The organism is Pseudomonas pseudonitroreducens, from assembly GCF_021603645.1.
In the GTDB taxonomy this organism is placed as follows: domain Bacteria; phylum Pseudomonadota; class Gammaproteobacteria; order Pseudomonadales; family Pseudomonadaceae; genus Pseudomonas; species Pseudomonas pseudonitroreducens.
This window is the reverse complement of record NZ_BQHJ01000018.1, coordinates 1-54,435: the sequence shown is the minus strand read 5'-3', so window position 1 is coordinate 54,435 and position 54,435 is coordinate 1. Positions and strand designations below refer to the sequence as shown.

Here is a 54,435-nt window from a genome sequence, read left to right as displayed (position 1 = left end):
GGGGCGCCGCATCAAGCAGGCCGTGCCGCTGAGCGGGGAGCACAAGCAGCACCTGTTCACCAAGTTCACCACGGTGATCCGCGCCACGGTGAAGGGCAACATCGCCGTCGCGGCGACCCAGGGCGCGCTGGGCGGGCTGATCTTCTGGTTCCTCGGCATCCAGGGCTCGCTGCTCTGGGGCGCGCTGATGGCCTTCCTCTCGCTACTGCCGGCCATTGGCGCAGGGCTGATCTGGGTGCCGGTGGCGGCCTACTTCCTGCTCACCGGTGCGATCTGGCAGGGCGTGGTGCTGACACTGTTCTGCGTGGTGGTGATCGGCCTGGTGGACAACATCCTGCGCCCGATCCTGGTCGGCAAGGACACCAAGATGCCGGATTACGTGGTGCTGATCTCGACCCTTGGCGGCATGTCGCTGTTCGGCCTCAACGGCTTCGTCATCGGCCCGCTGATCGCGGCGCTGTTCATGGCGTCGTGGGACCTGTTCACCGGCCGTGAAGGCGAGCAGCCCAAGCCAGCAGAGTAAGGTTGAGCACGTTGTAGGATGGCGTGGAGCGAAGCGATACCCATCGATTGCCGGAACCATCAGCATGGGTATCGCTGCGCTCCACCCATCCTACGAAAGCCGCGTCGCGATGCTTGAATCACAGGCAATAAAAACCCCGCCGAAGCGGGGTTTTTTATTGCCTGTCGACCTTAGCCGGCGATGGCTACCAGGCCGCTGTGCTGGAGGATGTCCAGCAGCGGTTGCGGGTAGACGCCGAGGAAGAAGGCGAGCAGGGCGATGGCCACCAGCATGATGCCGCCGGCGCGCTGGGCCCAGTCCAGGGGCGCGTCGTGGCGCTTCATGTTCGGCTCGACCAGGTACATGGTCACCATCACGCGCAGGTAGTAGAACAGGCCGATGGCGCTGCCCAGTACCAGCGAGCCGACCAGCCACCAGTGCTGCGACTCGACGCCGGTGGCGACGATGTAGAACTTGCCGATGAAGCCGGCGGTCAGCGGAATGCCCGCCAGGGACAGCATCATCACGGTCATCACCGCGGTCAGCACCGGACGGCGCCAGAACAGGCCGCGGTACTCGAACAGTGCGTCGGCGTCGCGGCCGCTGTACGGGGTGGACATCAGGGTGACCACGCCGAAGGCGCCCAGGGTGGTGACGACGTAGGTGGTCAGGTACACGCCGACGGCTTCCACGGCCAGGCCCTTGCTCGCCACCAGGGCGATCAGCAGGTAGCCGAAGTGGGCGATGGACGAGTAGCCGAGCAGGCGCTTGATGTTGCTCTGGGTCAGCGCCAGCAGGTTGCCGATCAGGATCGAGGCGATGGCGATGACTGCGATGGCGTCATGCAGCAGGCCGTTGTTCAGGGCTGCCGGAGCGATCTGGAACAGACGCAGCAGAACGGCGAACACGGCGACCTTGGCGGTGGTGGCCAGGAAGGTGGCTACCGGGGCCGGAGCACCTTCGTAGACGTCCGGGGTCCACAGGTGGAACGGCGCCAGGGACAGCTTGAAGCCCAGGCCGACGACCATCATGCCGACGCCGATGGCCAGTAGCGGGCCATGGCTGGTGCCCTCGGCCAGCGAGGCACCGATAGCCGAGAACCCGAGGCTGCCGGATTCGGCGTAGAGCAGGGCCATGCCGAACAGCAGGAACGCGGAACCGGCAGCGGACAGTACGGTGTACTTGATGCCCGCTTCCAGGGTGCGCTTGTTGAAGAAGGCGTAGGCGACCATGCCGTAGACCGGCACCGACAGCAGTTCCAGGCCGATGAACAGGCCGGCCAGGTTCTGTGCACTGACCAGCACCAGGCCGCCCGCGGTGGACAGCAGCAGGAGCAGGTAGAGTTCCTCGCGGTTGCCCGGGAAGCTTTCCATGTAGGCGTGGGCGAGGGTAGTGCAGGCCAGGGCGCCGATCAGGATCAGGGCCATGTAGAAGCAGGCGAAGTTGTCGATCACCAGCAACGGGGTGACTTCGATCGGGGTGACTTTCAGCACCGGGATGATCGACAGCAGGGCCAGGTTCAGACCGATCACCGAGAGGGTGGCGGTCATCGAGTGGTTACGCTTCCAGGCTACCGCAAGCATCACCACCACCAGGGTGGCGCTGGTGATGAGCAGTGGCAGGAGCGCGATGAAGTGTTGAATCGTGAAGGTCATGTCGCGCTTACCGTGCTGCCAGGGTGGAGAGGGCGGAGCCCAGCCATTGCTGGACGCCGTGCATGGTTGCCGCGGAGGTGTCGAGAACCGGCTGCGGGTAGACGCCGAGCACGATCAGCAGCACCGCCAGGCCGAGCACCATGAGCAGCTCGCGGGCGTTCAGGCCGGCGATGGCGGTGTCGGACTTGGCCGGGCCGAAGTACGCGCGGTGGATCATGATCAGCGAGTAGACCGAGCCGAACACCAGGCCGAAGGTGGCGATCACGGTGATCACCGGAACGACCTTGAAGCTGCCCAGCAGGATCAGGAATTCGCCGACGAAGTTGCCGGTGCCTGGCAGGCCCAGCGACGCGGTGGCGAAGAACAGGGCCACGGCCGGCAGGTACGGAATGCGCGACCACAGGCCGCCCATCTTGCGCATGTCACGGGTGTGCAGGCGCTCGTACAGCTGGCCGCAGAGGATGAACAGCGCGGCGGCGGAGAGGCCGTGGGCGATCATCTGCACGACCACACCCTGCAGCGCCTGGGGGCTGCCGGAGTAGATGCCGATCATCACGAAGCCCATGTGCGACACGGAGGAGTAGGCCACCAGGCGCTTGATGTCGGTCTGCGCGAACGACAGGAAGGCGCCGTAGAAGATGCCGATCAGACCCAGGGTCATGGCGATCGGGGCGAACTCGGCCGAAGCGTTGGGGAACAGCGGCAGGGCGAAGCGGATCAGGCCGTAGGCGGCGGTCTTCAGCAGGATACCGGCCAGGTCCACGGAGCCGGCGGTCGGTGCCTGGGCGTGGGCGTCCGGCAGCCAGGAGTGCACCGGCACCACCGGCATCTTCACCGCGAAGGCGACGAAGAAGCCGAGCATCAGGATCCACTCGGTGTGCGGCGGCAGCTGCGTCTTCAGCAGGTCGGCATAGTTGAAGGTCAGCACGCCGGTGCTGTTGTAGTGCACGAACACCAGGCCGAGGATCGCCACCAGCATCACCAGGCCGCTGGCCTGGGTGAAGATGAAGAACTTGGTAGCGGCGTAGATGCGGGTCTTCTTGCCGTCGTCGGAGCTATGACCCCAGAGCGCGATGAGGAAGTACATCGGCACCAGCATCATTTCCCAGAAGAAGAAGAACAGGAACAGGTCGACGGCGAGGAACACACCGATCACACCGCCGAGGATCCACAGCAGGTTCAGGTGGAAGAAGCCGATGCGACGCTGGATCTCGTTCCACGAGCAGAGGACGGAGAGCACGCCGAGCAGGCCGGTCAGCGCCACCATCAGCAGGGACAGGCCGTCCATCGCCAGGTGGAAGCTGATGCCGAAACGCTCGATCCAGGACAGCTTGAATTCCAGGGTCCATTGCGGCTCGCCACCCGGCGCGGGGGCCAGCTGGAAGTCACCGGTGTGCCACACCCACAGGCTCAGCGCCAGGGTGAGGACCATCGATCCCAGGGCGACCCAGCGAGGCAGGGTCTTGCTGGTGTACTCGGCGATCCAGCAAAGGAAGCCGCCGATGAAGGGGATCAGGATTAGCCAGGGCAGAATCATGTCGGGCTCAATCTCTTTCGTGAATTCATTAAGCCAGCAGCAGCGCGCCGAGGAGCAGCGCGGCGCCACCCACCAGGGAAGCGGCGTACCAACGCAGGCGGCCGTTCTCGGTGAGGCTGAGGAGTTTGTTGCCACCGCGGGCGGTGAGCGGGACCAGGACCAGGGTCTTGTCGATCGGGTCCGCGGCCAGCAGGCGGCAGATCAGCAGGTAGGGTTTCACGAACAGCTTGTCGTACAGCCAGTCGAAGCCCCAGGCGTGGTACCACCAGGTGCCGAAGAAGCGGCCCGGTGCGCTCTGGGCGACGGCGCTGACGAAGCGGCGCTTGCCGAGGAAGAGCAGGCCCGCGAGCAGGATACCGGCGATGGCGATGGCGCCCGAGGCGATCTCCAGGCTGTGCTTGGCTTCACCACCGGCATGACCGGCGCTTTCCGGCAGGACGCCGGCCAGCGGCGGAGTGATCAGCGCGCCGATGAAGGTGGAGAGCACGATCAGTACACCCAGCGGCAGCCAGTGGCTGACGCCATGGCCGGCGTGCGCTTCGGTCTTCGCTTCGCCGTGGAAGGCGATGAAGATCAGGCGGAAGGTGTACAGCGAGGTCATGAACGCGCCGACCAGACCGGCGATCAGCAGGTTCTGGTGACCGCTGGCGAAGGCTTCCCAGAGGATCTCGTCCTTGGAGTAGAAGCCGGCGGTCAGGAAGGGCAGGGCAGACAGTGCCGCGCCACCGACCACGAAGCTTGCGTAGGCCAGCGGCAGCTTCTTCCACAGGCCACCCATCTTGAAGATGTTCTGCTCGTGGTGGCAGGCGACGATCACCGCACCGGAAGCAAGGAACAGCAGGGCTTTGAAGAAGGCGTGGGTCATCAGGTGGAAGATCGCCCCACCCCAGGCTCCGACGCCCAGGGCCAGGAACATGTAGCCGATCTGGCTCATGGTCGAGTAGGCGAGGATGCGCTTGATGTCGGTCTGCACCAGGGCGGCGAAGCCGGCCAGGACCAGGGTCACGGCGCCGATGATGCCGACCAGCTCCAGGACGTTCGGAGCCAGCTCGAACAGGCCGTGGCAGCGGGCGATCAGGTAGACGCCCGCGGTCACCATGGTGGCGGCGTGGATCAGCGCGGAGACCGGAGTCGGGCCGGCCATCGCGTCGGCCAGCCAGGTCTGCAGCGGCAGCTGGGCCGATTTGCCGACGGCGCCGCCGAGCAGCATCAGGGTGGCCAGGTTGATCCACAGGTCGCCCTTGGCGAAGTGCTGCGGAGCCAGGACCAGCAGCTCCTGGATGTTCAGCGTGCCCAGGTGCTGGAACAGGATGAACATGCCGATGGCGAAGAACACGTCACCCACGCGGGTCACGATGAAGGCCTTCAGCGCTGCGTTGCCGTTCGGTACGTGGTTGTAATAGAAACCGATTAGCAGGTAGGAGCAGAGGCCCACGCCTTCCCAGCCGAAGTACATGAACAGCAGGTTATCGCCCAGCACCAGGAACAGCATGCTGGCGATGAACAGGTTGGTGTAGGCGAAGAACCGCGAATAGCCGGTTTCACCGCGCATGTACCAGGAGGCGAACAGGTGGATCAGGAAGCCGACGCCGGTGACCACGCCGAGCATGGTGACCGACAGGCCGTCCAGGTACAGGGTGAAGTTGGTCTTGAAGTCGCCAACGCTCATCCATTGCCACAGCACCAGGCTGTAGGCGCCACCTTCGGGCGGGTTGCTGTGGAAGCTCCAGATCGCCCAGAAGGCGGAGAGGGCCGCGAGGCCCACGGAGCCGACACCGACCAGTGCCGAGAGATTTTCCGACCACTTGCCACGGGAGAACGAGAGCAGCAGGAAGCCGACCAGGGGGAACAGGAAAGTAAGGGGCAGCAGGTTCATCCGCGCATCTCGCTGGCAGCGTCGATATCGAGGGTATGGAAGCGGCGATACAGCTGGAGCAGGATCGCCAGGCCGATGCTGGCCTCGGCCGCAGCCAGGCTGAGCACCAGGATGAACATCACCTGGCCGTCAGGCTGGCCCCAGCGGGCGCCACCGACCACGAAGGCCAGAGCGGCGGCGTTCATCATCACTTCCAGGCTCATCAGTACGAACAGGATATTGCGTCGTACCATCAGGCCCACCAGGCCGAAGCAGAACAGCACACCGGCGAGTGCCAGTCCGTGTTCGAGAGGGATTGCATTCATGGTGTTAGTCCTTCGCTTCGTGGCGGCCGAGGTGGTAGGCGGCGACCAGTGCCGCCAGCAGCAGCATCGAGGCCAGTTCGACGACCAGCAGGTACGGGCCGAACAGGCTGATGCCCACGGCCTTGGCGTCCACGGTGGTGTGGCCGATGCCGATACCGCTCGGGGTGCGCGAGAGCATCCACAGCAGTTCGACCAGCAGCACGGCAGCCAGGGCGCCGGGGCCGATCCAGACACCGGGCTTGAGCCACTTGCGTTCCTGCTCGGCAATGGCCGGGCCGAGGTTGAGCATCATCACCACGAAGACGAACAGCACCATGATCGCGCCGGCGTAGACGATGATCTCCAGGGCACCGGCGAACGGGGCGCCGAGGCTGAAGAAGGTCATCGATACCGCGAGCAGCGAAATGATGAGGTAGAGCAGGGCATGCACCGGGTTGCTGTTGGTGATGACCCGGAAGGTTGCCAGCACGGCGACGCCGGCGGCGAAGTAGAAAGCGAATTCCACGCGACGTCTCCTTACGGCAGCAGGCTCTTGACGTTGATCGGTTCGGCCTCGTTCTGCGCGGCGCCTTTCGGCTTGCCGGCGATGGCCATGCCGGCAACGCGGTAGAAGTTGTAGTCCGGGTTCTTGCCGGGGCCGGAGATCAGCAGGTCTTCCTTCTCGTAGACCAGGTCCTGGCGCTTGAACTCGCCCATCTCGAAATCCGGGGTCAGCTGGATCGCGGTGGTCGGGCAGGCTTCTTCGCACAGGCCGCAGAAGATGCAGCGGGAGAAGTTGATGCGGAAGAACTCGGGGTACCAGCGGCCATCGTCCATCTCGGCCTTCTGCAGGGAGATGCAGCCAACCGGGCAGGCCACGGCGCACAGGTTGCACGCAACGCAGCGCTCCTCGCCGTCGGGATCGCGGGTGAGCACGATGCGGCCACGGTAGCGCGGCGGCAGGTACACGGGCTCTTCCGGGTACTGCAGGGTGTCACGCTTGCGGAAGGCGTGACCGAAGATCATCACCAGGCTGCGCAGCTGGGTGTAGGTGCCGTGCACCACGTCGAAAATGTACTTGATCATGGTCGTACTCCTTACTGGGTCGCCAGCACGACAGCGCCGGTCACCAGCAGGTTGATCAGGGTCAGCGGGAGGCAGAACTTCCAGCTGAAGGCCATCACCTGGTCATAGCGCGGGCGTGGAATCGAGGCCCGCAGCAGAATGAACATCATGATGAAGAAGCCGGTTTTCAGGGCGAACCAGATGAACGGGATCTGCGGCAGGATGCCGAACGGGCCATGCCAGCCGCCGAAGAACAGGGTCGCCAGCAACGCGGACACCAGCACGATGCCGATGTACTCGCCGACGAAGAACATGCCCCATTTCATGCCGGCGTACTCGATGTGGTAACCGTCGGCCAGTTCCTGTTCGGCTTCGGGCTGGTCGAACGGGTGACGGTGAGTCACGGCGACACCAGCGACGAAGAAGGTCATGAAACCGAAGAACTGCGGAATGATGAACCACATGTGCTCGGCCTGGTAATCGACGATGTCGCGCAGGCTGAACGAACCGACCTGAGCGACGATACCCATCAGCGACAGGGCCAGGAACACCTCGTAGGAGATGGTCTGGGCCGAGGCGCGCAGGCTGCCGAGGAGGGCGAACTTGTTGTTGCTCGACCAGCCGGCGAACAGCACCGCGTACACGGTCAGGCCGGCCATGGCGAAGAAGAACAGGATGCCGATGTTCAGGTCCGCCACACCCCAGGTCGGGGTGATCGGGATGACCGCGAACGCCACCAGCAGCGCACCCATGGCAATCATGGGCGCGAGGGTGAAGATCATCTTGTCGGCGAACGGCGGGGTCCAGTCTTCCTTGAAGAACATCTTCAGCATGTCGGCACCGAGCTGGAAGGCCCCGAAGGGGCCGACCCGGTTCGGACCGTAGCGGTCCTGCCAGAGGCCGAGCAGACGACGCTCGACCCAGCTGAGCAGCGCGCCGCAGACGACCACGGCGAGCAGGATGACGATGGCCTTGATGACTTCGATGATGATGTCGACGACGGCGGGGGTCAGCCAGCTCATGCTCATCAAACTCATTGTGCAGCCTCCTGCAGACCTTCAGCCGTGGCGCCGATGACACCGGCGGGAATGCCTTGCAGACCGATCGGCAGGGCGACCAGGCCGGCACCGAGCTCTTCGCTCACGCGCAGCGGCAGGCGCAGTTCCTGGCCCTTGACGGTCAGGCGGATGATCGCGCCTTCGTTGACGCCCAGGCGATCAGCCTCGGCCTTGGCCAGGGTGACGTAGGTCTGCGGGATGCGCTCCTGCACCGGGGCGGCCTTGGCGGAATTCTCCTCGCTGCCGAACAGGTGATAGAAGGGCACCACCTTGAACTGGCTGGCGGCGGTGTGGAACGGCGCGGGAATCTCGCTGAACCACAGGGCTTCGCCCTTGGCCTCGATCAGGCGTACGCCCGGATCGCCGGCGCGCAGGTGGCCGCCGACTTCGTCCTGGAACTTGTTCCAGGCTTGCGGGGAGTTCCAGCCCGGGGACCAGGCGAACGGAATCTGCTGACGCGGTTCGGTGCTGCCGGCGTAGCCTTCCATGGAGAAGGCGAAGGCGGAGTCGATGTCCTGCGGCTGACGCGGCTCGCTGACATTGATGTTGGCGCGCATCGAGGTACGGCCGGAGTAGCGGTGCGGCTCGCGCGCCAGCTTCAGGCCCTTGATGCGGAACGCGGCGTTCGGCGCGGCTTCGCGGATGCCGGCCAGTTGCGGTTTGGCGGCGACGACGGCGTCGATCACGTGGTCCAGCTGGGTCCAGTCGACGCGCTTGCCTTCGAGGGTGCTGTGCAGGGCGTGCAGCCAGCGCCAGCCTTCGCGGACCAGGTTGTCGGCGTTGTAGTAGGTCGGGTCGTAGACCTGGAAGAAACGCTGGGCGCGGCCTTCCTGGCTGACCAGGGTGCCATCGCCTTCGGCGAAGCTGGCGGCCGGCAGCAGGACGGTGGCCTTGGCGCTGGTGGCGGTCTGCTGGTGGTCGGCGACCACGACGATCTTGGCGGCGGCCAGGGCGGCATCGACAGCGGCAGCGTCGGCGCGGCGGTACAGGTCGTTTTCCAGGATCACCACGGCATCGGCGGCGCCGGAGGTCAGCTGTTCCAGAGCGGCTTCAACGGACTCGCCGCCGAAGAGCGCCAGGCCCAGGCTGTTGGCTTCCGGGACGACCAGGCTCAGGGAGCCGTTCTTCTCGCGGTTCTTCAGCGCGCTGGCGATGTTGGCGGCGGCTTCGATCAGGGCGTTGCTGCCCAGCGAGGTGCCGGAGATGACCAACGGGCGCTTGGCGGCGACCAGGGCATCGGCGATGCGCTGGGCCAGGGCGGCGGCTTCGGCGTCGAGGCCGGCCACGGCCGGGGCGCTCGCGTCGATGGCATGGGCCACGGCGAAGCCCAGGCGAGCCAGGTCTTCGGTAGCGGCGTGCACGCACTCGGCAGCGACGTCGTCCAGGCGGGTTTCATCCAGGCTGGCGATGAACAGCGGGTTCATCTCGTGCTGGGCGATGGTCTTCACCGCGGCGTCGAGCCACGGCTGGATCTTCATCGCGGCTGCCATGTCCTCGCCCTTACCTTTGACCGACTGGCGCAGGGCCAGGGCGATACGGGCAGCGGTCTGGGTCAGGTCTTCGCCAAGCACGAATACTGCGTCGTGGTCTTCGATGTCACGGATGGTCGGCACCGGCAGCGGGCCGTCCTGCATCACTTTCAGCACCAGCTGCAGGCGTTGCAGCTCGTCGGCGGAGATGCCGCTGTAGTAGTTCTGCGCGCCGACCAGTTCGGCCAGGGCGTAGTTGCTTTCCAGGCTGGCGCGCGGCGAACCGATACCGATGACCTTGCGGCCCTTGAGCAGGGCAGCGGTCTGGTCGAGGGCGCCGTCCAGCGAGAGCTTCTGCTTGCTCAGCATCAGCTGCGGCTGACGCGGGCGGTCTTCGCGGTTGACGTAGCCGTAGCCGAAGCGGCCGCGGTCGCACAGGAAGTAGTGGTTCACCGAGCCGTTGTAGCGGTTCTCGATGCGGCGGATTTCACCGTAACGCTCGCCGGGGCTGATGTTGCAGCCGCTGGAGCAGCCATGGCAGATGCTCGGGGCGAACTGCATGTCCCACTTGCGGTTGTAGCGCTCGGAGTGGGTCTTGTCGGTGAACACGCCAGTCGGGCAGACCTCGGTCAGGTTGCCGGAGAACTCGCTCTCCAGCACACCGTCCTCGATGCGGCCGAAATAGACGTTGTCATGCGCGCCATAGACGCCCAGGTCGGTGCCGCCGGCGTAGTCCTTGTAGTAACGGACGCAGCGGTAGCAGGCGATGCAGCGGTTCATCTCGTGGGCGATGAACGGGCCGAGCTCCTGGTTCTGGTGGGTGCGCTTGGTGAAGCGGTACCGGCGCTGGTTGTGGCCGGTCATCACCGTCATGTCCTGCAGGTGGCAGTGACCGCCTTCCTCGCAGACCGGGCAGTCGTGCGGGTGGTTGGTCATCAGCCATTCGACGACGCTGGCGCGGAACTGCTTGGCCTCTTCGTCTTCGATGGAAATCCAGGTGTTGTCGGTGGCGGGAGTCATGCAGGACATGACGAGACGACCGCGTTTGTCGTTCTCGTCGGTGTACTGCTTGACCGCGCACTGGCGGCATGCGCCGACGCTTCCGAGCGCCGGGTGCCAGCAGAAGTAGGGGATGTCGAGACCGAGGGAGAGGCAGGCCTGCAACAGGTTGTCCGCTCCGTCGACTTCTAACGTCTTGCCGTCTACGTGGATCGTGGCCATGGGTCTAAGTCTTCGTTGGCCCGTTGTCAGCGGGCGTGGCTAATAGAAATCACGGTTTCATCGGGCCGGCGGCACGCCGCGGCACTGCAACGAAACAACGCCGGGCGCAGCGCCCGGCGATCAAAGCATCAAGCGCCGACGGTCTGCGGTGCTTGTACGGCCTGAGCCTGGCGGGAAATGCCCGCTTCGAACTCGGGACGGAAATACTTCAGTGCGCTGCCCAGCGGCTCGACGGCACCCGGTGCGTGGGCACAGAAGGTCTTGCCGGGGCCGAGGAAGTTGACGAGCTGCTCGAGGGTTTCCAGGTCGCCCTGGGCACCTTCGCCTTTCTCCAGCGCGCGCAGGACCTTCACGCTCCACGGCAGGCCGTCGCGGCACGGAGTGCACCAGCCGCAGGATTCGCGGGCGAAGAACTCTTCCATGTTGCGCAGCAGCGAGACCATGTTGACGCTGTCGTCCACCGCCATGGCCAGGCCGGTACCCATACGGGTGCCAACCTTGGCAACGCCGCCGGCATAGAACAGGGCATCCAGGTGTTCCGGCAGAAGGAAGCCGGTACCGGCGCCGCCCGGCTGCCAGGCCTTGAGCTTGTAGCCGTCGCGCATGCCGCCGGCGTAATCCTCGAACAGCTCGCGGGCCGGGAGGCCGAAGGGCAGTTCCCAGATACCGGGGTTCTTCACCTTGCCGGAGAAGCCCATGAGCTTGGTGCCCATGTCTTCGCTGCCTGGGCGAGCGAGGCCCTTGTACCAGTCGACACCGTGCTCGACGATCGCCGGTACGTTGCACAGGGTCTCGACGTTGTTCACGCAGGTCGGCTTGCCCCAGACGCCAACGGCGGCGGGGAAGGGCGGCTTGGAGCGCGGGTTGGCGCGGCGGCCTTCCAGCGAGTTGATCAGTGCGGTCTCTTCGCCACAGATGTAGCGGCCGGCGCCGGTGTGGACGAACAGCTCGAAATCGAAGCCGCTGCCGAGGATGTTCTTGCCCAGCAGGCCGGCGGCCTTGGCTTCCTCGATGGCGCGGTTCAGGTTACGGGCTGCGTCGACATACTCGCCGCGCAGGAAGATGTAGCCGCGGTAGGCCTTGAGGGCGCGCGCGGAGATCAGCATGCCTTCCACCAGCAGGTGCGGCAGCTGCTCCATGAGCATGCGGTCCTTCCAGGTGTTGGGCTCCATCTCGTCCGCGTTGCACAGCAGGTAGCGGATGTTGAGGGATTCGTCCTTGGGCATCAGGCCCCACTTCACGCCGGTGGGGAAGCCCGCACCGCCGCGGCCCTTGAGGCCGGAGTCCTTGACGGTCTGGACGATGTCGTCGGTGGCCATCTGCGCCAGCGCCTTGCGCGCGGCGGCGTAGCCATTCTTCGACTGGTACTCCTCCAGCCAGACCGGGGCACCGTCGTCACGCAGGCGCCAGGTCAGCGGATGGGTTTCGGCCGCGCGCGCGGTGCGGTTGGGCGTGCCGTAGGAGGTGAGGCGACTCATGCGTAGGCCTCCAGCAGTTTGGCGACGCCGTCGGGACGCAGGTCGCCGAAGGTGTCGTCGTCGATCATCATCGCCGGGGCCTTGTCGCAGTTGCCCAGGCAGCACACCGGCAGCAGGGTGAAGCGGCCGTCGGCGGTGGTCTGGCCGAGGCCGATGCCCAGCTGCTTCTGGATCTCGCTAACCACGGACTCGTGGCCGCCGATGTAGCAGACCATGCTGTCGCAGACGCGGATGATGTGGCGACCGACCGGCTGGCGGAAGATCTGGCTATAGAAGGTAGCCACGCCTTCGACGTCACTGTCGGGGATGCCGAGGATGTCGGCGATCGCCGGGATGGCGCCGTCCGGTACCCAGCCGCGCTGCTTCTGGACGATCTTCAGGGCTTCGATGGACGCCGCACGGGAGTCCTCGTAGTGATGCATTTCGTGCTCGATGGCCGAGCGCTCGGTTTCGCTGAGTTCGAAACGATCAGTCTGGATAAGGGTACTCATGATCAGCGGTCCACGTCGGCCATAACGAAGTCGATACTGCCCAGATAGGCGATCAGGTCAGCGATCATGCTGCCGTTGATCACCGACGGAATCTGCTGCAGGTGCGCGAAGCTGGGCGTCCGGATTCGGGTCCGGTAGCTCATGGTGCTGCCATCGCTCGTCAGGTAGTAGCTGTTGATGCCCTTGGTCGCTTCCACCATCTGGAAGGCTTCGTTGGCCGGCATGACCGGGCCCCAGGAAACCTGCAGGAAGTGGGTGATCAGGGTCTCGATGTGCTGCAGCGTGCGCTCTTTGGGCGGCGGCGTGGTCAGCGGGTGGTCGGCCTTGTACGGGCCTTCGGGCATGTTCTTCAGGCACTGCTCGATGATGCGCAGGCTCTGGCGCATTTCACCCATCTTGACCATGCAGCGGTCGTAGGCGTCGCCGTTGGCCGCCAGCGGCACTTCGAACTCGAAGTTCTCGTAGCCGGAGTAGGGGCGCGCTTTACGCAGGTCGAAGTCGCAGCCGGTGGCGCGCAGGCCGGCGCCGGTGGTGCCCCATTCCAGCGCTTCCTTGGTGTTGTACGCCGCGACGCCGATGGTACGGCCACGCAGGATGCTGTTCTTCAGGGCAGCGGTTTCGTACTCGTCCAGGCGCTTGGGCATCCAGTCGAGGAATTCGCGGACCAGCTTGTCCCAGCCGCGCGGCAGGTCGTGTGCTACGCCGCCGATGCGGTACCAGGCCGGGTGCAGGCGGAAGCCGGTGATGGCTTCGACGACCTTGTAGGCGCGCTGGCGGTCGGTGAAGGTGAAGAACACCGGGGTCATCGCACCCACGTCCTGGATATAGGTACCCAGGTAGAGCAGGTGGTTCAGGATGCGGAAGAACTCCGACATCATGATGCGGATGACGTCGACCCGCTGCGGCACCTTGATGCCGGCGAGCTTCTCGACCGAGAGCACGTACGGCAGGTTGTTCATCACGCCGCCGAGGTAGTCGATACGGTCGGTGTACGGAATGAAGCTGTGCCAGGACTGGCGCTCTGCCATCTTCTCGGCGCCACGGTGGTGGTAGCCGATTTCCGGAACGCAATCGAGGATCTCTTCACCGTCCAGCTGCAGGATGATGCGGAATGCACCGTGAGCGGACGGGTGGTTCGGGCCGAGGTTGAGGAACATGAAGTCCTCGTTCTCGCCATGGCGCTTCATGCCCCAGTCTTCGGGCTTGAAGCGCAGGGCTTCCTGCTCGAGGTCCTGCTTGGCAGCGGACAGCGCGTAGGGATCGAACTCGGTGGCGCGCGCCGGGTAATCCTTGCGCAGCGGGTGACCTTCCCAGGTCGGCGGCATCAGCATGCGGGTCAGGTGCGGGTGACCATTGAAGGTGATCCCGTACATGTCCCAGACCTCACGCTCGTACCAGTTGGCGTTCGGCCAGATACGGGTGGCGGTGGGCAGGTTGAGGTCGCCTTCGGACAAGGCCACCTTGATCATCACGTCACTATTACGCTCGAGCGACATCAGGTGGTAGAACACGCTGAAGTCGGCGCCCGGCAGGCCGCGACGGTGGGTGCGCAGGCGCTCGTCGACACCGTGCAGGTCATAGAGCATGACGTACGGCTTGGGCACATTGCGCAGGAAGGTGAGGACGTCGATCAGGCGCTCACGGGCAACCCAGAGCACCGGCATGCCGGTGCGGGTGGCCTGGACGGTGAAGGCTTCGGCGCCAAAGCGGGAATTCAGTTCGACGACGATGTCTTGGTCGTCTGCCTTGTAAGGCGGGATGTACAGAGCGGAGTCTGCATTCATAGTCTTTAAGTCACTCGGTCAACGGTGGAGTGAAAACGGGCCTCTCGTGGAGGGCCGGATCACACTTCGTCGGGGCTGCGCAGGTTGGTGACCGCAATGCGCTGTTCGCGCTTGAGATCCTTCTGGGCAGGCATGTCGGCACGATAGATGCCTTGATCGCCTACAACCCAGGACAACGGACGACGCTCCTGGCCGATGGATTCCTGCAGCAGCATCAGGCCTTGCAGGAACGCCTCCGGACGGGGCGGGCAGCCGGGGATGTACACGTCCACGGGGAGGAACTTGTCGACCCCCTGAACGACCGAGTAGATGTCGTACATGCCGCCGGAGTTGGCGCACGACCCCATCGAGATCACCCACTTGGGTTCCAGCATCTGCTCGTACAGGCGCTGGATGACCGGAGCCATCTTGATGAAGCAGGTGCCGGCGATGACCATGAAGTCAGCCTGGCGCGGCGATGCACGGATCACTTCGGCGCCGAAACGGGCGATGTCGTGCGGCGCGGTGAACGCCGTGGTCATCTCCACGTAGCAGCAGGACAGCCCGAAGTTGTACGGCCACAGGGAGTTCTTGCGACCCCAGTTCACCGCACCGTTGAGAACATCCTCGAGCTTGCCCATGAAGATGTTCTTGTGGACCTGCCCTTCGATGAGCGGGTCTTCTACCGTTTCGCGTTCGCCGATCGGGTACTGATCATTGGGCGCATCCGGATCGATCCGGGTAAGTTTGTATTGCATCGCCAAAGCCTCATTGTTTTAGCTTCGCCTGCCGTGCGCGACGTGCCGCCGGTGCCCAATCGAGCGCGCCGATACGCCACAGGTAGACAAGACCTGCCAACAGAATTGCTATGAAAATGGTTGCCTCGATCAGACCTGCCCAACCGCTTTCACGGACGGACACGGACCAGGCGAAGAGGAAGAGGGCTTCGACGTCGAAGATCACGAAGAGCATCGCGACCAGATAGAATTTTGCCGACAGACGCAGGCGTGCGCTGCCGGTAGGAACGATCCCGGATTCGAACGGTTCGTTCTTGCTGCGACCAAATGCCTTACTGCCAAGCAGGCTGGAAACCCCTAGCATGAAGGCGAGCAGGCCCAGCACTCCTAAAAGGAAGGCGGCGAGTCCCCAGTGTTGAGCTGCAAGTTCAGCTGGATTGGGCATGCCGATACTCCTTCCTACAAATAACGATTGTCTTGGGTTTCGGGCGCAACGCCCGACTACTGCGAACCCGACAACTCAAGGATAGTGAGCTAAGGGTTCAGGTCATCTTTCCAATTTTATGCCCAAAGCCTTCAGCAAGTAAATTTTTCCAACACAAACAGATGCTTCTATTTCGGGCAAAAGGCTTTTGCATTTCCCGTAGCGCCCTGTTTGCGCGCCTCTGAATGCCTAGTGTGACGGCACTTCGGCTTTGGTCGAATAGTACTTTCGAGGTATTTGTTCGCAATAAATCGATGATCTATAAATGATAAGTATTATCATTTGCAGTGTCGTATATCCGTAACTTTACTACATATAAGCGGCGCGCTTTTTATTTCGCGCAAATAGTGACGGCGAGCGCGCCCTTCATCCACTCCCTGGGTGTCCCGGTGCTGGGTGGTTCAGTTTCTCTTGGTGATCCACGCCCAGAGCATTTCGCAGTGCACCGGCTGGTCGCCGGAGTCGTCCAGCAGGATCACCTGGATCAGTGCTTCGCCCTTGTCCTGCTCCTGCATGGCGCGCCGCTGTTCAGGCTGCAGCGTGGCGATGGCGCGCAGGCCGCCGCGGGCCCGGCGCAGGTAGTCCACCTTGAGGGTCTTGATCAGCGGCAGCTTGTGATCCGGCAGGTTCATGCCAACCATGCAGCCGCTGGCGGACTCGGCCAGCAGGGCCATGGCGGCGGCGTGCACGCCGCCAATGTGATTGCGAGCGCGGCGGTGGTTGGCCAGGCTCATGCGCACTTTGTTGTGGGATAGCTGCTGTATGCGTACGCCCGCCGTCCCGGCGAAGCGCACCTGTGAGCAGAACAGGCGGCTGAGCAGCGGCTCATGAAGGCGGCGTGGCAGGCGCTGAATGAGATGGGCGGCGAGGGCGAGGCGATTGCGCCTGGGCGTTGCGTTCATGGAGGGGCTGTCCGCTTGTCTTGAGGAGGCCCGAGGCTGACATACCGATGCGGCTTTGCCCTTGGCGGGCGAAGAGCGGGCGGCTGGCGGTTTGGCCAAGCGCAAAAAACAAGACCCCGGCCGAGGCCGGGGTCTTGTTGAGCCTGCCAGCCCCGAGGGGCTGGTGAGCCAGTTCTTAGTGGAACTGGTTCATGGTGTTGTCTTTACCCGAGGCTTTCAGAGCAGCTTCGCCAGCGAAGTACTCTTTGTGGTTGTCGCCGATGTCCGAGCCAGCCATGTTCTGGTGCTTGACGCAGGCGATGCCCTGACGCAGTTCCTGACGCTGAACGCCTTTCACGTAGGCCAGCATGCCCTGGTCGGCGAAGTAGCCTTTGGCCAGGTTGTCGGTCGACAGAGCGGCGGTGTGGTAGGTCGGCAGGGTGATCAGGTGGTGGAAGATGCCGGCGTGGGCGGAACCATCGCGCTGGAAGGTACGGATCTTCTCGTCGGCAACCTGGGCCAGTTCGGTCTCGTCGTACTCGACGCTCATCAGCTTGGCGCGGTCGTAGGCGGAAACGTCCTTGCCTTCGGCAACGAACGCGTCGAAGACCTGCTGGCGGAAGTTCAGGGTCCAGTTGAACGACGGGCTGTTGTTGTAAACCAGCTTGGCGTTCGGGATGACTTGGCGGATGCGGTCAACCATGCCCTTGATCTGGCCAACGTGCGGCTTCTCGGTTTCGATCCACAGCAGGTCGGCGCCGTTCTGCAGCGAGGTGATGCAGTCGAGGACGCAACGGTCTTCGCCGGTGCCCTTGCGGAACTGGAACAGGTTGGAAGCCAGGCGCTTCGGACGCAGCAGCTTGCCGCCGCGGTTGATCACCACGTCGCCGTTCTGCAGTTCGGCAGCGGAAACTTCTTCGCAATCCAGGAAGGAGTTGTATTGGTCGCCCAGGTCGCCCGGCTCTTTGGTCACGGCGATCTGCTTGGTCAGGCCGGCGCCCAGGGAGTCGGTACGGGCAACGATCACACCGTCGTCAACGCCCAGTTCGAGGAACGCGTAGCGAACGGCGTTGATCTTGGCGAGGAAGTCTTCGTGCGGAACGGTCACTTTACCGTCCTGGTGGCCGCACTGCTTCTCGTCGGAAACCTGGTTCTCGATCTGGATGCAGCAGGCACCGGCTTCGATCATCTTCTTGGCCAGCAGGTAGGTGGCTTCCGGGTTGCCGAAGCCGGCGTCGATGTCGGCGATGATCGGTACTACGTGGGTTTCGTAGCCATCGATCTGAGCCTGGATTTCGTCCTGTTTGGCTTTGTCGCCGGCGGCACGAGCGCTGTCCAGGGCGGTGAAGAGCAGGTCCAGCTCACGGGCGTCAGCCTGGCGCAGGAAGGTGTAGAGCTCTTCGATCAGGCCGGAAACGGCGGTTTTTTCGTGCATGGACTGGTCGGGCAGCGGGCCGAAGTCGGAACGCAGCGCGGCAACCATCCAGCCGGACAGGTAGAGGTAGCGCTTGTTGGTGGTCTTCAGGTGCTTCTTGATCGAGATCAGCTTCTGCTGACCGATGAAGCCGTGCCAGCAACCCAGCGACTGGGTGTAGACGGAGTTGTCGGCGTCATACTCGGCCATGTCCTTGCGCATGATGGCCGCAGTGTACTTGGCGATGTCCAGACCAGTCTTGAAGCGGTTCTGAGCGCGCATACGGGCAACCGACTCGGGGTTGATAGCGCTCCAGCTGTTACCGGTTTTCTCTTTCAGAGCGGCAACGGCTTTGATGTCGTTTTGATATGCGGACATGGTCAATCCTTCAAAGTATGTGTTTGGTTGAGCACCGACTTACCCACTCAAAACCTGTATCGAAACGGATTTGACTGCGGGTTGCTCGCCGCGGGATGGCGAAGGGGCGACCGAAAGAAGGAATGACGCTGGAGGAGTGGGGTGGCGCGGCGGACAGACTGGTGACTGCAGCGGTACATCCAGAATCGCTTGCCGGCTCGTGGCAGCCGTTGGGCGATGGTGGACGGCTGAATCCGTCACTTCGTGCTGTTGCTTAGGCTTGCTTCCCCGTCCCTCAGGACAACCTCTTGCCAGTCGCAACCTCGTCGATCCGCCTTGTGGGCTTAACAACACGGACCTGCATGGCGGGTGGGCCACTGGCTTGGTCCGAAGGGCTTTGAGGCCCTCTGGTTAGCGGGAGCGAGGCCATCATGCCCTTTCAAACGAGCGTTCGTCAAACGTTTTGTAGTGTTTTTTTTGGACTACTACACGAAGGTCTAACGAGGACTGGCAGGTCACCTACGGAAGGATTAGTCGAGCACTTCGACCTTCACCCGCAGGCTGCTGTCGTTGCGGCCCTGGGTGCTGTATTGGCGGGTGTAGCCGCTCTGCGTGCTCTGGTTGCTCTCGCTGACGCCGCCGATCTCGATCCACTGGCCGATCGGGCCGCTGACCCGGGTGTCGGCTGAGCTGGTATTCATCGATCCCTGGTAATTGCCGTTGAAGCGGTCGTTGCGAGTGCTCAGGGTGATGTGCACGAGATTGCCGGACAGGCTCGCCGTTACATACATGCCCTGGTTGGCGTCGCGATACTCGGTCTGGCTGTAGACCTGGCCGTAGGGACCGATGCCGGCGTTGGTCACCGGTTGGCTCTGGCCGACCTGGATGAATGCGGGGGAGCCCTCGGTAGCGCGCACCTGCTGGGTGCCGCCGCCGCGGCTGCTGGTGGAGCGGTTGATGATGCGCACCTGGTCGCGGCCGTTGACTTTGCCGTGGCCGGACTGGATCTCCACGTTGCCGGCGCTGACCGAGCCGTCCACCGAGTAGCCGCTCTGGCTGCCCTGGCTGCCATCGACGGTGTCGAGGCTGATCAGTAGCTGGTGCGGACGTGTATCCAGTTGTTCGATTACTTGCTGCAGCTCGCGGATCTTCGGCAGCTCGGCGTTGACCACCAACTGGTTGCCATAGGCGGTGACCCGGCCCTCGTTGCCCAGCACCTGCTGCGCCACCGGCAGCACGTCTTCGGCGGTGCGGTAGTTGAGCGGAATGATCTCGGTGCGCGGCGCTGCCGTGGCAGTGACGCTGATCGCGCAGGCGAGCATCAGGGCAAGAGGGTGTCGGCTCAAATCAGGAAACTCCGCAGGTTCGGGTCGAGGACGCTGGTATTCCAGGTCTGTTCGAATTGCGCGATCAGCTGGCGGACGCGGCCAGCATTGTTGTAGTGCACGTATCCGGCGTATTCGCCCGGCTCCGGGCGCAGCAGCAGGCCGCAATCGTCAGCCAGGAGGAAGGCGTGCTCCTCGCTGGGGTAGTCGGGATTGATCCGGCGAATCTGGCAGTAGCTGGACAAGCGGCGGCTGAGGTTGAGCAGGCGATGGCCTTCCTTCACCGCGCGCGTGCTGTCGCGCAGCAGGATCATCAGGCGGTTGCGCGGATTGCCCAGCAGCAACTGGGTGCAGGCTTCCTGGATGCTGCTGTGGTGATACAGCCAGGGCTCGAGGTCAGGTGTGTAGATATAGAGCGTGCGGCGCGCCTGCTGGATCAGCGCCAGAGCGTGCGCGCGTGCATCGTCCGGCTTGCTGAAACGCTGCAGTTGGTCGCCTTCGCCGAGGCGGAAGGGCGCCGGCTCGAGTATTTCGGGCGGCAGCGCTTCGCTGGGCGGGTTGTGGACGGCAAAACGCCCCGGTGACTGAAACTCGATGTCCGGCAGTTCTACCGGGAGGTCGTCTTGGTCCGGGGCGTTATCCATGTCGCTCCTTGCTGAATAGCTGCTCAGGCGCTTTCGCGCACCATGTCCACGTGGGGGAGGCCGGCGTCGAGGAATTCGCCGCTGGCTACCTGAAAGCCTAGCCGTTCGTAGAAGGGAATGGCGTAGACCTGTGCCGTCAGCAACTGGCGTTTCAGCCCCTGGCTTTCGGCCTGCTCGATGGCGGCGCGCATCAGCAGGTCGCCGACCTTCAGGCCGCGCCAGTCCTTGAGCACCGATACCCGGCCGATATGCCCGTCCGGCAGGAGGCGGGCGGTACCGATGGCGTAGTCGCCTTCGAAGGCCAGGAAGTGCACGGCTTCGACATCCTCGGCGTCCCATTCGAGTTCCGGCGGGACCGATTGCTCGGCGATGAATACCGCCTCGCGAATGCGCCGCAGATCGGCATTATCCTTCTGCCAGTCCGCCACGCGAACCCTGATCTTGCTACTCATCGGCAAACTCCAGACTGCCCTGTTTGATCAGTTCTCCGATGAGCTTACGCCCATCGTCGTCGGCCAGCCATTGGCCGAGATTCCCTTCGTGCAGCGATTCCGCCGAGCACACCAGCTTGAGCAGGTCGCGCAGTTTTTCCGGCAGGACCACGGTCTGGCCGCTGGCGAACAGCAGCAGGCCGACGTCCACTTCGCTCCAGGCCATGCGGGCGCTGGGGTTGCGGATCAGTACCTCGCCGTCCTCGATGGCGGCGGTCAGGTCGTCTTCCTCGATCTCCTCGCCGGCCACCAGTTCCGGGTAGCGCGGCTCGGTCATGAACTGGCCGAACCAGGTCAGCAGCAGGCGCTCGTCGCTCATGTGTTCCTGTAGCAGGTTCTTCAGGCGGTCGAGGGCGTCGCGCTGGATCTGGTGCTGGTCGAAATCACCTTTCATCGCGGCCATGCCGGCGTCGCTGTAACGTTCTTCGTCGGAAAGGAACTGCGCGAGGAAGTCGGTGAAGTGGGTCAGCACTTCGGCGGCGCTGGGGGCGCGGAAGCCGACCGAATAGGTCATGCAGTCGTCTTCGGCGATGCCGTAGTGGGCGACGCGCGGCGGCAGGTAGAGCATGTCGCCGGGCTCCAGGACCCATTCGGCGCTCTCTTCGAATTCGGCGAGGATGCGCAGATCGGCGTGCGGCAGCATCGGGCTGCTGGCGTCGCAGGTCTGGCCGACTTTCCAGCGGCGATGACCGTGGCCCTGCAGCAGGAATACGTCGTAATTGTCGAAGTGCGGGCCAACGCCGCCGCCCGGTGCGGCGTAGCTGATCATCACGTCGTCGATACGCCAGCTGGGCAGGAACTTGAAGTGTTCCAGCAGTTCGGCGACTTCCGGGATGAACTGATCGACCGCCTGTACCAGCAGGGTCCAGTCACGCTCGGGCATCTGGCTGAAGGTGTCTTCCTGGAACGGGCCGCGGCGCAGTTCCCAGGGGCTGTCGCCGTGCTCGACGACGATGCGCGACTCGATCATCTCTTCCAGGGCGAGGCCGGCCAGTTCGTCAGGGTCCAGCGGGCTCTTGAAATCCGGGATGGCCTGGCGCACCAGCAGGGGCTTCTTCTGCCAGTAGTCGCGGAGGAATTCTTCGGCGCTGATGCCGCCCAAAAGCTGAAGAGGGATAGCAGGATTCATGTCTAAGTCCTTGAAACAAAAACGCCCGGCACAGCCGGGCGTGCAAAGTTGGGGCGAATCTCAGATGCGCTTGGCCTGGGCGGCAGCGTTACCAATGTAGTTCGCGGGGGTCAGTTTCTTCAGCTCGGCCTTGGCTTCGGCCGGCATGTCAAGGCCTTCGATGAATACCTGCAGGGCCTCGGCGCTGATGCCTTTGCCGCGGGTCAGCTCCTTGAGCTTCTCGTAGGGGTTCTCGATGCCGTAGCGGCGCATGACGGTCTGCACCGGCTCGGCCAGGACTTCCCAGCAGGCGTCCAGGTCTTCGGCGATGCGCGCAGCGTTCAGCTCCATCTTGCCGATGCCTTTCAGGCTGGCTTCGTAGGCGATCACGCTGTGGGCGAAACCGACGCCCAGGTTGCGCAGCACGGTGGAGTCGGTCAGGTCGCGCTGCCAGCGGGAGATCGGCAGCTTGCTGGCCAGGTGCTGGAACAGTGCGTTGGCGATGCCCAGGTTGCCTTCGGAGTTCTCGAAGTCGATCGGGTTGACCTTGTGCGGCATGGTCGAGGAGCCGATTTCGCCGGCGACGGTCTTCTGCTTGAAGTAGCCCAGGGAGATGTAGCCCCAGACGTCGCGGTCGAAATCGATGAGGATGGTGTTGAAGCGCGCGATGGCGTCGAACAGCTCGGCGATGTAGTCGTGCGGCTCGATCTGGGTGGTGTAGGGGTTCCAGTTCAGGCCGAGGTCGCCCTCGATGAATTCGCGGGCGTTGGCTTCCCAGTCAACCTGCGGATAGGCGGACAGGTGGGCGTTGTAGTTGCCCACGGCGCCGTTGATCTTGCCCAGCAGCTCGACCGAGGCGACTTGCTTGATCTGGCGCTCCAGGCGGTAGACGACGTTGGCCAGTTCCTTGCCCAGGGTAGTCGGGGAGGCCGGCTGGCCGTGGGTGCGCGAGAGCATCGGCACGTCGGCGAATTTCACCGCCAGCTCGCGGATGGAGTCGGCGATCTGGCGCATCAGCGGCAGCAGCACGCTGTCACGGCCTTCGCGCAGCATCAGGGCGTGGGACAGGTTGTTGATGTCCTCGGAGGTGCAGGCGAAGTGGATGAACTCGCTGACCTTGGCCAGTTCCGGCAGTTTGGCGGCTTGTTCCTTGAGCAGGTACTCCACGGCTTTGACGTCGTGGTTGGTGGTGCGCTCGATGTCCTTGATGCGCTGCGCGTGCTCCAGCTGGAAGTCGTCGGCCAGTTGGTTCAGCACGGCGTTGGCTTCGGCGGAGAAGGGCGCTACTTCAGGGATGCCGGCATGGGCGGCGAGACGCTGCAACCAGCGAACCTCCACCAGGACGCGGAAACGGATCAGGCCGTATTCGCTGAAGATCGGACGCAGGGCGCTGGTTTTGCTGCCGTAACGGCCGTCAACGGGGGAAACCGCAGTAAGGGAGGAAAGCTGCATGGGGGCGTTCTCGTAGCTGTCGGTCAACGAAAAGGGCGCACATCATACACGAATGGCGCGTACCGGTCGCCCTTGCGGCGACCGGAAGGGCATGCTTCAGCCGCGCAGCAGAGGGCGCAGCTCGTTGAGCATTTTCTTTCGGGCGAAGAGCATCTGCCAGCGGTTGCCGCCGAGCTGTCGCCACAGGCGTGCGGAGCGAATGCCGGCCAGCAGCAGGGCGCGAATGCGCGCGGCGTTGGCGTTGATCTGCAGGTGGCGCATGTCGCCGTGCACCTGGATGCGCTGGCGGAAGGTGCTCAGGGTGTCCTGGTAAAGCCCGGCGCAGGAGGCGATGACGTTCTCGTGGACCAGGCCGAAGTGCTGGACCTGCTGCTGGATCTGGTCCAGGCGGGTGCCCATGATGTCGAGCATGTCATCACGCTTGTTCAACTGGCGTTCCAGGCCGATCAGCGACAGCGCGTAGCGCAGCGGCTCGCGCTGCAGGCTGTTGGGATCGCGTTCCAGGGCGCTGACCAGGGCGCGGAAGCCCTCGCGCAGGTTGGCGGTGTCGCCACCGTAGACATCGAGGGTGGTCTTCGGGTCGCGTACCAGCAGGCTGCCGAGCATGCAGCCCAGCGGCGCTTCGGGAACCTGGCCGGTGCGGGCGAGGCGGTCTACCAGGGCAGCGGCTTCGAAAACGCCCGATAGGGCAATGATCTGGTCGTGCAGATCGCTCATGTACGGTCCTTAGCGAACGCGGGTTCAGCAGATTCGATGACGCCGCCGCCGAGGCAGACTTCGCCGTCATAGAAAACCACGGACTGGCCCGGGGTGACGGCGCGCTGCGGCTCGTCGAAGACAGCGCGGTAGCCGTTCTCGGTGCGTTCCAGCATGCAGTCCTGGTCGGACTGGCGATAGCGCACTTTGGCGCGCAGCGCCCTGGGTTGCTCCAGGTTCACCGGGTTGACCCAGTAGATATGCGAGGCATGCAGGGCGCGGGAGAACAGCCATGGATGGTCATTGCCCTGGCCGACGACCAGGACGTTGCGCACGAGGTCTTTTTCCAGGACATACCACGGGCTGTCATCGGCGTTCTTCAGGCCGCCAATGCCCAGGCCCTGGCGCTGGCCGATGGTGTGGTACATCAGGCCGACGTGCTTGCCGATGACCTGGCCGTCGGTGGTCTCGATGTCGCCCGGCTGGGCCGGCAGGTACTGCTTGAGGAAGTCGCTGAAGCGGCGCTCGCCAATGAAACAGATGCCAGTGGAGTCCTTCTTCTTCGCGGTGGCCAGGCCGTACTTCTCGGCGATGGCGCGGACCTCGGGCTTCTCCAGTTCGCCAACCGGGAACAGCGTCTTGCCGATCTGCTCGCCGCCCACGGCGTGGAGGAAGTAGCTCTGGTCCTTGTTCGGGTCCAGGCCCTTGAGCAGCTCGCTGCGGCCGTCGATGTCGCGACGGCGCACGTAGTGGCCGGTGGCGATCAGGTCGGCGCCCAGGGCGACGGCGTAGTCGAGGAAGGCTTTGAACTTTATCTCGCGGTTGCAGAGGATGTCCGGGTTCGGCGTGCGGCCGGCCTTGTATTCCTCGAGGAAGTGCTCGAAGACGTTGTCCCAGTACTCCGCGGCAAAGTTGGCGGTATGCAGCTTGATGCCGATGCGGTCGCAGACGGCCTGGGCGTCGGCCAGGTCGGTCATCGCGGTGCAGTATTCGGTGCCGTCGTCCTCTTCCCAGTTCTTCATGAACAGACCTTCCACCTGGTAGCCCTGTTCCTTGAGGAGGAGGGCGGAGACGGAGGAGTCCACGCCGCCGGACATGCCGACGATGACGCGGGTGTTCTGGGGGGCTTTGGGTGAGCTAGACATGGCAGCGGGTCACGGACGCAGGTAAAAACGGCGATTCTACCAGAGCCAAGCGGCAGAGGCGCGGCTCTGGCTCAGTCGCGGATCAGGGCCAGCGGGAAGCGCTCGCCTTTCAGGTAATCGTCGATGCAGCGCAGCACCAGGTGGCTGCGCCAGCGTTCGGGCCGGCCCGCCAGCTCGTCGCGGGTCAGCCAGCGGGCGCCGAGGATGCCGTCGTCCAGCGGGCGCTCGGGGTGGTGACGCACGGGGCGGGCGGCGAAGCAGACACGCTGGTAGGTCACGCCGTTGCTGGGGGCGGTGTAGAGATAGATGCCGGTGACGGCGGTCAGCTCCACATGCCAGCCGGTTTCCTCGAGGGTTTCGCGCACGGCGGCCTCGACCAGGCTCTCGTTGGCCTCCAGATGTCCGGCGGGCTGGTTGAAGACCTGCTTTTTGTCAGCAGAGATTTCCTCCACCAGCAGGAAGCGGCCCTGGTCTTCGACGATGGTGGCGACGGTGACGTGTGCAAGCCAGCGCATGGATAGGTTCTCGTTTGTTCGAAAGGCGCGAGTTTAACGTTCTGCATGGCAGAAAGTAGAACCCCCGGGAAGGCCCGGGGGTTCTGGTGTCACGCGAAACGGCTTACGCCAGTGCGTCGATCGCGGCGTTGAACGTCGCGCTCGGGCGCATGACCTGGCTGGTCAGCTCCGGGTTGGAGCGGTAGTAGCCACCGATTTCCGCCGGCTTGCCCTGTACGCCGTTCAGTTCGGCGACAATCGCCGCTTCCTTCTCGGTCAGGGTTTTGGCCAGGCCGGCGAAGTGAGCTTTCAGCTCGGCGTCGTCGTTCTGCTCGGCCAGGGCCTGGGCCCAGTACATGGCCAGGTAGAAGTGGCTGCCGCGGTTGTCGATCTCACCGATCTTGCGCGACGGCGACTTGTTGTTGTCCAGCAGTTTGCCGGTCGCGATGTCCAGCGCCTTGCCCAGGACCTTGGCCTTGGCGTTGTCGGTCTTGATGCCTTCTTCTTCGAAGGAGACGGCCAGGGCCAGGAACTCGCCCAGGGAATCCCAGCGCAGGTAGTTTTCTTCCACCAGTTGCTGGACGTGTTTCGGGGCCGAACCGCCGGCGCCGGTCTCGTACATGCCGCCGCCCGCCATCAGCGGAACGATGGACAGCATCTTGGCCGAGGTGCCCAGTTCCATGATCGGGAACAGGTCGGTCAGGTAGTCGCGCAGTACGTTGCCGGTCACCGAGATGGTGTCCTGGCCGCGCAGTTGGCGCTCCATGCTGGTGCGGATGGCTTCGTTGTAGCCCTTGATGCTGATGTCCAGACCGGTCAGGTCGTGGTCTTTCAGATACAGCTCGACCTTCTTGCGCAGTTCGTTGTCGTGGGCGCGCTCCGGGTCCAGCCAGAAGATGGCCGGGGTGTTGGACTGGCGGGCACGGGTAACGGCCAGCTTGACCCAATCGCGGATCGGCGCGTCCTTGGTCTGGCAGGCGCGCCAGATGTCGCCGGCCTGTACTTCGTGCTGCATCAGGACCTTGCCGTCGGCGTCGACAACGCGCATCACGCCGTCAGCTTCCAGTTCGAAGGTCTTGTCGTGGGAACCGTATTCCTCGGCTTTCTGCGCCATCAGGCCGACGTTCGGCACGCTGCCCATGGTGGTGGGGTCGAATGCGCCGTTGGTTTTGCAGAAGTTGATCATTTCCTGGTAGATGCGGGCGTAGGTGCTTTCCGGCATTACCGCTTTGGTGTCTTTCTGCTTGCCGTCCTTGCCCCACATCTGACCCGAGTTGCGGATCATGGCCGGCATGGAGGCATCGACGATCACGTCGCTGGGGATGTGCAGGTTGGTGATGCCCTTGACCGAGTCGACCATCGCCATTTCCGGGCGGTGGCTGTACACCTCGTGGATGTCGTGGAGGATTTCTTCCTGCTGCGAGGCCGGCAGCGACTTGATCTTGTCATAGACGCTGGAGATGCCGTTGTTCGGGTTAACGCCCAGCTCTTCGAACAGCTGGCCGTACTTCTCGAACACGTCCTTGTAGTAGACGGTGACGGCGTGGCCGAAGACGATCGGGTGAGAGATCTTCATCATGGTGGCCTTGACGTGCAGGGACCACATGACGCCAGTTTCCTTGCAGTCCTGCAGGGTCTTCTCGAAGAAGGCGCGCAGTTTGCTGCAGCTCATGAACATGCTGTCGAGGACTTCGCCGTCCTGCATCTTCAGGGTCTTCTTGGTCTCGACCTTGCCGTCCTTGCCGACGAATTCGATGCGGACTTCACCGGCTTTGCCGATGGTGACCGACTGCTCGCTGGAGAAGAAGTCGCCGCCACGCATGTAGTCGGCGTGGGAGCGCGAAGCCATGCTCCACTTGCCCATGCTGTGCGGATGCTTGCGGGCGTAGGCTTTCACGGCGGCCGGGGCGCGGCGGTCGGAGTTGCCTTCGCGCAGAACCGGGTTCACGGCGCTACCCAGGACCTTGGCATAGCGTGCGCGGGTGTCTTTCTCTTCGTCGGTCTGCGGGTCTTCCGGGAAGTCGGGGATGGCGTAGCCCAGCTTCTGCAGCTCGGCGATGGCGCCCTTGAGCTGCGGTACCGAAGCGGAAATGTTCGGCAGCTTGATGATGTTGGCTTTGGGGTCGGTGGCCAGTACGGCCAGGTAGGCCAGATCGTCTTCGATGGCCTTGTCGCCGAGCTTGTCAGCGAAGGAGGCCAGGATACGGCCCGAAAGAGAGATGTCGCGGGTCTCGACGTCGATGCCGGCGGAAGCGGCAAAGGCTTTTACGATGGGAAGAAGCGAATAGGTGGCAAGGGCGGGTGCTTCGTCGGTGAAGGTGTAGGTGATCTTCGAGCGGATGGACATCTCGTTCTAACTCTCTTCTTTGCTGGGCGCGCACAGAGTCTCGAATCGCGTTGGTACACGCTTGCGGTCAGCGAAGTGGTTGACCGACCTTCGAGATTTGCCGCGGGGATATTGGGGCGCCAGTAGAGCGTTGTACGGCGGGATCCTGATGGGGATGTGCGCCGCTGCGAGGAGAGAGTCTGGTCCCAGACTGCTCGGACCTCGATGACCATTAAGTCATGCCGGCCAGTATACCACCCTAAAGGCAGGGTGAAGCGTGTCCCTTTTTTAGACTAAGGAATGATGTAGTTCGATTACCGACTTGTGAGCTACCCTCTGAGGCTGCAAGAGGGTTTCAACCAAAAAGCGGAGTTCAGCATGGGATACCAAAAGATCCAGGTGCCGGCCGGTGACAAAATCACCGTCAACGCCGATATGTCCTTGAATGTACCGAAGAACCCGATCATCCCCTTCATCGAGGGTGATGGCATTGGTGTGGATATCAGCCCGGTCATGATCAAGGTCGTCGACGCTGCCGTCGAGAAAGCCTACAAAGGCGACCGCAAGATCGCGTGGATGGAAGTCTACGCTGGCGAGAAAGCCACCCAGGTCTACGACCAGGACACCTGGCTGCCCCAGGAAACCCTGGATGCCGTTCGCGACTATGTCGTATCGATCAAGGGTCCGCTGACCACGCCGGTGGGTGGCGGCATCCGCTCCCTGAACGTGGCCCTGCGCCAGCAACTCGACCTCTATGTCTGCCTGCGCCCCGTGCGCTGGTTCGAAGGCGTCCCGAGCCCGGTGAAGAAGCCTGGTGACGTGGACATGGTGATCTTCCGCGAGAACTCCGAAGACATCTACGCCGGTGTCGAGTGGAAGGCTGGCACTCCCGAGGCGCAGAAGGTCATCAAGTTCCTCACCGAGGAAATGGGCGTCAAGAAGATCCGTTTCACCGACAACTGCGGCATCGGCATCAAGCCGGTTTCCCAGGAAGGCACCAAGCGTCTGGTGCGCAAGGCCCTGCAATATGCCGTGGACAATGATCGCAGCTCCGTGACCATCGTCCACAAGGGCAACATCATGAAATTCACCGAGGGTGCCTTCAAGGACTGGGGCTACGAGCTCGCCCGCGACGAGTTCGGCGCCCAGCTGCTCGACGGTGGCCCGTGGATGCAGTTCAAGAACCCCAACACCGGCAAGAATATCGTGGTGAAGGACGTGATCGCCGACGCCATGCTGCAGCAGATCCTGCTGCGCCCGGCCGAGTACGATGTGATTGCCACCCTGAACCTGAACGGTGACTACCTCTCCGACGCCCTGGCGGCGGAGGTGGGGGGTATCGGCATCGCCCCGGGCGCCAACCTGTCCGATTCGGTGGCAATGTTCGAGGCAACCCACGGCACTGCGCCCAAGTACGCCGGCCTGGACAAGGTCAACCCGGGTTCGGTGATTCTTTCCGCCGAGATGATGCTGCGCCACATGGGCTGGCCGGAAGCGGCCGACCTGATCATCGATGGTGTGAACGGTGCTATCGCTGCCAGGACCGTGACCTACGACTTCGAGCGACTGATGGACGGCGCCAAGCTGCTGTCGTGCTCCGAGTTCGGCGACGCGATCATCGCCAAGATGTAACTGGGTGAGTCTTCGCCCATGAAAAAGGCCGGCTTGCTGCCGGCCTTTTTCGTTTCGTCTGATCCTTGACGAATCAGGCTTCCGCCGTGAGGTTCTCTACCTCGCTGCTCGGAGCAGCTTGTGCGGACGGGGTGGATGCATTGGCGTTGACGGGCTGGATATTCACCGCGTGCAACCCCTTCGGACCTTGCAGGATCTCGAAGCTGACGGGTTGGCCGGCCTTGAGTGTCTTGTAGCCATCCATCTGGATTGCCGAGTAGTGAGCAAATAGGTCCTCATCTCGGCCATCAGCCAGGATGAAACCGTAGCCCTTGGCGTTGTTGAACCACTTGACCTTACCGCTAAGCATGCTGATATCCCTCTGCAAAGGACTCCATCGCTGGAGTATCATCCACTACTATTCCGCTATGCCTTTTTGTAAAGACTGGCGTCCGGAACTCCTGATACCCTCCGGGGGGTATCCTTTGGTTGTAACACCCTTTTGCCGTTAGTCAAGGCGGCGTCGTCTGGGCCTGAGAGGCGATTCAAACTCCGGCTGGCCCGCCCATTCACCCTCTCGCAAAGCTTTTATTCCAGCATGCATGCAAGTAGCCAGATTCGACTAACATTCAATCAGGACCGCCCGGATCCATTGGAAGACGAAGGAACGGGGCTGGCGGTAGAAGAAGCCAAGCCTGCCTTGAAACCGCCGCCCATGTATCGGGTCATCATGTTCAACGATGATTACACCCCGATGGATTTCGTGGTTGAGGTGCTCGAGCTGTACTTCAACATGAACCGCGAGCAGGCAACCAAGGTCATGTTGACAGTGCATACCCAGGGCAAGGCGAACTGCGGGTCCTTTACCCGCGATGTCGCGGAAACCAAAGCCATGCAGGTCAATCAATATGCGAGGGAGAGCCAACATCCACTGTTGTGCGAAATTGAGATAGAAGGTTGATGCGGATGTTTGGGAGCGAGGTGAAGTCATGTTGAATCGAGAGCTCGAAGTCACCCTCAATCTCGCCTTCAAGGAGGCGCGGGCGAAGCGGCATGAGTTCATGACCGTTGAGCACTTGCTGTTGGCGCTTCTGGACAATGAAGCTGCCGCGACGGTTCTGAAGGCGTGCGGTGCGAATCTGGACAAGCTGCGGCGAGACCTGCAGGAGTTCATCGATTCCACCACGCCGCTGATTCCCCAGCACGACGAGGATCGCGAAACCCAGCCAACCCTGGGCTTCCAGCGCGTCCTGCAGCGTGCCGTATTCCACGTGCAGAGCTCCGGCAAGCGCGAAGTCACTGGTGCCAACGTACTGGTCGCCATCTTCAGCGAGCAGGAAAGCCAGGCGGTGTTCCTGCTCAAGCAGCAGAGCGTCGCGCGGATCGACGTGGTCAACTACATCGCCCACGGCATCTCCAAGGTGCCGGGCCATGCCGAGCATCAGGACAGCGAGCAGGAGATGCAGGACGAGGAGGGTGGCGAGTCCTCCACTTCCAGTCATCCGCTGGACGCCTATGCCAGCAACCTGAATGACCTGGCGCGCCAGGGTCGCATCGATCCGCTGGTTGGTCGCGAATCTGAAGTCGAGCGCGTCGCGCAGATCCTCGCTCGTCGCCGCAAGAACAACCCGCTGCTGGTGGGTGAGGCTGGCGTTGGCAAGACTGCCATCGCCGAAGGCCTGGCCAAGCGCATCGTCGACGGCCAGGTGCCTGACCTGCTTTCCGACAGCGTCGTCTACTCCCTGGACCTGGGCGCGCTGCTGGCGGGTACCAAGTACCGCGGCGACTTCGAGAAGCGCTTCAAGGCGCTGCTCAATGAGCTGCGCAAGCGTCCGCACGCGGTGCTGTTCATCGACGAAATCCACACCATCATCGGTGCCGGTGCTGCATCGGGCGGGGTGATGGATGCGTCCAACCTGCTCAAGCCATTGCTGTCGTCCGGTGAGATCCGCTGCATCGGCTCGACCACCTTCCAGGAGTTCCGCGGCATCTTCGAGAAGGATCGCGCGCTGGCTAGGCGCTTCCAGAAGGTCGACGTCACCGAGCCGTCCGTCGAGGACACCTTCGGCATTCTGAAGGGCCTGAAACCGCGCTTCGAGCAGCACCATCACATCGAATACAGCGACGAAGCGCTGCGTGCCGCCGCTGAGCTGGCCGCCCGCTACATCAATGACCGGCACATGCCGGACAAGGCCATCGACGTGATCGATGAAGCCGGCGCCTACCAGCGCCTGCAGCCGGAAGAAAAGCGTGTGAAGCGCATCGAGGTGCCGCAGGTCGAGGATATCGTGGCGAAGATCGCGCGAATTCCGCCGAAGCATGTCTCCAGCTCCGACAAGGAGCTACTGCGCAATCTCGAGCGCGACCTGAAGCTGACTGTGTTCGGTCAGGCGGCGGCCATCGAGTCGTTGTCCACTGCCATCAAGCTGTCACGCGCCGGCCTCAAGTCGCCGGACAAGCCGGTCGGTTCCTTCCTCTTCTCCGGTCCGACCGGGGTCGGCAAGACCGAGGTGGCGCGTCAGTTGGCCAAGGCGCTGGGTGTCGAGCTGGTGCGTTTCGACATGTCCGAGTACATGGAACGGCATACCGTGTCCCGTCTGATCGGCGCGCCTCCGGGCTATGTCGGTTTCGACCAGGGCGGCCTGCTGACCGAAGCGATCACCAAGACGCCGCACTGTGTCCTGCTGCTGGACGAGATCGAGAAGGCGCATCCGGAAGTCTTCAACCTGCTCCTGCAGGTGATGGATCACGGCACCCTGACCGACAACAACGGGCGCAAGGCGGACTTCCGCAACGTCATCCTGATCATGACCACCAACGCTGGCGCGGAAACCGCGGCGCGGGCCTCCATCGGCTTCACGCAGCAGGATCACACCAGTGACGCCATGGAAGTGATCAAGAAGAGCTTCACGCCGGAGTTCCGCAACCGTCTGGATACCATCATCCAGTTCGGTCGCCTGAGCCACGAGACCATCAAGAGCATCGTCGACAAGTTCCTCACCGAACTGCAGGCGCAGCTCGAGGACAAGCACGTGCAGATCGAGGTCAGCGATGCCGCGCGCGGCTGGTTGGCGGACAAAGGCTACGATCCGCAGATGGGCGCTCGACCGATGGCTCGGCTCATCCAGGACAAGATCAAGCGGCCGTTGGCCGAGGAGATCCTGTTCGGTGAGCTGGCCGAGCACGGTGGCGTGGCCCATGTCGACCTTAAGGATGGTGAACTGGCCTTCGAGTTCGAGGTGACCGCTGCAGAGCCGGCCTGACGGCCGGCAAGGAAAGGCGCAAACGAAAACGCCCGGCAATGCCGGGCGTTTTTCTGTGTGCCGGTATCTACCGGCACCTACCGTCTGTCAGCGAGCGCGGTAGGTGATGCGACCCTTGGACAGGTCGTAGGGCGTCAGTTCTACGCGAACTTTGTCGCCGGTCAGGATGCGGATGTAATTCTTGCGCATCTTCCCGGAGATGTGCGCGGTAACGACGTGCCCGTTTTCCAACTCCACGCGGAACATGGTGTTGGGCAGGGTGTCGACGACAGTGCCTTCCATTTCGAAGCTGTCTTCTTTCGACATGCAGTAGAACCCTCGGTATCTAAGATTGCCTGAAGTGTTTCAGGCCATTAAAAAAGGCACATAGTGTGCCTGAAATCGCCCCACAACGCCAATGGGTGTTTTCGCGTCAGTTCAATGCCACCCAGCGCTGGTTGACGAACAGCTCGATCGGTCGGTACTGGGTCTTGTAGTTCATCTTCCGGCAGTTCTTGATCCAGTAGCCCAGGTAGACGGCGTGCAGGTTCAGGCGCTCGGTCTCGCCGATCTGCCAGAGGATGGCGAAACGCCCCAGGCTGCGGCGCTCCTCGTCCGGGTCGTAGAAGGTATAGACGGCGGAAAGGCCGTTGGGCAGGACGTCAGTGACGGCAACGGCGAGCAGGCGGCCCTGCAGGCGGAATTCGAAGAAGCAACTGAACGGCAGGTCGCGCACCAGAAAGGTGGCGAACTGGTCGCGGCTCGGCGGATACATGTCTCCATCGGCATGACGTTGCTCGATGTAGCGCATGTAGAGGGCGTAGTACTCCTCGGTGAACGCCGGGCGTTTGCGGATCACTTCCAGGTCGGCGTTGCGCTTGATGATGCGCTTTTGCTGGCGGTTCGGCTGAAAGCCGCTGGCCGGAATGCGTGCCGGTATGCAGGCGGTGCAATGCTGGCAGTGCGGCCGATAGAGGTGTTCGCCGCTGCGCCGGAAACCTACCTCCGAGAGCGAGGCATACAGCTGCGCATCCATGGGCTGGCTGGGGTCGAGGAACAGGGTGGTGGCCTGCTCCTCGGGCAGATAGCTGCATGGATGCGGTTGTGTGGCGTAAAACTTCAGGCGGGCGAGCTCGGTCATCTTCAACCCCTGCGAGGTCCCTCAGGCAAGTTTAAGACAGGCTGAGCGGGTCCGCCTGCGAAGTCCAGTCCTGCAACGGTGTTTCGTCGAGATGACGGCGCAGGTAGCTGGCGAACTCGCGGCGGGAAATGGCGCGGGCGCCAAAACTGTGCAGGTGCTGGGTCGGCATCTGGCAGTCGATCAGCACGAAGCCGGCGGCCTGCAGGCGTTGCACAAGGGTCACGAAAGCGACTTTGGATGCGTTGTCGGCGCGGCTGAACATGGATTCGCCGAAGAACAGGCGGCCGATGGCCAGGCCGTAGAGGCCGCCGACCAGCTCATTGCCCTGCCAGGCTTCCGCCGAGTGGGCGACGCCCAGGCGGTGCAGTTGGCAATAGGCGTCCTGCATCGGCGTGGTGATCCAGGTGCCGTCCGCGTAATCGCGCGGGCCGGCGCAGCCGTGGATGACCTGCTCGAAGGCCGTGTCGATGGTGACCTGATAGTGCTGCTGGCGGATGAACTTGCTCAGGCTGCGGGATACGTGCAGCTCCTCGGGAAGCAGGACCGTGCGCGGGTCGGGTGACCACCAGAGAATTGGTTGGCCATCCTGGTACCAGGGGAAGCAGCCGTGGCGGTAGGCCTGGATCAGGCGCTGTGGATTGAGGTCGCCGCCGGCCGCAAGCAGTCCGTTGGGCTCATGCAGGGCCTTGTCGAGGGGCGGAAAGTCGAAATTGCTGCGGGAAAGCCACTTGAGCATGGGGAGGAGGGGAGGGCGAGCCTCCCCTGGACCGATCAGTTGTCGTCGAGGAACTTTTCGGCGTCCAGCGCGGCCATGCAGCCGGCGCCGGCCGAGGTGATCGCCTGGCGGTAGACATGGTCGGCCACGTCGCCGGCGGCAAATACGCCGTCGATACTGGTCAGGGTCGCGTTGCCTTCGGCGCCGCCCTTGATCTTCAGGTAGCCGTCATGCATCTCCAGCTGGCCCTTGAACAGGTCGGTGTTGGGCTTGTGGCCGATGGCGATGAATACGCCTGCAAGGTCCAGCTGGCGGGTTTCGCCGCTGTCCACGTCCTTCAGGCGCACGCCGACGACGCCCATGTTGTCGCCCAGGACCTCATCCAGGGTGGTGTTCCAGTGCAGGCGTACATTGCCGTTCCTGGCTTTTTCGAACAGCTTGTCCTGGAGAATCTTCTCCGAGCGCAGCTTGTCGCGGCGGTGGATCAGATGGACTTCCTTGGCGATGTTGGACAGGTACAGCGCTTCTTCCACGGCGGTGTTGCCGCCACCGACCACGCAGACGACCTGGTTGCGGTAGAAGAAACCGTCACAGGTGGCGCAGGCGGAAACGCCCTTGCCCATGAAGGCCTCTTCCGAGGACATGCCCAGGTACTGGGCCGAAGCGCCGGTGGCAATGATCAGCGCGTCGCAGGTGTAGGTGCCGCTGTCGCCCTTGAGGGTGAAGGGCTTCTGCTGCAACTCGGCGGTGTGGATGTGGTCGTAGACGATCTCGGTGTCGAAACGCTTGGCGTGATGCTCCATGCGCTGCATCAGGGCGGGGCCGGTCAGGCCTTCGACGTCGCCGGGCCAGTTGTCGACTTCGGTGGTGGTGGTGAGCTGGCCGCCAGGCTGGATGCCGGTGATGACAACAGGCTTGAGGTTGGCGCGCGCGGCGTACACGGCTGCGGTGTAGCCCGCCGGGCCGGAGCCCAGGATGATCAGGCGCGAATGCTTGACTTCACTCATAAAAAGACTCCATAAGCCTTTGTCACGTAAGAGAATGCATGCTCCAATTGAGCAGCCGAAAAGCGGTGTTGGGCTATGCTACACCGAACCCCGGAAAGCCGGCAAAAGCGCAGTCGGGCACACCCGGGGTCGCTGGCATCGGCCGGCCAAAGCCGTACAATAGGCCCGTTTCGCGGCCCAACGACTCTCGGACGCGCGTATAGCGCAGGAATAGAAGCGTTTTGAAGGACACCACAGCAAGCCATGCCGCCGCCTGGCGCCAGCAACTGCACTACCGTCTGAAGGAGGGGGCTCTGATCGCGCTCGGCGCGCTCTGCCTTTACCTGTGGATGGCGCTGCTCACCTACGATTCCTCCGATCCGGGCTGGAGCCACTCCAGCCACGTCGAGCAGGTACAGAACGCTGCCGGCCGGCTGGGCGCGCTGAGCGCCGACATCCTGTTCATGGTGCTGGGCTATTTCGCCTACCTGTTCCCGCTGCTTCTGGCCGTGAAGACCTACCAGGTGTTCCGCAAACGCCACATGCCCTGGGAATGGAGCGGCTGGCTGTTTTCCTGGCGCCTAATCGGCCTGGTGTTCCTGGTGCTGTCCGGCTCCGCGCTGGCTTACATTCACTTCCACACCAGCGGCGCGCACATGCCGGCCACGGCTGGCGGAGCCCTGGGCGAGAGCCTCGGCCAACTGGGTATCAATGCTCTGAACGTGCAGGGCAGCACGCTGCTGTTCCTGGCGCTGTTCCTGTTCGGCATGACGGTGTTCGCCGACCTGTCCTGGTTCAAGGTCATGGACGTCACCGGCAAGATCACCCTCGATCTCTTCGAATTGATCCATAACGCCACCAATCGCTGGTGGAGTGCCCGCAGCGAGCACAAGCAGCTCGTCGCCCAGTTGCGTGAAGTCGACGAGCGCGTGGCCGAGGTTGCTGCGCCTATCGTGGCGGACCGTCGCGAGCAGGCCAAGGTCAAGGAACGCCTGATCGAGCGCGAAGAGGCGCTGGTCAAGAGCGTGCAGGAGCGCGAGAAGCGCGTCGCCCCGAAGATCGACGTACCGCCGCCGCCCAGCAAGCCGGTCGAGCCGAGCAAGCGCGTGCTGAAGGAGAAACAGGCGCCGCTGTTCGTCGATACAGCCGTGGAAGGCACGTTGCCGCCGCTATCGATCCTTGATCCGGCTTCGGAAAAGAAGCAGAGCTACTCGCCCGAATCCCTGGAGGCCATGTCGCGCCTGCTGGAGATCAAGCTCAAGGAGTTCGGCGTCGAAGTTATCGTCGAGTCCGTGCATCCGGGCCCGGTGATCACCCGTTTCGAAATCCAGCCGGCCGCCGGCGTGAAGGTCAGCCGTATCTCCAACCTGGCCAAGGACTTGGCGCGTTCCCTGGCAGTGATCAGCGTGCGCGTGGTGGAAGTCATCCCCGGCAAGACCACCGTGGGCATCGAGATTCCCAACGAAGACCGGCAGATGGTGCGCTTCTCCGAAGTGCTGATGACGCCAGAGTACGACGAGCACAAGTCCACCGTGCCGCTGGCCCTGGGCCACGATATCGGCGGTCATCCGATCATCACCGATCTGGCGAAGATGCCGCACCTGCTGGTGGCCGGTACTACCGGTTCCGGTAAGTCGGTGGGCGTGAACGCCATGCTGCTGTCGATCCTGTTCAAGTCCACGCCGGAAGAGGCGCGGCTGATCATGATCGACCCGAAGATGCTGGAACTGTCGATTTACGAAGGCATTCCGCACCTGCTCTGCCCGGTCGTCACCGACATGAAGGAGGCCGCCAACGCCCTGCGCTGGAGCGTCGCCGAGATGGAGCGCCGCTACAAGCTGATGGCGGCCATGGGCGTGCGTAACCTCGCCGGCTTCAACCGCAAGGTGAAGGATGCGGAGGAGGCCGGCACACCGCTGACCGACCCGCTGTACCGCCGCGAGAGCATGGAAGACGAGGCGCCGCTGCTGCAGACCCTGCCGACCATCGTGGTGGTGGTGGACGAATTTGCCGACATGATGATGATCGTCGGCAAGAAGGTGGAAGAGCTGATCGCCCGTATCGCCCAGAAAGCGCGTGCGGCGGGTATCCACCTGATCCTGGCGACCCAGCGTCCGTCGGTGGACGTGATCACCGGCCTGATCAAGGCCAACATCCCGACCCGTATTGCCTTCCAGGTGTCCAGCAAGATCGACTCGCGCACCATCCTCGACCAGGGTGGCGCCGAGCAACTGCTGGGCCATGGCGACATGCTCTACCTGCCGCCGGGCACCGGCCTGCCGATTCGCGTCCATGGCGCCTTCGTCTCCGACGAAGAGGTGCACCGCGTCGTCGAGGCGTGGAAGCTGCGTGGCGCACCGAACTACATCGAGGACATCCTCGCTGGCGCCGACGAGGGCGGTGGCGGCTCGTTCGAAGGTGGCGGTGGTGGCGAAGGCAGCGAGGGTAGTGAGGACGATCCGCTCTACGACGAGGCCGTGCGTTTCGTGACCGAAAGCCGCCGGGCCTCGATTTCCGCCGTGCAGCGCAAGCTGAAGATCGGCTACAACCGTGCCGCGCGGATGATCGAGGCGATGGAAATGGCCGGTGTGGTCACCCCGATGAATACCAATGGCTCGCGCGAAGTCATCGCGCCCGCCCCGATCCGTGATTGATTCGACTTCGAGGATTTCGATGCGTCTGATCCGCCTGTTTTTCGTTGCTGCGCTGGCCTTTGCCGGCGTCCAGGCCCACGCCGACGATGCCGCTGCGCAGCGCCTGAGCGGGATGCTCACCAAGGCCCAGACAATGACCGCGCGCTTCTCCCAGTTGACCCTGGATGGCAGCGGCACTCGCCTGCAGGAAACCGCCGGTACCCTGGGGCTCAAGCGCCCCGGCCTGTTCCGCTGGCACACCGATGCTCCGAACGAGCAACTGCTGATCTCCAATGGTGAGAAGATCTGGCTGTATGACCCGGACCTGGAGCAGGTGACCATCCAGAAGCTCGACCAGCGCCTGACCCAGACCCCGGCCCTGCTGCTGTCCGGCGATGTGTCGAAGATCGGCCAGAGCTTCGATATCACCGCAAAAGATGGCGGCAACGTGGTCGACTTCACCCTCAAGCCCAAGTCCAAGGACACGCTGTTCGACAGCCTGCGGATTTCCTTCCGCAGCGGTGTGGTGAACGACATGCAGTTGATCGACAGCGTCGGCCAGCGCACCAACATCCTGTTCTTCGACGTGAAGATGAACGAGCCGATGGACGCCAAGCAGTTCGTCTTCGACGTGCCCAAGGGCGTCGACGTCATCCAGGAATAACCGGCCGCGCGCCGGATTGATCGATAGGTAATACCGTGGACCTGTTCCGCTCCGCCCCCGTTTCCCAGCCCCTGGCCGCGCGCCTGCGCGCGACCAGCCTGGACGAGTACGTCGGCCAGGAGCACCTGCTCGCCCGCGGCAAGCCGCTGCGTGAGGCGCTGGAGCAGGGCGCGTTGCACTCGATGATCTTCTGGGGCCCGCCCGGGGTCGGCAAGACCACCCTGGCGAAGTTGCTGGCCCAGGTCACCGATGCGCACTTCGAGACCATCTCGGCAGTGCTCTCGGGCGTGAAGGAAATCCGCCAGTCGGTGGAGGTGGCCAAGCAGCACGCCGCGCAGTATGGCCGTCGCACCATCCTCTTCGTCGACGAAGTGCATCGCTTCAACAAGAGCCAGCAGGATGCCTTCCTGCCCTATGTGGAAGACGGCACCCTGATCTTCATCGGTGCGACCACCGAGAACCCGTCCTTCGAGCTGAACAACGCGCTGCTCTCCCGCGCGCGCGTCTATGTGCTGAAAAGCCTGGACGAAACGGCCCTGCGGCGGTTGGTCGAGCGTGCGCTGAGTGAAGAAAAGGGCCTGGGCAAGCGCAACCTGAGCCTGCCCGACGACAGCTTTGCGATCCTCATGGCCGCGGCTGACGGCGACGGCCGGCGCCTGCTCAACCTGCTGGAAAATGCCTCCGACCTCGCAGAGGACAACGGCGAGATCAGCGCCGAGTTGCTGCAGAACCTGCTGGGCGACTCGCGCCGGCGCTTCGACAAGGGCGGCGAGGCGTTCTACGACCAGATCAGCGCGCTGCACAAGTCGGTGCGTGGCTCCAGCCCCGACGGAGCGCTGTACTGGTATTCGCGCATGCTCGATGGTGGCTGCGATCCGCTGTACATCGCGCGCCGGGTGGTGCGCATGGCCAGCGAGGACATCGGCAATGCCGATCCGCGTGCCTTGACCCTGTGCCTTCACGCCTGGGATGTGCAGGAACGTCTCGGCAGTCCGGAAGGTGAGCTGGCGATCGCGCAGGCTATCGTTTACTTGGCCTGTGCGCCGAAGAGCAATGCCGTCTACAACGCTTACAACACGGCGCGTCGTGACGTGGCAGAGAGCGGTTCGCTGGAAGTGCCGCTGCATTTGCGCAACGCACCGACCAAGCTGATGAAGAACCTGGGCTATGGCGACGAGTATCGCTATGCCCATGATGAGCCGGATGCCTATGCGGCCGGAGAAGACTACTTCCCCGAGTCCATGGAGCCGCGCCAGTATTACCAACCCGTGCCGCGCGGGCTCGAACTGAAGATCGGCGAAAAGCTGCGCCACCTGGCCAGCCTCGACAAGGCCAGTTCCCGCCGTCGCAGAAAATCCTGAAGTGGCGCCCTCGAGCGCCGCCTGACACTAGACACGAGAAGACACCATGCTCGATTCCAAACTGGTTCGTACCCAGCCGCAGGAAGTGGCCGAACGCCTGGCCACCCGTGGCTTCACCCTGGACGTGGCGCGCATCGAAGCGCTGGAGAGCCAGCGCAAGGCCGTGCAGACCCGCACCGAGACCCTGCAGGCCGAGCGCAACTCGCGCTCCAAGGCCATCGGCCAGGCCATGAAGAATGGCGAGGACGTTGCGCCGCTGAAGGCCGAAGTCAATCGTATGGCCGAGGAGCTGGAATCCGGCAAGCGCGAACTGGACGCCATCCAGGCCGAGCTGGACAGCCTGCTGCTGAACATTCCGAACCTGCCGCACGAATCCGTTCCGGTTGGTGCCGATGAAGAAGAGAACGTCGAAGTCCGTCGCTGGGGCACCCCGCGCACCTTCGACTTCGAGATCAAGGACCACGTCGCCCTGGGCGAGCAGCACGGCTGGCTGGATTTCGAGACCGCCGCACGCCTGTCCGGCGCCCGCTTCGCCCTGATGCGCGGCCCGATCGCCCGCCTGCACCGTGCCCTGGCGCAGTTCATGCTCGACCTGCACACCCGCGAGCACGGCTACGAAGAAGCCTATACGCCGTACCTGGTACAGGCTCCCGCGCTGCAGGGCACCGGCCAGCTGCCGAAGTTCGAGGAAGACCTGTTCAAGATCCAGCGTGAAGACGAAGCCGATCTGTACCTGATTCCGACCGCGGAGGTCTCGCTGACCAACATCGTGGCGGGGCAGATCCTCGACGCGAAGGAACTGCCGCTGAAGTTCGTCGCCCACACCCCGTGCTTCCGCAGCGAAGCCGGCGCGTCGGGCCGTGATACCCGCGGGATGATCCGCCAGCACCAGTTCGACAAGGTCGAGATGGTGCAGATCGTCGAGCCGTCCAAGTCCTGGGAAGCCCTGGAAAGCCTGGTCGGCAATGCCGAGAAGGTCCTCCAGGCGCTGGAACTGCCGTACCGCGCCCTGGCGCTGTGCACTGGCGACATGGGCTTTGGCGCCGCCAAGACCTACGACCTGGAAGTCTGGGTGCCGAGCCAGGACAAGTATCGCGAGATTTCCTCCTGCTCCAACTGCGGCGACTTCCAGGCCCGCCGCATGCAGGCGCGCTATCGCAACCCGGAAACCGGCAAGCCGGAGTTGGTCCACACCCTCAACGGCTCGGGCCTTGCCGTAGGCCGTACCCTGGTCGCGGTGCTGGAGAACTACCAGCAGGCCGATGGCTCGATTCGCGTGCCGGATGTGCTCAAGCCGTACATGGCGGGCATCGAGGTAATCGGCTGAGATGGACTTCCTGCCGCTGTTCCACATCCTGCGCGGACGTCGCGCGCTACTGGTCGGCGGCGGTGATGTCGCACTGCGCAAGGCGCGCCTGCTGAACGACGCTGGCGCAGTGCTGCGCGTCGTGGCGCCCGAGGTGCATTCCGAACTGCGCGAGCTGGTCGAGGAGGGCGCGGGGGAATTGCTCCTGCGCCCCTACGCCCAGGGCGACCTGCAGGACTGCGTGCTGGTCATCGCCGCCACCGACGATGAGCCGCTCAACGCCCAGGTGTCCCGAGATGCCAACGAGCGCGGTGTGCCGGTCAATGTGGTCGACGCGCCTGCCCTGTGCAGCGTGATCTTCCCGGCGATCGTTGATCGTTCGCCGCTGGTGGTGGCGGTGTCCAGTGGTGGTGATGCGCCAGTGCTGGCGCGGTTGTTGCGCGCCAAGCTGGAAACCTGGATCCCCGCGACCTACGGCCAGTTGGCCGGTCTGGCCAGCCGCTTCCGCGAGCGCGTCAAGCAGCGCCTGCCGGACTTGCAGCAGCGTCGCAAGTTCTGGGAAGACGTGTTCCAGGGGCCGATCGCCGAGCGCATGCTCGCCGGCCAGCCGAGCGAAGCCGAGCGCCTGCTGGCGGACAAGCTGGAAGCGCCGCAGCCCGAATCCCGTGGCGAAGTCTATCTGGTCGGCGCCGGCCCCGGTGATCCCGACCTGCTGACCTTCCGCGCCCTGCGCCTGATGCAGCAGGCCGATGTGGTGCTCTACGACCGTCTCGTTGCGCCGGCGATCCTCGAACTGTGCCGCCGCGATGCGGATCGTCTGTACGTCGGCAAGCGCCGCGCGGACCACGCCGTGCCGCAGGATGAGATCAACCGGCAACTGGTTGAACTGGCCAAGCAGGGCAAGCGCGTGCTGCGCCTGAAGGGCGGTGATCCGTTCATCTTCGGTCGCGGTGGCGAGGAAATCGACGAACTGGCGGCCAATGGCATCCCGTTCCAGGTGGTGCCGGGCATTACCGCGGCCAGCGGTTGCGCCGCCTACGCGGGTATTCCGCTGACGCACCGCGATTACGCGCAATCCGTGCGCTTCGTGACCGGACACTTGAAGGACGGCACCACCGACCTGCCCTGGAACGATCTGGTCGCTCCGGGCCAGACCCTGGTGTTCTACATGGGCCTCGTCGGCTTGCCGGTGATCTGCGAGCAACTGGTGCGTCACGGCCGTTCCGCCGACACGCCGGCCGCTCTTGTTCAGCAGGGCACCACCGTGCATCAGCGCGTATTCACCGGCACCCTGGCGAACCTGCCGGAGCTGGTGGCCGAGCACGAAGTGCATGCGCCGACCCTGGTGATAGTTGGGGAAGTGGTGCAACTGCGAGAGAAGCTTGCCTGGTTCGAGGGGCAGCAGTGAGAGCCTCGCGCGTAGCGGTCCTGGGTGCTGTATGCGCCCTGGGCTTCGCTGCGTTACCGGTGTCCGCCGCCAGTTTCGATTGCAAGAAGGCCAGGCAGGCCGACGAGAAAGCCATCTGCGCGGATCGCCAACTATCCGAGATGGACGTGCAGGTAGCGACTACCTACCGCTTGTTGCGCGGTCTGTTCGCCATGGGCATGCGCGGCAACCTGGGCGACTCCCAGCTTGCCTGGCTGGAGCAGCGTCGTGCCTGCGGCGCCAACAAGGCCTGCCTGAAACAGCGCTATCAGGAGCGTCTGGACGCGCTGCAGAAGGTCTACGACGGCATCGAAAAGCCCATTTGACCTGCTTTTTCCCCTGTAGGAGCGAGCTTGCTCGCGAACAGTTTTTCCGCAGGCTTGGGCGTCAATCGATTCGCGAGCAAGCTCGTTCCTGCAAATCGGGTGTTGCGCAGCTTTTGTAGGAGCGGATTCGTCCGCGATGCCCGCAGCTGTTTATTGGCATCGCGGACGGAGTCCGCTCCTACACCAGGTTCAAGCGCCGCTTAGCTCCTGCGCGCGATACCCTTGCCGGGAAAATGCCCACGCCCGTGCGGGCTGGTGAAGTCCTGCTGCGGCCCAAGCGGCACCACGCCAGTCGGGTTGATGGTGCGATGGCTGGCATAGTAGTGGTTCTTGATGTGCTGGAAATCGACCGTTCCGGCAACACCTTCCAGTTGATACAGCTCGCGCAGCCAGCCTGACAGGTTGGGGTAGTCCGCCAGTCGGCGCAGGTTGCACTTGAAGTGGCCATGGTAGACCGCATCGAAGCGGATCAGCGTGGTGAACAGACGCACATCGGCTTCGGTCAGGTATTCGCCCACCAGGTAGCGCTGCTTGCCGAGGCGCTCCTCCAGCCAGTCCAGTTCGTTGAACAATGTCTTGAAGGCTTCTTCGTATGCATCCTGTGTCGTCGCGAAGCCTGCACGGTAAACACCGTTGTTCACCGCCGGGTAGATGCGCTCGTTCAGTTCGTCGATCTGCGCACGCAGTGGTTCCGGGTAGAGGTCCAGCTTATTGCCGGTGATTCCATCGAAGGCCGTGTTGAGCATGCGGATGATCTCCGCCGATTCGTTGCTGACGATGCGTTGCTCGTGCTTGTCCCACAGCACTGGCACAGTCACTCGGCCAGTGTAGTTCGCGTCGTCCCGGGTATAGCGTTGATGGAGGAAGGTCAGGCCGTCGAGCTTGTCACCGGTAGAGCCGAGGGCCTTGTCGAAGGTCCAGCCGTTCTCCAGCATCAGCCAACTGACGACTGAGACATCGATCAGCGACTCGAGACCCTTGAGCTGGCGGTAGATCAGCGTGCGGTGGGCCCAGGGGCAGGCCAGGGAAACATACAGGTGATAGCGGCCGGCTTCGGCGCGGAAGCCACCCTCGCCGGTGGGGCCAGGTTGGCCATCGGCGGTGACCCAATTGCGGCGCTGTGCGTTCTCGCGTTGGAAGCGACCGTCCTTGCTGGTGTCATACCACTGGTCATGCCAGCGGCCGTCGATCAACTGTCCCATCTTGAGTGCTCCAGAAAGCGGGAAGATGGGACCAGTCTATCGGCTCTGGCTCGATTGTTTAGCGCAAAAACAGGATTCCAGCTATCGACTAAATCGATCTGTTGCGCTCGGTCCAGCGTTTGTCGGCCTCTGCGAAGGCTTCGTCGCGCTGCAATCCCGTGGCTCGCAGGGCAAGCGCCATGGTTGCGCGGACGGCCAGCTCCGCATACGCATCCTCGGACTCACCACGCCAGAAGGCGACCAGGTGAGCCGGCTCCAGCGCTTCCGGCTTGACGTGGCGCAGCGGCGACAGCGCCGGCCATTCCTCGTCCCAGGCTTCGCCATCGCGGCAGCCATAAAGGTGCGAGGTAGCATCGGGGTTCATCTCGATCTCGCCGCCTTCACCCTTGATGACGATGGCGTAGTCGCCGAGCAGGCGGCTACCCTCGCGATGCACCTCCTGGTAACCGGGATGGAAGATGCTCTGCAGCACGCAGGTAGCACCCAGCGGATTGATCAGGCGCACCGCCGAATGCATGGGGGAGCGCAGGCCCAGCGTGTTGCGCAGGTCAATCATGCGTTGCAGGCGCGGCATCCAGTCAACCAGCGGGGCGAACGCGACTCCCTTGGCGTCCAGCGCGGAACGGGCTGAATCCCAGTCCCTGCACAGCGGCAGGCCGAGTTGCTCCAGCAGCTGTTCGGTATAGAGGCGGCCAGCGGTGTGCGCGCCGCCGCCGTGCAGCAGGATTCGTGTCCCGCTGCCGCCCAGGCATTTGGCAGCCAGCAGGTACCAGGGAAGATGTCGCTTCTTGCCGGCGTAGCTCGGCCAATCGAGATCGACGGCTATCTTCGGCACCTGCAGGCGCTCGCGCACGGCTTCGGTGAAGCCGGCGAGTTCCTCGGCGCTTTCCTCCTTGTGCCGCAGCAGCATTAGGAAGGCGCCCAGCTGGGCCTCCTCGACCTTGTCGTCAAGGATCATGCCCAGCGCTTCGCGGGCTTCCTCGCGGGTCAGGCCGCGCGCGCCGCGCTTGCCTTTGCCCAGGATGCGGACGAACTGGGCGAAAGGATGTTCGGCGGGTGTCTGCAGGACGAGCGGGGCGGCGGTCATAGGCAATTGGTCGGCTTCGGCAGGCCGGCGAGCTTTGCGGCAAGCTTGGCCGGGGTGCCTTTGAACAGGAGGTTGAGATGCAGGCTGCTACCTTTTTCCGCGCCCAGTTTCTGGGCCGTGTACTTGATCAGCGGGCGGTTGGCTGGTGAGAGCTGGAATTCACCGTAGAACTCCCGCAGCAGCAGGAGGATTTCCCAGTGCTCGGCTGTCAGGTGGATGCCTTCGTTGTGCGCCAGGGCTTCGGCGGCGGCATCGCTCCAGTCGTTCAGATCGACGAGGTAGCCGTCCTTGTCCAGCGGCAGGGCTTGTCCGTTGACCAGCAGGGTACTCATAGCCAGGCGTTGACCTTGTCGAAGCGAGTGCAGAGTTCGACGAAGCCGGGGTAGTCCACGGCTACGACGCGGGCGGGAACATCGTCCATGCCTCGGGCCTGCAGATCTTCCAGCAGGGCGAAGAGCGCATTGGCCGAAGGCATCAGCTCCAGTGCCTGGCATGGCGCGGTACTGTCGCGCAGGGCGTAGACGGCGTCGCCGGTCAGCAACAGGCCGTCGTCCGGACCAAGCAGGTGCAGGCAACTGGCGAGCCGGCCGTCATTGAAGGGGGAGTGCGAGAGCAGGTGGAGAGTAGCCATCAGATCGTGATCACCTGGTCGTGGGTTTGCAGCAGGTTGCGTAGTTCGGCATCGTCCAGCGCTTGGGCGGGCAATGTCAGGCTGGTGCCGCGCAGCCCGCGCTCCGCAAGGCTGCGGCTGCTGGTATACAGCGCCTCTACGCCAAACAGCGGCAAGGCTTGCAGGTTGGCCTGCAGGTCCTTCTGCTCGATTGTCGCCGGGCGCTGGTCGGGCGCCAGCTGGAACACACCATCATCCAGGAAGAGCATCGAGATCGGCAGGTCGAAGGCGCCGCCGGCGAGGGCGATGTCCAGTGCCTCGCGGGCACTTGGGCCGGCCCAGGGCGCCTGGCGGCTGATGATCAGCAGGGATTTGGCCATCAGTTATCTCCGAAGCAGACCAGTCGGTCTGCCAGTTGCGCCGCTTCATGCAGCTGACCAAGTCCGGAAAGATCCCAGGGTGCCTGCAGGTTGGCGGCGTGGCGGGAATAGCGGTTGGCTTCCTCTGGGTTGAGCACGCCCCGGCGCAGCGCAGCAGCAATGCAGACAACTCCATCCAGCTGGTGATCAGCGACGAAGCGCGCCCAGTCGGCGGCGACGTCCAGCTCATCCTGGCTGGCGACGGTGTTCGCCGATGCGCTGTGCACGCCATCCTGGTAGAAAAACAACCGGGTAATTTCATGGCCGCCGGCCAGCGCTGCCTCGGCGAAGCGCAAGGCGCGCCGGGCGGCCGGTGAATGCGGCGGAGAGAAGAGGGCAATGACAAATTTCATGCTGGGCCGACTGCAGGGGGATATCGCCGAATGATACGGCAACGCGTCTTTTTTGCCCTGCCGGAAATGAAAAAAGCCCGTCGAAACGGGCTTTTCCCTGAAGGCTGAACTATCAGTCGTCGCTGCCCATGATGCCGAAGATCTGCAGCAGGCTGATGAACAGGTTGTAGATCGAGACGTACAGGCTGATGGTCGCCATGATGTAGTTACGCTCGCCACCGTGGATGATCGCACTGGTCTGGAACAGGATCATCGCCGAGGAGAACAGCACGAAACCGGCGCTGATGGCCAGTTGCAAGCCGCTGATCTGGAAGAACAGCGAAACCAGCACGGCGCCCAGCAGTACGAAGAAACCCGCGGTGATGAAGCCGGACAGGAAGCTCATGTCCTTGCGGGTGGTCAGTACATAGGCGGAGAGACCGAAGAACACCAGGGCAGTCATGAAGAAGGCCGAGGAAATGATGCTCGCGCCGTTGGCCATGCCCAGGTACATGTTCAGGATCGGGCCGAGGGTGTAGCCCATGAAGCCGGTGAGGGCGAAAGTGCTGACCAGGCCCCAGGCGCTGTTGCGCAGCTTCACGGTAAGGAAGAACAGGCCATAGAAACCGAGCAGCACCACGAAGAAGCTGGGGTAGGGCAGGCGCATCTGTTGCGAGGCGAAAGCCACCAGGCCGCTGAAGGCCAGGGTCAGGGCCAGCAGGCCATAGGTGTTGCGCAGGACGCCGCTGACCTCTTTCTGCTCCACGGCTGTGGAGTCGAGATATTGCCGTTCTTGCATGTCGAGACACTCCTGTTAAGCGGGATACGGATCCATGACCGTAGTGAGCTCATCATAACAGAGGGAAAAGCGCGCTGAATCATCAGAGTTTGACAGTGTGTTGCGATTCGGTAATATTGCCGCCCGCTCATGTGGAAGCGTGGCCGAGTGGTTTAAGGCAACGGTCTTGAAAACCGTCGACGGGCAACTGTCCTAGAGTTCGAATCTCTACGCTTCCGCCACTATTACAACGTTGAAAGCCCCGCACTGCGGGGCTTTCGCGTTTCTGGCGTTGTGCCATCCAGATTGCGTGCTCTGGCACGAGTCCCAGAATAAAACAGGGTGAGTCCCAGAACTTTCCCTATTTCGTCGGCTGCGCAATCGCGCCGCGGCGAACATATACTTTCCTGGTGATCTCCTCTTCGGTGTGACCAAGTAAGCGGCTGGCGTCTTTCACGTCGTTGATTTCGGTAGCGGCTTTCGGGCGAATGTCCCTGAACTGGAACTGCCGGATCATCGCGCCGAGCTCCTGGTCGCCTGCTTCGACGGCAGCCGCCTGGGCTGCATCCCTGGCATCGTCCCAGCGGTGGCGCAACATCTGCTTTGTCACCCGGCGCCCGCGCGGGCTGATGATCAGGAACGGGCTGCTGAACTGCTCATTACGGGCCGCCATCTGCGCCAGGAGAGCGCCGAGGCTGTTGTCGACGCCATCCTTGCGGAGGACGATCCGCACCTTGTGGGCGGTCTTGCCTTGCCTCACCAGCAGCCAGTCGTCCTCGATGTCGGTGGAACGCAGCGACAGAACGTCGGCCGGGCGCTGGCCGGTGAGATAGGCCAGGTCCATCGCGTCCTTCAGTTCCGGTACGGCGTGCCGGTAGACCGCATCCCAGACGATGTCCTTCGCGTAATAGTCGCGCGGCGCCTCCTTGTTCTTGCGCACGCCCCGGCAGGGGTTTTCTTTCGTGGTCAGGCCCCACTCCCGAGCCGTGTTGAAGACGTGGGAGAGGGTGGCGATTTCGCGGTTCGCCCGGACCTTTGCCTGCCTGGCATCGCGGTACTGGGCGATCATTGCCGGCGTCAGCGCGTCGATCGGTGCTTCGTCGAACACCTTCCGGAGCTGCTTCAGCTCCATCAGGTTGTCCTTCTGGGTGCGCTCCGCCTTCTTCGGAATGACGTCCCGGATATAGCGGTCGAAGATCGAGCGCATGATGCGTAGGTCCATCGGCTTGTCCTGGGCCTCGAGCTCGGCCCACTTGATGCGGGCCATGTCCAGATCGCTGCCCAGGTGCACGTCCTTGCCGTCGGCGTTCCGGTAGTAGTAGGCCACCCATACCTTGCCATCCTTGCGGACGCGACGCCGAACATAGAGGTTCGGCGGCAGCTTCCGGTTTTCCTTGTTGCGTGGTCGCATCAGTTCACCCGTGAGAAGTCAGGGGTCCAAGCCGGTGCAGGCAGCGGCGGAGGTTGCAGGCTGGTGCCCATATGCGCCAGGCCAAGCTTCATGCGCGCGTACTGGCGGCCGACGAGAGGGCGTTTCCCGCGGCTCTCCACGAAATGCCAGTGGTGGTCCTTGAGCCAGCGCCGTTGCCAGGCGCGGGCCTTGTAGCCGGTGATCTCGGCCAGTTCCTCGTCGGAGAGGATCTCGCTTTCCATGGGCAATACCTCGTCGCGCCGGCGCTGGCCGGCGGGGTTGGGAATATGGGGGAGGGGTGGCCGGCTACCCAGGCACACCCTTGTTCAGCGGCAGCTCGCGGTCAGAGCGGATGCGGACAGCGTCGCTGTCGATCTGGTACCAGCCGCCGCAGTGGCACTCGTACTGCTCACCCTGGACGTCCTCGACGTCGTGGCCGTCCAGCGCGCGGATCTCCTGGCAGTGCGGGCAGCGGCAGATCAGGCTGCCATCGGTGTCACGGGCGACGTGGTACACGTCGTAGATGTAGTCGTCAGCCATGGCTCACCTCGCGCGCCTGCTCTCGCCGCTTCCGCATCAGCTCGGAGACGTCGTTGGGGTAGTCGATCTCGGCCGCACCGTGCTGGATGGCCAAGGCCTTCTTGCTGAGGCAGATGTCGAAGTGGCTTTTGATGGTGCCGGGGTGCTGATGCCACTTCCGCTGGACGCCGATCTTGTCGGCCATGGACAGCAGCTCGTCATCGGTGTCCGCGAACATATGGCACATGATCAGGCGCCCGAACGGCGCCCGCATGTCGTCGACATAGACCGGCATCACTCACGCTCCTGCGCCGAAGCAGCGGCACGGTCCAGGCGCTCCAGCTCGGCGAAGATCAGGGCTCCGGCTCGGATCAAAGTTTCGCGCGGCGTCTTCGGCTTCCACCAGCCTTTGTCCCATGGCCAGAAGAGCGCACAGCCATTGCCGATGCCTTCCGGCCAGTTGGTGCCAACGCCACCGGCATGAAGGGCGTAGCACCCGGCGGCACGCGCGAGCTGCCCGCGCGTTGCCGCGTCGTCGTGGCTGGGGTCGAAAGCCTCTTCCTCTACTTGGCGACGGCGCTCCGCGTGCACATCGAGCCATGCCTGCGGAAGTTGTCCCGCCTGGGCCAGGTCGCGCTCCCGGAGAAGCCGAGCGATGGTGTTGCCCTGGATGCGGGAGGCGGTGAGGGCGGCCTGCTCGAAGCTGCGGACCTTCTCGCAGATGCGCTCCACGTCGGCGCGGGCCTGCATCAGCTTCGGGTAGAGGTGGCGCCAGGCCTGGAAGGCAAAGGTCCGCTCGTAATCACCGCCGCCAGAGCGGCAGTATTGACCGTGCTCTTCCCACCAGGTCATGAACTCGGCTTCGAACACATCATCGGGGACGCGCGATGCCTCCGCCTGCTGCTGCCATCCCTGCACCGGGGTTTCGAAGCGATCGCCAGCGACATCAACTCCGCCACGCACTGCTGATACTTGGGCGGGTTGCGCTAGGGCTTGTTCGAGCGTCCGGCTCAGCCAGCGGATGCGCTCCTTCGCGGCGGTGAGCAGCGCGATAGGGGAGTGGTAGGTGGGGTCTTTCGCCATGAGGCGTTCGATGTTCAGCGGCTCGTTGCCGCCCATGTACACCGCGTTCGCCAGTTCATCGTCGGTGAGCTGGCCGAGAGCAAGCGCGGCGCGCTCGCCGTCGTACTGGCCTGCGTGCGGGTCTTGCCCGCCGGAGGCGCGCCAGTTGGCGGCCGGAGTAGTGTCGGTCATGTCTTTGCCTCCTGAATGCTGGCTTCTACCCAGTTGCGCATGCGCTGCCAACGCTGTTCTGGCGTTTCTCGCGACCACTTGCCGGAGCCGTCGTAGAAGCCGCCGGGGTACTCGTCATTCTTGAAAACGATCTCAGCGGCCAGCGCTGGCGCAATGTCGAAGGCGGCTGCTACGGTCTCGCGGCAGTCAGGGGCGAGGTTGCTCATGTCGATGCCGCGCTTGGCGCCGAGCACGCCGAGGGTGCAGAACTGGCCGTCAGCCTCAAGCTCCTCCGTAATCAGGCGTTTCTCCGGCATGGCGTCCAGGGCCTCGCGCAACTCGATCAGGAATGCCTGACTGCGCTTGCCCTTGATCGCCGAGTTAACGGCACCCCGCCAGCAGATCAGGTTCCAGCCACCGCAGTCGTCGCTATATCCGCTTCTGCTCATTTGTTCAGCCCTCTACGGGGTATTGGATGGTGCCGGTGGCGCCCTGGTCGGCGTCGTTGGCGATCTGGTTCAGCTGGCGTGCGAGCTGGCGCATCTGCGCCGGCTGGAGGAGGGCGCCGAGTCGGGGCAGGCCCTCGATCTCGGCCACGCGGTTGCCGGCCTGGTCCTCCCGGTGTTCCGCGGTCAGTTGGATGGCTTGCATGGAATGAGTCCTCATTGAACTGCTATGCCCGCCTGGCAGGCCGCTTAACGCGCAACTACCCTCGGTCAAGGCAATGGAGGGCAGGCATATGAATATCGGAATTACCCTGGCGGGCTTGCTGTGCATGGTGTGCGGAGTGGTGGGGCTGGCTCGAGGCGAGCGAGTTGTCGATACCAAAGGCGGTATCGTTGCTCGCTTTATCCGGTTGCCAGCGGGCTGGGCGAAGTACATGAAATGGCCCTATGGGATAGGCCTGATCATGATGGGGCTCATCTTGCTGGGAGCTGGCATTGTCGGCTGGCCCAATATCCCCGCTTGACCAACAGGCCTGCAGCGCAGGCAGTCGCATTTCTCGGAGGGTTGGCCGGTGCCGCGGCAGAAGGTGGGGCGGGTCATGCTGCAACCTTCCGGCGGTACTTCGCTTCCCACTCCCGGTGGCGAGCGATCATCTCCGGCACTGCCGCCAGATAGTCCCGCGTGGTGCGGAAGCGTTTGCGAGGCGGGACCGGGTCAGGAATGCCGTGCTCGTCCCGTGGCCCGCCATCCCAATCGGTAAAGGTGCTCCAAACCATGCTGGTGAAGGAGGCCCAAGTGCATTCCTCCTCCCACTCAGGCTCGTAGTAGCCCTGCATGGAGCCAACCATCGGCGTCCCCTTCAGTGGGTGGCACGGATAGTCGAGCACTACCCAGCGCTTCCCGTGCCGAGGCATGTACTTGCGGTCCTTCTCAAACGGGTAGAGGGCGCTGCGGCGCAGAAGGGCCTTACGCTCCCACGCGCCATAGAACTCGTGGTAATTGTCCCAGCGCACCGCGGGGAACTGCTCGGTATCGATTCCGATGCTCTGGAGGATCGGCGCGATGCGCTTGCACAGCTTCTTGAGGATGCGAGGATTCATGCAGCGCTCCTTGCTGGTTCGGTGATCTGGCTGGCGGTGAACACCTGCATGCCCAGTTCACTGGCGACGTGGTACTCGAGGCGGGCGCCCTTGGACTTGTCCCAGCCAGGGAGCAGGGCGATCGCCTCGCAGGTGATCAGCTTCTGCATGTCCAGGCGTAGGTAGTCGGCCCACTCGAAGCCGTCGATCACGCCATGGTCGGCCGGGTTCTCGACGTGGTAGCCGAGATCGCGCAGGCGTTCGGCTTCGGCGTGGAAGGCCGGGTAGTTGAAGTCCTCGATCCCGGTCATCGGCCCGGCGAGGTAGAGGCGCCCGACGCGCGGGACGCTCATCAGGAGGTCCATGGTCTGGCCGAAGACCTCGCGTGCCTGCTCGGCGGTCATGGGGACGAGCACCAGGCCCAAGTCCAGGGCTTCGATAACGTCCTCGGGGTGGCGCCGGCCAACGAAGCGGCATTCACGGGTGGCTGGATCGAAGCCGGCCACGGCCGACTCTTCGTAATTTCTGGGCATGACGAATCCTTGCGCCTGCTGGCGCGGAAAAGAGTTTCCGGAAAAGGGCAATTTGTTGCGGAGGGTTCAGCCGGCTTCGCGCAGGTCCAGCTCGTTTCCCCACTGGGCACCCAGGTCGATGCCCAGGGCTGCGGCAGCGTCGATGATGGCTTTCTGCGCATGATCTGCATTGGTCAGCAGGCCTTTGCGCTGGTACTTATCCAGCGGTAGCTCGCCCAGTTCGCGGATCATCTTCATGGCGAACAGGAATCCGCCGGCAGCACGCTGCAGGCCTTCCTGATCGACAACAAAGGCGCGCGTAGGCGCGTGAAACTTCATGGGCATGAGTTCTCCTCGCGCCGTAGTGGCGCAGTAGAAGAGGCTGGGATAGGGTGCGACGCACCACATCGAGGAATTCAGGGATGAAAGCAATAACGGTTCTATTCGGCCTGATGATCGTCACTCTTGGGCTGTTCGCGGACGGTTGGCATATCAAAGGACTGATAGCCCTGTTCGGCTCGTACTTCGTGATCTATGGCCTTCGCGATGTCCCCGCAGTCCGGCGCCGCTTCCCTGACTTCTTCCAAAGAATCGGGAGTAAGCGCAGCGAGCCGTAGTGGCGCAATGGCATCAAAATCATTAGCCTGTGCTCTTTATCTGTTTAAGGACGAGCAATGAACAAGGCACAGGTTTCGATGGTGGAGCGGCTTCTCAAGGTTGGGCGACGTGTTGCCTTTGCGCTGGCGATACTGGCAGTGGTGATTGGACTTGGATCTGTCTACATCGGGTCGATTTCGCTTGAAGGGTTGCTGCTTTGCTTCCTCACTTTTAAGGAAGTTGGGGCGATGTTCTGGCTATCGATTTTTGTCTGGGTTGCCTGTCGGTGGGTGGCAATCTTCATTCGTGCCGGACAAGCCAGCGAGCAAGGGGCGGGGCAGTGACTGATTTTCGAGTTATTGAAATTCTGCTCGATCATCAAAGCGTCTTTATCAGACGTGAAACCGTTGGGTCTTCGACGATAGGGGGGGAAGATCCCATTCCCTACCAGCAACATGTAGTGAAGGCGCACTTCATAAATATGTTGGCCCACACCAATACGCAAATGGACCGGGCTGCCGCTGCTGCTGCTGTTATCACAGTGAGGGTTCTTTGCACTCTTACGGGCACCAAAGAGCAAGCCGACGCAGTGAAGGCATTCGAAATTCTTAATGCTCGAAGAACAGGCAAGTATCAGGTGCTAAATCAAAGGTGACGAAGCTTGGTCCATGTGTCATTCGCGATGGCGTAATGGCATGGAGTGGGGTAGGTTCGGATGCAATGTCATCAACCTAAGCTGCAGCCCTGCCCAAGGCAAGCCCCCCGAAGCAGCCAGCCGCCATGGCCGTCGGGCGATGACCAGGCCTCTGCCGCTCAATCAGGCGGTCTAGCTGGGCTGGCGGTGA

60 protein-coding genes and 1 tRNA gene (1 of these 61 only partly in view) are annotated in these 54,435 nt (G+C 63.3%); 15 read left to right on the top strand and 46 right to left on the bottom strand.

What is annotated here, in order from left to right:
• Positions 1-523, top strand: the end of a protein-coding gene (locus tag L6D89_RS31270) for an AI-2E family transporter (RefSeq protein ID WP_236173270.1). 545 nt of this gene lie to the left of the window's left edge; 523 of the gene's 1,068 nt are visible here — the last part of the coding sequence; the start codon falls outside the window, past its left edge; it ends in the stop codon at positions 521-523.
• Positions 524-693: 170 nt separating this feature from the next.
• Here L6D89_RS31270 and nuoN read toward each other — a convergent pair whose 3' ends face one another.
• The 24 genes from nuoN to L6D89_RS31150 form a co-directional block, all read right to left on the bottom strand.
• Complete coding sequence (gene nuoN / locus L6D89_RS31265) at positions 694-2,157, bottom strand: NADH-quinone oxidoreductase subunit NuoN (protein WP_236202232.1); 1,464 nt, start codon at positions 2,155-2,157, stop codon at positions 694-696.
• A gap of 7 nt (positions 2,158-2,164) precedes the next feature.
• The gene (gene nuoM / locus L6D89_RS31260; protein WP_236173268.1) at positions 2,165-3,694 is read right to left on the bottom strand and encodes an NADH-quinone oxidoreductase subunit M; all 1,530 of its coding nucleotides are present in this window, start codon (positions 3,692-3,694) and stop codon (positions 2,165-2,167) included.
• A 28-nt stretch (positions 3,695-3,722) separates the two neighbouring features.
• A complete protein-coding gene (gene nuoL, locus L6D89_RS31255) occupies positions 3,723-5,570 on the bottom strand; it encodes an NADH-quinone oxidoreductase subunit L (protein WP_045214735.1) in 1,848 nt (615 codons plus the stop codon).
• Positions 5,567-5,875: an NADH-quinone oxidoreductase subunit NuoK gene (gene nuoK, locus L6D89_RS31250; RefSeq protein WP_017517116.1), complete on the bottom strand. Its 309-nt coding sequence runs from the start codon at positions 5,873-5,875 to the stop codon at positions 5,567-5,569. The genes nuoL and nuoK overlap by 4 nt, the downstream gene beginning before the upstream one ends.
• A gap of 4 nt (positions 5,876-5,879) precedes the next feature.
• Positions 5,880-6,380: an NADH-quinone oxidoreductase subunit J gene (nuoJ, locus tag L6D89_RS31245; RefSeq protein ID WP_017517115.1), complete on the bottom strand. Its 501-nt coding sequence runs from the start codon at positions 6,378-6,380 to the stop codon at positions 5,880-5,882.
• An 11-nt stretch (positions 6,381-6,391) separates the two neighbouring features.
• Positions 6,392-6,940 (bottom strand): NADH-quinone oxidoreductase subunit NuoI, encoded by a 549-nt coding sequence (gene nuoI, locus L6D89_RS31240; RefSeq protein WP_138526508.1) that lies wholly within the window; start codon positions 6,938-6,940, stop codon positions 6,392-6,394.
• A gap of 11 nt (positions 6,941-6,951) precedes the next feature.
• Positions 6,952-7,941, bottom strand: coding sequence for an NADH-quinone oxidoreductase subunit NuoH (nuoH, locus tag L6D89_RS31235; protein WP_236173334.1), 990 nt, complete (start codon positions 7,939-7,941; stop codon positions 6,952-6,954).
• Positions 7,942-7,952: 11 nt separating this feature from the next.
• Positions 7,953-10,667 (bottom strand): NADH-quinone oxidoreductase subunit NuoG, encoded by a 2,715-nt coding sequence (nuoG, locus tag L6D89_RS31230; RefSeq protein WP_236202231.1) that lies wholly within the window; start codon positions 10,665-10,667, stop codon positions 7,953-7,955.
• 128 nt (positions 10,668-10,795) lie between these two features.
• Complete coding sequence (nuoF, locus tag L6D89_RS31225; RefSeq protein ID WP_045214748.1) at positions 10,796-12,145, bottom strand: NADH-quinone oxidoreductase subunit NuoF; 1,350 nt, start codon at positions 12,143-12,145, stop codon at positions 10,796-10,798.
• A complete protein-coding gene (gene nuoE, locus L6D89_RS31220; RefSeq protein WP_236202234.1) occupies positions 12,142-12,642 on the bottom strand; it encodes an NADH-quinone oxidoreductase subunit NuoE in 501 nt (166 codons plus the stop codon). The genes nuoF and nuoE overlap by 4 nt, the downstream gene beginning before the upstream one ends.
• On the bottom strand, positions 12,639-14,420 hold the full coding sequence (gene nuoC, locus L6D89_RS31215) for an NADH-quinone oxidoreductase subunit C/D (RefSeq protein ID WP_236202230.1): 1,782 nt from the start codon (positions 14,418-14,420) through the stop codon (positions 12,639-12,641). The genes nuoE and nuoC overlap by 4 nt, the downstream gene beginning before the upstream one ends.
• A 59-nt stretch (positions 14,421-14,479) precedes the next feature.
• A complete protein-coding gene (locus tag L6D89_RS31210) occupies positions 14,480-15,157 on the bottom strand; it encodes a NuoB/complex I 20 kDa subunit family protein (RefSeq protein ID WP_236173263.1) in 678 nt (225 codons plus the stop codon).
• A 10-nt stretch (positions 15,158-15,167) separates the two neighbouring features.
• Positions 15,168-15,581, bottom strand: coding sequence for an NADH-quinone oxidoreductase subunit A (locus L6D89_RS31205; protein ID WP_017517108.1), 414 nt, complete (start codon positions 15,579-15,581; stop codon positions 15,168-15,170).
• Between the two features lie 440 nt (positions 15,582-16,021).
• Positions 16,022-16,522, bottom strand: coding sequence for a DUF4442 domain-containing protein (locus L6D89_RS31200; RefSeq protein WP_236202229.1), 501 nt, complete (start codon positions 16,520-16,522; stop codon positions 16,022-16,024).
• Between the two features lie 175 nt (positions 16,523-16,697).
• Entirely contained in the window at positions 16,698-18,293 is a 1,596-nt protein-coding gene (locus tag L6D89_RS31195) for an isocitrate lyase (RefSeq protein ID WP_192431097.1), read from the bottom strand.
• 509 nt (positions 18,294-18,802) lie between these two features.
• Positions 18,803-19,594 (bottom strand): secretin N-terminal domain-containing protein, encoded by a 792-nt coding sequence (locus L6D89_RS31190; RefSeq protein WP_236202233.1) that lies wholly within the window; start codon positions 19,592-19,594, stop codon positions 18,803-18,805.
• Between the two features lie 20 nt (positions 19,595-19,614).
• Complete coding sequence (locus L6D89_RS31185; RefSeq protein ID WP_236202228.1) at positions 19,615-20,241, bottom strand: DUF7931 domain-containing protein; 627 nt, start codon at positions 20,239-20,241, stop codon at positions 19,615-19,617.
• 23 nt (positions 20,242-20,264) lie between these two features.
• Entirely contained in the window at positions 20,265-20,693 is a 429-nt protein-coding gene (locus tag L6D89_RS31180; RefSeq protein WP_054909440.1) for a GNAT family N-acetyltransferase, read from the bottom strand.
• Complete coding sequence (locus L6D89_RS31175) at positions 20,686-21,861, bottom strand: ribosomal protein uL16 3-hydroxylase (protein ID WP_236202227.1); 1,176 nt, start codon at positions 21,859-21,861, stop codon at positions 20,686-20,688. The genes L6D89_RS31180 and L6D89_RS31175 overlap by 8 nt, the downstream gene beginning before the upstream one ends.
• 60 nt (positions 21,862-21,921) lie before the next feature.
• Positions 21,922-23,292, bottom strand: coding sequence for an adenylosuccinate lyase (purB, locus tag L6D89_RS31170; RefSeq protein WP_236202226.1), 1,371 nt, complete (start codon positions 23,290-23,292; stop codon positions 21,922-21,924).
• 96 nt (positions 23,293-23,388) lie between these two features.
• On the bottom strand, positions 23,389-24,009 hold the full coding sequence (hflD, locus tag L6D89_RS31165) for a high frequency lysogenization protein HflD (protein WP_024765136.1): 621 nt from the start codon (positions 24,007-24,009) through the stop codon (positions 23,389-23,391).
• On the bottom strand, positions 24,006-25,133 hold the full coding sequence (mnmA, locus tag L6D89_RS31160; protein WP_236202225.1) for a tRNA 2-thiouridine(34) synthase MnmA: 1,128 nt from the start codon (positions 25,131-25,133) through the stop codon (positions 24,006-24,008). The genes hflD and mnmA overlap by 4 nt, the downstream gene beginning before the upstream one ends.
• Positions 25,134-25,204: 71 nt before the next feature.
• Positions 25,205-25,648, bottom strand: coding sequence for an NUDIX hydrolase (locus L6D89_RS31155; RefSeq protein ID WP_236202224.1), 444 nt, complete (start codon positions 25,646-25,648; stop codon positions 25,205-25,207).
• A gap of 103 nt (positions 25,649-25,751) precedes the next feature.
• Complete coding sequence (locus L6D89_RS31150; RefSeq protein ID WP_236202223.1) at positions 25,752-27,974, bottom strand: NADP-dependent isocitrate dehydrogenase; 2,223 nt, start codon at positions 27,972-27,974, stop codon at positions 25,752-25,754.
• A 357-nt stretch (positions 27,975-28,331) separates the two neighbouring features.
• Here L6D89_RS31150 and icd point away from each other — a divergent pair, with 357 nt between their 5' ends.
• Complete coding sequence (icd, locus tag L6D89_RS31145; RefSeq protein WP_236202222.1) at positions 28,332-29,585, top strand: NADP-dependent isocitrate dehydrogenase; 1,254 nt, start codon at positions 28,332-28,334, stop codon at positions 29,583-29,585.
• Positions 29,586-29,658: 73 nt separating this feature from the next.
• On the opposite strand, the gene cspD is transcribed toward icd, so the two are convergent.
• Positions 29,659-29,934, bottom strand: coding sequence for a cold shock domain-containing protein CspD (gene cspD, locus L6D89_RS31140; protein WP_192431106.1), 276 nt, complete (start codon positions 29,932-29,934; stop codon positions 29,659-29,661).
• Positions 29,935-30,162: 228 nt separating this feature from the next.
• Here cspD and clpS point away from each other — a divergent pair, with 228 nt between their 5' ends.
• A complete protein-coding gene (clpS, locus tag L6D89_RS31135) occupies positions 30,163-30,525 on the top strand; it encodes an ATP-dependent Clp protease adapter ClpS (RefSeq protein WP_236202221.1) in 363 nt (120 codons plus the stop codon).
• Between the two features lie 28 nt (positions 30,526-30,553).
• On the top strand, positions 30,554-32,827 hold the full coding sequence (gene clpA, locus L6D89_RS31130) for an ATP-dependent Clp protease ATP-binding subunit ClpA (protein ID WP_236173254.1): 2,274 nt from the start codon (positions 30,554-30,556) through the stop codon (positions 32,825-32,827).
• An 87-nt stretch (positions 32,828-32,914) separates the two neighbouring features.
• Here clpA and infA read toward each other — a convergent pair whose 3' ends face one another.
• The 4 genes from infA to trxB form a co-directional block, all read right to left on the bottom strand.
• Entirely contained in the window at positions 32,915-33,133 is a 219-nt protein-coding gene (infA, locus tag L6D89_RS31125; RefSeq protein ID WP_002553999.1) for a translation initiation factor IF-1, read from the bottom strand.
• 106 nt (positions 33,134-33,239) lie between these two features.
• Complete coding sequence (locus L6D89_RS31120; protein ID WP_236173253.1) at positions 33,240-33,947, bottom strand: arginyltransferase; 708 nt, start codon at positions 33,945-33,947, stop codon at positions 33,240-33,242.
• Positions 33,948-33,978: 31 nt separating this feature from the next.
• Positions 33,979-34,683 carry a leucyl/phenylalanyl-tRNA--protein transferase gene (gene aat / locus L6D89_RS31115; protein ID WP_236202220.1) on the bottom strand — a complete coding sequence of 235 codons (705 nt, stop codon included), beginning with the start codon at positions 34,681-34,683 and terminating at the stop codon, positions 33,979-33,981.
• Positions 34,684-34,718: 35 nt separating this feature from the next.
• Positions 34,719-35,669 carry a thioredoxin-disulfide reductase gene (gene trxB / locus L6D89_RS31110; RefSeq protein ID WP_236202219.1) on the bottom strand — a complete coding sequence of 317 codons (951 nt, stop codon included), beginning with the start codon at positions 35,667-35,669 and terminating at the stop codon, positions 34,719-34,721.
• 221 nt (positions 35,670-35,890) lie between these two features.
• Between trxB and ftsK the strand changes: the two genes are divergently transcribed.
• From ftsK to L6D89_RS31080, 6 genes are read left to right on the top strand one after another with little or no spacing between them, the layout of a single operon-like run.
• Entirely contained in the window at positions 35,891-38,302 is a 2,412-nt protein-coding gene (gene ftsK / locus L6D89_RS31105; RefSeq protein WP_236202218.1) for a DNA translocase FtsK, read from the top strand.
• Between the two features lie 19 nt (positions 38,303-38,321).
• Positions 38,322-38,945, top strand: coding sequence for an outer membrane lipoprotein periplasmic chaperone LolA (gene lolA, locus L6D89_RS31100; protein WP_236173249.1), 624 nt, complete (start codon positions 38,322-38,324; stop codon positions 38,943-38,945).
• Positions 38,946-38,980: 35 nt separating this feature from the next.
• Complete coding sequence (locus tag L6D89_RS31095; protein ID WP_236202217.1) at positions 38,981-40,306, top strand: replication-associated recombination protein A; 1,326 nt, start codon at positions 38,981-38,983, stop codon at positions 40,304-40,306.
• A gap of 46 nt (positions 40,307-40,352) precedes the next feature.
• The gene (serS, locus tag L6D89_RS31090) at positions 40,353-41,633 is read left to right on the top strand and encodes a serine--tRNA ligase (protein WP_236173247.1); all 1,281 of its coding nucleotides are present in this window, start codon (positions 40,353-40,355) and stop codon (positions 41,631-41,633) included.
• A 1-nt stretch (position 41,634) separates the two neighbouring features.
• Positions 41,635-43,020 (top strand): siroheme synthase CysG, encoded by a 1,386-nt coding sequence (gene cysG, locus L6D89_RS31085; RefSeq protein ID WP_236202216.1) that lies wholly within the window; start codon positions 41,635-41,637, stop codon positions 43,018-43,020.
• Positions 43,017-43,364 carry a lysozyme inhibitor LprI family protein gene (locus tag L6D89_RS31080; RefSeq protein ID WP_236202215.1) on the top strand — a complete coding sequence of 116 codons (348 nt, stop codon included), beginning with the start codon at positions 43,017-43,019 and terminating at the stop codon, positions 43,362-43,364. The genes cysG and L6D89_RS31080 overlap by 4 nt, the downstream gene beginning before the upstream one ends.
• A 200-nt stretch (positions 43,365-43,564) precedes the next feature.
• Here the strand turns inward: L6D89_RS31080 and L6D89_RS31075 are convergent, their stop codons facing one another.
• The 7 genes from L6D89_RS31075 to L6D89_RS31045 form a co-directional block, all read right to left on the bottom strand.
• Positions 43,565-44,566: a glutathione S-transferase family protein gene (locus L6D89_RS31075; RefSeq protein WP_236202214.1), complete on the bottom strand. Its 1,002-nt coding sequence runs from the start codon at positions 44,564-44,566 to the stop codon at positions 43,565-43,567.
• A gap of 88 nt (positions 44,567-44,654) precedes the next feature.
• Positions 44,655-45,653 (bottom strand): glycosyl transferase family protein, encoded by a 999-nt coding sequence (locus L6D89_RS31070; RefSeq protein ID WP_236202213.1) that lies wholly within the window; start codon positions 45,651-45,653, stop codon positions 44,655-44,657.
• Positions 45,650-45,985 carry a TusE/DsrC/DsvC family sulfur relay protein gene (locus L6D89_RS31065; protein WP_236202212.1) on the bottom strand — a complete coding sequence of 112 codons (336 nt, stop codon included), beginning with the start codon at positions 45,983-45,985 and terminating at the stop codon, positions 45,650-45,652. The genes L6D89_RS31070 and L6D89_RS31065 overlap by 4 nt, the downstream gene beginning before the upstream one ends.
• The gene (gene tusB / locus L6D89_RS31060) at positions 45,982-46,287 is read right to left on the bottom strand and encodes a sulfurtransferase complex subunit TusB (protein ID WP_236173332.1); all 306 of its coding nucleotides are present in this window, start codon (positions 46,285-46,287) and stop codon (positions 45,982-45,984) included. Before tusB ends, L6D89_RS31065 begins: the two co-directional genes overlap by 4 nt.
• Positions 46,284-46,643, bottom strand: a complete 360-nt coding sequence (tusC, locus tag L6D89_RS31055; RefSeq protein ID WP_236202211.1) for a sulfurtransferase complex subunit TusC — start codon at positions 46,641-46,643, stop codon at positions 46,284-46,286. Before tusC ends, tusB begins: the two co-directional genes overlap by 4 nt.
• On the bottom strand, positions 46,643-47,035 hold the full coding sequence (tusD, locus tag L6D89_RS31050) for a sulfurtransferase complex subunit TusD (protein ID WP_236202210.1): 393 nt from the start codon (positions 47,033-47,035) through the stop codon (positions 46,643-46,645). Before tusD ends, tusC begins: the two co-directional genes overlap by 1 nt.
• Positions 47,036-47,147: 112 nt before the next feature.
• The gene (locus L6D89_RS31045) at positions 47,148-47,813 is read right to left on the bottom strand and encodes a Bax inhibitor-1/YccA family protein (protein ID WP_024765156.1); all 666 of its coding nucleotides are present in this window, start codon (positions 47,811-47,813) and stop codon (positions 47,148-47,150) included.
• A 133-nt stretch (positions 47,814-47,946) separates the two neighbouring features.
• On the opposite strand from L6D89_RS31045, the gene L6D89_RS31040 reads away from it, so the two are divergent.
• A tRNA-Ser gene (locus L6D89_RS31040) sits at positions 47,947-48,034 on the top strand.
• 119 nt (positions 48,035-48,153) lie between these two features.
• On the opposite strand, the gene L6D89_RS31035 is transcribed toward L6D89_RS31040, so the two are convergent.
• The 7 genes from L6D89_RS31035 to L6D89_RS31005 form a co-directional block, all read right to left on the bottom strand.
• Complete coding sequence (locus tag L6D89_RS31035) at positions 48,154-49,203, bottom strand: phage integrase (protein WP_236202209.1); 1,050 nt, start codon at positions 49,201-49,203, stop codon at positions 48,154-48,156.
• Positions 49,203-49,445 carry a DUF4224 domain-containing protein gene (locus L6D89_RS31030; protein WP_236202208.1) on the bottom strand — a complete coding sequence of 81 codons (243 nt, stop codon included), beginning with the start codon at positions 49,443-49,445 and terminating at the stop codon, positions 49,203-49,205. The genes L6D89_RS31035 and L6D89_RS31030 overlap by 1 nt, the downstream gene beginning before the upstream one ends.
• Before the next feature lie 64 nt (positions 49,446-49,509).
• A complete protein-coding gene (locus L6D89_RS31025; RefSeq protein WP_236202207.1) occupies positions 49,510-49,743 on the bottom strand; it encodes a hypothetical protein in 234 nt (77 codons plus the stop codon).
• Complete coding sequence (locus tag L6D89_RS31020; protein WP_236202206.1) at positions 49,736-50,017, bottom strand: DUF4031 domain-containing protein; 282 nt, start codon at positions 50,015-50,017, stop codon at positions 49,736-49,738. The genes L6D89_RS31025 and L6D89_RS31020 overlap by 8 nt, the downstream gene beginning before the upstream one ends.
• Positions 50,017-50,976 carry a hypothetical protein gene (locus L6D89_RS31015; RefSeq protein WP_236202205.1) on the bottom strand — a complete coding sequence of 320 codons (960 nt, stop codon included), beginning with the start codon at positions 50,974-50,976 and terminating at the stop codon, positions 50,017-50,019. The genes L6D89_RS31020 and L6D89_RS31015 overlap by 1 nt, the downstream gene beginning before the upstream one ends.
• Positions 50,973-51,404 carry a hypothetical protein gene (locus tag L6D89_RS31010; protein ID WP_236202204.1) on the bottom strand — a complete coding sequence of 144 codons (432 nt, stop codon included), beginning with the start codon at positions 51,402-51,404 and terminating at the stop codon, positions 50,973-50,975. The genes L6D89_RS31015 and L6D89_RS31010 overlap by 4 nt, the downstream gene beginning before the upstream one ends.
• A gap of 4 nt (positions 51,405-51,408) precedes the next feature.
• Positions 51,409-51,606, bottom strand: coding sequence for a hypothetical protein (locus L6D89_RS31005; protein ID WP_236202203.1), 198 nt, complete (start codon positions 51,604-51,606; stop codon positions 51,409-51,411).
• 88 nt (positions 51,607-51,694) lie between these two features.
• Here L6D89_RS31005 and L6D89_RS31000 point away from each other — a divergent pair, with 88 nt between their 5' ends.
• Complete coding sequence (locus tag L6D89_RS31000; protein ID WP_236202202.1) at positions 51,695-51,925, top strand: hypothetical protein; 231 nt, start codon at positions 51,695-51,697, stop codon at positions 51,923-51,925.
• A 73-nt stretch (positions 51,926-51,998) separates the two neighbouring features.
• Here L6D89_RS31000 and L6D89_RS30995 read toward each other — a convergent pair whose 3' ends face one another.
• The 3 genes from L6D89_RS30995 to L6D89_RS30985 all read right to left on the bottom strand — a co-directional run bounded on the left by L6D89_RS30995 (position 51,999) and on the right by L6D89_RS30985 (position 53,338).
• Positions 51,999-52,502: a hypothetical protein gene (locus tag L6D89_RS30995; protein ID WP_236202201.1), complete on the bottom strand. Its 504-nt coding sequence runs from the start codon at positions 52,500-52,502 to the stop codon at positions 51,999-52,001.
• The gene (locus L6D89_RS30990; protein ID WP_236202200.1) at positions 52,499-53,014 is read right to left on the bottom strand and encodes a DUF4406 domain-containing protein; all 516 of its coding nucleotides are present in this window, start codon (positions 53,012-53,014) and stop codon (positions 52,499-52,501) included. The genes L6D89_RS30995 and L6D89_RS30990 overlap by 4 nt, the downstream gene beginning before the upstream one ends.
• A gap of 66 nt (positions 53,015-53,080) precedes the next feature.
• On the bottom strand, positions 53,081-53,338 hold the full coding sequence (locus L6D89_RS30985; RefSeq protein ID WP_236202199.1) for a hypothetical protein: 258 nt from the start codon (positions 53,336-53,338) through the stop codon (positions 53,081-53,083).
• 77 nt (positions 53,339-53,415) lie between these two features.
• Between L6D89_RS30985 and L6D89_RS30980 the strand changes: the two genes are divergently transcribed.
• From L6D89_RS30980 to L6D89_RS30970, 3 genes are read left to right on the top strand one after another with little or no spacing between them, the layout of a single operon-like run.
• Entirely contained in the window at positions 53,416-53,610 is a 195-nt protein-coding gene (locus tag L6D89_RS30980) for a hypothetical protein (protein ID WP_236202198.1), read from the top strand.
• Positions 53,611-53,667: 57 nt separating this feature from the next.
• A complete protein-coding gene (locus L6D89_RS30975; protein WP_236202197.1) occupies positions 53,668-53,934 on the top strand; it encodes a hypothetical protein in 267 nt (88 codons plus the stop codon).
• The gene (locus tag L6D89_RS30970; protein WP_236202196.1) at positions 53,931-54,245 is read left to right on the top strand and encodes a hypothetical protein; all 315 of its coding nucleotides are present in this window, start codon (positions 53,931-53,933) and stop codon (positions 54,243-54,245) included. The genes L6D89_RS30975 and L6D89_RS30970 overlap by 4 nt, the downstream gene beginning before the upstream one ends.
• The last annotated feature ends 190 nt before the right edge of the window (positions 54,246-54,435 follow it).

Coding starts and splice junctions, on each gene's coding strand:
- nuoN (WP_236202232.1), bottom strand. CDS start 2,157: ATGACCTTCACGATTCAACACTTCATCGCGCTCCTGCCACTGCTCATC.
- nuoM (WP_236173268.1), bottom strand. CDS start 3,694: ATGATTCTGCCCTGGCTAATCCTGATCCCCTTCATCGGCGGCTTCCTT.
- nuoL (WP_045214735.1), bottom strand. CDS start 5,570: ATGAACCTGCTGCCCCTTACTTTCCTGTTCCCCCTGGTCGGCTTCCTG.
- nuoK (WP_017517116.1), bottom strand. CDS start 5,875: ATGAATGCAATCCCTCTCGAACACGGACTGGCACTCGCCGGTGTGCTG.
- nuoI (WP_138526508.1), bottom strand. CDS start 6,940: ATGATCAAGTACATTTTCGACGTGGTGCACGGCACCTACACCCAGCTG.
- nuoH (WP_236173334.1), bottom strand. CDS start 7,941: ATGAGCTGGCTGACCCCCGCCGTCGTCGACATCATCATCGAAGTCATC.
- nuoG (WP_236202231.1), bottom strand. CDS start 10,667: ATGGCCACGATCCACGTAGACGGCAAGACGTTAGAAGTCGACGGAGCG.
- nuoF (WP_045214748.1), bottom strand. CDS start 12,145: ATGAGTCGCCTCACCTCCTACGGCACGCCCAACCGCACCGCGCGCGCG.
- nuoC (WP_236202230.1), bottom strand. CDS start 14,420: ATGAATGCAGACTCCGCTCTGTACATCCCGCCTTACAAGGCAGACGAC.
- L6D89_RS31210 (WP_236173263.1), bottom strand. CDS start 15,157: ATGCAATACAAACTTACCCGGATCGATCCGGATGCGCCCAATGATCAG.
- L6D89_RS31205 (WP_017517108.1), bottom strand. CDS start 15,581: ATGCCCAATCCAGCTGAACTTGCAGCTCAACACTGGGGACTCGCCGCC.
- L6D89_RS31200 (WP_236202229.1), bottom strand. CDS start 16,522: ATGAACGCAACGCCCAGGCGCAATCGCCTCGCCCTCGCCGCCCATCTC.
- L6D89_RS31195 (WP_192431097.1), bottom strand. CDS start 18,293: ATGTCCGCATATCAAAACGACATCAAAGCCGTTGCCGCTCTGAAAGAG.
- L6D89_RS31190 (WP_236202233.1), bottom strand. CDS start 19,594: ATGCTCGCCTGCGCGATCAGCGTCACTGCCACGGCAGCGCCGCGCACC.
- L6D89_RS31185 (WP_236202228.1), bottom strand. CDS start 20,241: ATGGATAACGCCCCGGACCAAGACGACCTCCCGGTAGAACTGCCGGAC.
- L6D89_RS31180 (WP_054909440.1), bottom strand. CDS start 20,693: ATGAGTAGCAAGATCAGGGTTCGCGTGGCGGACTGGCAGAAGGATAAT.
- L6D89_RS31175 (WP_236202227.1), bottom strand. CDS start 21,861: ATGAATCCTGCTATCCCTCTTCAGCTTTTGGGCGGCATCAGCGCCGAA.
- purB (WP_236202226.1), bottom strand. CDS start 23,292: ATGCAGCTTTCCTCCCTTACTGCGGTTTCCCCCGTTGACGGCCGTTAC.
- hflD (WP_024765136.1), bottom strand. CDS start 24,009: ATGAGCGATCTGCACGACCAGATCATTGCCCTATCGGGCGTTTTCGAA.
- mnmA (WP_236202225.1), bottom strand. CDS start 25,133: ATGTCTAGCTCACCCAAAGCCCCCCAGAACACCCGCGTCATCGTCGGC.
- L6D89_RS31155 (WP_236202224.1), bottom strand. CDS start 25,648: ATGCGCTGGCTTGCACACGTCACCGTCGCCACCATCGTCGAAGACCAG.
- L6D89_RS31150 (WP_236202223.1), bottom strand. CDS start 27,974: ATGTCCATCCGCTCGAAGATCACCTACACCTTCACCGACGAAGCACCC.
- icd (WP_236202222.1), top strand. CDS start 28,332: ATGGGATACCAAAAGATCCAGGTGCCGGCCGGTGACAAAATCACCGTC.
- cspD (WP_192431106.1), bottom strand. CDS start 29,934: ATGCTTAGCGGTAAGGTCAAGTGGTTCAACAACGCCAAGGGCTACGGT.
- clpS (WP_236202221.1), top strand. CDS start 30,163: ATGCATGCAAGTAGCCAGATTCGACTAACATTCAATCAGGACCGCCCG.
- clpA (WP_236173254.1), top strand. CDS start 30,554: ATGTTGAATCGAGAGCTCGAAGTCACCCTCAATCTCGCCTTCAAGGAG.
- infA (WP_002553999.1), bottom strand. CDS start 33,133: ATGTCGAAAGAAGACAGCTTCGAAATGGAAGGCACTGTCGTCGACACC.
- L6D89_RS31120 (WP_236173253.1), bottom strand. CDS start 33,947: ATGACCGAGCTCGCCCGCCTGAAGTTTTACGCCACACAACCGCATCCA.
- aat (WP_236202220.1), bottom strand. CDS start 34,683: ATGCTCAAGTGGCTTTCCCGCAGCAATTTCGACTTTCCGCCCCTCGAC.
- trxB (WP_236202219.1), bottom strand. CDS start 35,669: ATGAGTGAAGTCAAGCATTCGCGCCTGATCATCCTGGGCTCCGGCCCG.
- lolA (WP_236173249.1), top strand. CDS start 38,322: ATGCGTCTGATCCGCCTGTTTTTCGTTGCTGCGCTGGCCTTTGCCGGC.
- serS (WP_236173247.1), top strand. CDS start 40,353: ATGCTCGATTCCAAACTGGTTCGTACCCAGCCGCAGGAAGTGGCCGAA.
- cysG (WP_236202216.1), top strand. CDS start 41,635: ATGGACTTCCTGCCGCTGTTCCACATCCTGCGCGGACGTCGCGCGCTA.
- L6D89_RS31075 (WP_236202214.1), bottom strand. CDS start 44,566: ATGGGACAGTTGATCGACGGCCGCTGGCATGACCAGTGGTATGACACC.
- L6D89_RS31070 (WP_236202213.1), bottom strand. CDS start 45,653: ATGACCGCCGCCCCGCTCGTCCTGCAGACACCCGCCGAACATCCTTTC.
- L6D89_RS31065 (WP_236202212.1), bottom strand. CDS start 45,985: ATGAGTACCCTGCTGGTCAACGGACAAGCCCTGCCGCTGGACAAGGAC.
- tusC (WP_236202211.1), bottom strand. CDS start 46,643: ATGGCCAAATCCCTGCTGATCATCAGCCGCCAGGCGCCCTGGGCCGGC.
- tusD (WP_236202210.1), bottom strand. CDS start 47,035: ATGAAATTTGTCATTGCCCTCTTCTCTCCGCCGCATTCACCGGCCGCC.
- L6D89_RS31045 (WP_024765156.1), bottom strand. CDS start 47,813: ATGCAAGAACGGCAATATCTCGACTCCACAGCCGTGGAGCAGAAAGAG.
- L6D89_RS31035 (WP_236202209.1), bottom strand. CDS start 49,203: ATGCGACCACGCAACAAGGAAAACCGGAAGCTGCCGCCGAACCTCTAT.
- L6D89_RS31030 (WP_236202208.1), bottom strand. CDS start 49,445: ATGGAAAGCGAGATCCTCTCCGACGAGGAACTGGCCGAGATCACCGGC.
- L6D89_RS31025 (WP_236202207.1), bottom strand. CDS start 49,743: ATGGCTGACGACTACATCTACGACGTGTACCACGTCGCCCGTGACACC.
- L6D89_RS31020 (WP_236202206.1), bottom strand. CDS start 50,017: ATGCCGGTCTATGTCGACGACATGCGGGCGCCGTTCGGGCGCCTGATC.
- L6D89_RS31015 (WP_236202205.1), bottom strand. CDS start 50,976: ATGACCGACACTACTCCGGCCGCCAACTGGCGCGCCTCCGGCGGGCAA.
- L6D89_RS31010 (WP_236202204.1), bottom strand. CDS start 51,404: ATGAGCAGAAGCGGATATAGCGACGACTGCGGTGGCTGGAACCTGATC.
- L6D89_RS31005 (WP_236202203.1), bottom strand. CDS start 51,606: ATGCAAGCCATCCAACTGACCGCGGAACACCGGGAGGACCAGGCCGGC.
- L6D89_RS31000 (WP_236202202.1), top strand. CDS start 51,695: ATGAATATCGGAATTACCCTGGCGGGCTTGCTGTGCATGGTGTGCGGA.
- L6D89_RS30995 (WP_236202201.1), bottom strand. CDS start 52,502: ATGAATCCTCGCATCCTCAAGAAGCTGTGCAAGCGCATCGCGCCGATC.
- L6D89_RS30990 (WP_236202200.1), bottom strand. CDS start 53,014: ATGCCCAGAAATTACGAAGAGTCGGCCGTGGCCGGCTTCGATCCAGCC.
- L6D89_RS30985 (WP_236202199.1), bottom strand. CDS start 53,338: ATGCCCATGAAGTTTCACGCGCCTACGCGCGCCTTTGTTGTCGATCAG.
- L6D89_RS30980 (WP_236202198.1), top strand. CDS start 53,416: ATGAAAGCAATAACGGTTCTATTCGGCCTGATGATCGTCACTCTTGGG.
- L6D89_RS30975 (WP_236202197.1), top strand. CDS start 53,668: ATGAACAAGGCACAGGTTTCGATGGTGGAGCGGCTTCTCAAGGTTGGG.